This is a genomic window from Arthrobacter sp. AOP36-A1-22, assembly GCF_052377615.1.
Taxonomy (GTDB): Bacteria; Actinomycetota; Actinomycetes; order Actinomycetales; family Micrococcaceae; genus Arthrobacter_H.
This window is the reverse complement of record NZ_JBQSWX010000005.1, coordinates 1-57,671: the sequence shown is the minus strand read 5'-3', so window position 1 is coordinate 57,671 and position 57,671 is coordinate 1. Positions and strand designations below refer to the sequence as shown.

The following is a 57,671-nucleotide window of genomic DNA, read 5'->3' as shown; positions in this document are numbered from 1 at the left end:
TGTGGACACCGGGGAAACGCACCGCGGTCATCGCCGAGGTGGTGTGGGCTGCGGCGGCGGCGATGACGTCCCCGACCTTCAGCTGCGGTTGCATGCTGCCCACGGTGCCGACCCGGATGATCCGCTTCACCCCGTAGAACCTGGCCAGTTCGGTGGCATAGATGCTGATCGAGGGGCTTCCCATGCCCGAGGCCATCACCGACACCGGCTGGCCATCGACGGTTCCGGTGTAGCCCAGGATGCCGCGGACCTCGGTGACCAGTCGCGGGTCCTCCAGGAAGGTCTCGGCGATGCGCTGGGCGCGTCGCGGATCCCCGGGCATCAGCACATGGGGTGCGAAGTCGCCGGGTTCTGCTGAGATATGCGGGGTGGCCATGACTCTCCTGGATGGTCGGGGGCGGTCGGGGTGGTTGCACGGGAGGATAGCATGACCGACATGGGAACCTCCTCACACCGTGGAATGCCATGACCGGTCGCCGCGAACGCTTCCGCGATATTGCCGAGACCTTCAGCCGGCACGGTTTGGGCTTCCTGCTCGCCGCCTTGGGCGTGGATGCCCGCATCCTGGGTCCCGCGGCCCGGTTCCCCGCAGGCCAAGGCCAGAACCAGGGGCTGCCCCAACGACTACGCCTGGCCCTGGAGGAGCTGGGGGCCGTGTATGTGAAGTTCGGGCAGGTCCTTTCCACCCGCTCGGATCTCCTGCCGGCCGAGTACGTGGTGGAACTGGCCAAACTCCAGGACGGGACCCCCTCGGTGCCCTTCGACGGAATCCGCGAGGTCATCGAGGCCGAGCTGGGACCCGAAGCCGCGAAACTTCTGTCCACCATGGATCCCACCCCATTGGCCACCGGTTCCATCGGTCAGGCCCATGTGGCCACGGTCCAGGGACGTGACGTGGTGGTCAAGGTGCGCCGCCCCGGAATCGTGGAACAGGTCAACAACGACCTGGAGATCATGGCAGAAATCGCCAAGCTGGCCGAACAGGCTTCGGCCACGGCCCGGGGATTGCGGCTGGCAGATACCGTCGACGAGTTCGCCCGGACGCTGCGCGGGGAACTGGACTACCTCGCCGAGGGCCGCAACGCCGAACGGTTCGCCAAGGATTTCGCCACCGATCAGAAGGTCCACATCCCCGAGGTCTTCTGGAGCACGACGACGTCGCGGGTGTTGACCCTTGAGCGCATGCGCGGGCTGAAGATCACCGATGTGCAGGGCCTGCATGCCGCAGGCCTGGACCCCTCCGAGGTGGCGTCCCGGGCGTGCAACGTGCTGCTGCGCATGGTCTTCGAACATGGGTTCTTCCACGCCGATCCGCATCCGGGGAACTTCTTCGTCGAGGACGACGGACGATTCGGCATCATCGACTTCGGCATGGTCGGACACGTCAGCGACGACCTGAAACGCCAACTCGTGAAGCTGCTGCAAGCCATTGTCCTCCGGGACCCCCACCGGATGACCACCGCCCTGTTGCGGCTCTGCGGGGCCGGGCAGACGAGCCGGCGGGCCGAACTCCAGGCCCACCTGGCCCAGCTGTTGGACCGCTACGCCGATCAACCGTTGGCCCAGGTCCCGCTGACGCTCATCGTCAACGACGTGGTCGCCATGTTGCGTCGCCACCAGCTCCGACTCCCACCCGATACCGCCTTGCTCATCAAGATGCTGGCCATGGCCGAGGGACTGGGCCAGGAGATCGACCCGGCCTTCGACCTGCTCTCCGAGGTCTCGCCCTACGCGCGCCGACTCATGCTGGCTTCGGTCTCCCCCTCCGCCATCGCCGAACAGCTCAAGCTGATCGCCTCGGAGGCACTGAACCTCGGGTCGGAAGCGCCGGAACTGATTCGCCGGGCCACCGAAATCCTGGAAAGCGGAGGCGTGGACGTACGCATCCGCACCGAGGAACTCGACGAGCTCATGGACCGGTTGGACCATACCGGCAACCGGATCGTGGCCGGGCTGGTCACCGCCGCACTCATCACGGCGGTCGGCGGGCTGGTGGGCAGCCAGCCGACGCGTTGGCATCGCTGGCCCCAGGCCCTCTTCACCGCCGGCGTGGGTGGGGTAGGCGCCCTGGGCGGCTACCTGGCCTGGACCTCACGCCGACGGCGAAGCTGATCACGGCCGGCGTTCCAGCCCGCCGCCGTCCGGCGTGGACTCACCCCTGGAGCAACATCAGCGCCGCCCGTTCACCGATCATCACCGAGGGTGCGTTGGTGTTGCCGGTGGGAACCAATGGCATGACCGAGGCATCGGCGATGCGCACGCCGTCGAGACCGCGGACCTTCAGGGTGCGCGGATCCACGACGGCCTCGGCGTCCAAACCCATGCGGCAGGTGCCGACCTGGTGGTGATAGGTCACCACCGAGTCGCGTACGTACTGCTCCAGGTCCTCGTCGGCGACCTGAGGTCCCGGGTAGACCTCGGTGGCACCCCAGGCAGCCAAGGCCTCCGTGCGACCGATCCTCCGACAGTGGACCACCGAGGCCACGAGGGCATCGACATCGGCTCGTTCGGAGAGTGCCCGCAGGTCGATGCTGACCGGATCCGATGCTTCCGGCCCGGTCAGACGGACCTCTCCCCGGCTGTGCGGACGGACCAGACCGCCAAGCATCGAGAATCCCCCGTCGGCACCGGTCATCTCCCCTCCCGCATAGTCCTGCGAGTACATCGGCACGGAGAAGAAGATCGGTTGGGTATCAGGGACTTCCAGGTCCGGGCGGCTCTTGGCGAAGAGGTGCACCTCCGCGGGGGCGGCGGTCAGTTCCGGCACCGGGCGGTCGCTCGAGAAGATCACGGGTGACAGCAGGTGGTCTTGGAGGTTTTTACCCACTCCGGGAAGGTCGTGGACGACGTCGATGCCGACTTCTGCCAGTTCATCCGCCGGGCCGATCCCCGAGCGCAACAGCAGCTCGGGGGAATTGATGACTCCGGCCGCAAGAATGGTCTCCGCCGCGCGCAACACCCGCTGGCCACCGCTATCCTCCACCTCCACCCCGAGGACGGTGCCGTCTTCGATGAGCAACCGGTGGGCCCGGGTCCCGGTGAGCAGGGTGAGATTCGGGTGGTCGGCCACGGGCTTGAGATAGGCGTGCCAGGTATTGAATCTCTGCCCGTCCCGGACATTGAGCTGCATCCGGGAAACGCCCTCGGGGTTCCCCGAGTTGTAGTCATCGTTGAGCTCGAAACCGGCTTCGACGGCGGCCTCGAGCATCGAGTCCTGGATCGGATTGTGCTCGTAACCGGTGCTCACGTCCAGCAGCCCGTCACCACCGCGTGTCTCCGAGGCCCCGCCATCGTAGTTTTCGATCTTCTTGAACAGCGGAAGAACGTCCTTCCAGGACCAGCCCGGGCACCCGAGGTAGGCCCAGGTGTCGTAGTCCTGGCGGGCGCCTCGGACCCAGATCGTGGCGTTCAGCGCATGGGAGCCGCCCATGACCTTGCCCCGCGGCAGGTGCAGGCTACGCCCTGCTGCCCCGTCCTGCGCAGTGCTGTAGTAATCCCAATCCTGTTCGCTATGCCAGAGGGCACCGAGCGTGCAGACATTGGCGATGTCGGGGTTGGTGTCCTGTTCCCCTGCTTCGATCACGGCGACCCGTTTTCCCGCGTCAAGCAGGCGTCTGGCGATGACGTTGCCGGCGGAGCCCGCGCCGATGACAAGGTGGTCGAATTGCTGGTCTTCCATGTGTTCCTCTCCGTGGCACGCGCGATGCGATCAACCAGGCGTTGTCGATGTGGGGGCGCGGTCTCGGCCGGTCAGCCGGCGATGACCTGCGGGACGCCCAGTGCCTTGAGTCCGGCGACGCCGAATTCGAGTCCGTAGCCTGACTGCTTCACTCCGCCAAAGGGGACCCGCGGGTCCACGGCCCCGTGCTTGTTGATCCACACGGTGCCGGCTTCGATGCGGGCGGCAACCTCACGGGCCCGTGCCGGGTCTGCCGACCAGACGGAGGCACCGAGGCCCACGTCCAAGCCATTGGCCATCTGCACGGCTTCGTCGATCGTCGAGTAGCGGATGATCGGCAGGGCAGGACCGAACTGTTCCTCGGCCACCAGCGGGTTGGCATTGTCGATGTCGGCGACCAGGGTCGTCGGGTAGAAGTACCCGGGCTGGCCGGACTCCGGGTTTCCTCCCATGAGCATCCGGGCCCCCGAGGCCTTGGCGTCCTCGACGAGCTTCGCAACGATGTCGTATTGGGCCTGGTTCTGCAGCGGGCCCAGCACGTTCCCCTCGTCCAGCCCGATACCCATGGGCATCTTCCCCGCCACCTCGACCAAGGCATCGCAGACCTGGTCGTAGATGGCGTCCGGGACGTAGAGCCGTTTCATGGCTGCGCAGGTTTGCCCGGTATTGATGAAGGCCCCCCAGAACAGGTCCTCGGCAATGGCTTGGGGGTCCACGTCGTCGAGCACGATCCCCGCGTCGTTGCCGCCGAGTTCCAGGGTCAGGCGTTTCACGGTGTCGGCGGAGGAACGAATGATCGCCTTGCCCGTGGCGGTGGATCCGGTGAACATGATCTTGTCGACGTCCTTGTGGGCGGATAGTGCCTCCCCAACGTCGCGGCCGCCGGGGACCACCTGGAGCAACCCCTCCGGCAGTGCCTGGTTCATCACCGCTGCCAGGGCCAATACCGACAGCGGGGTGTATTCGCTGGGCTTGAGGACCACGGTGTTGCCCATGCGCAATGACGGGGCGATCTGCCAGACGGAGATCATCATCGGCCAGTTCCACGGGCCGATGGCCCCCACGACCCCCAGTGGACGGTAGTGCACCACGGCATGGGTTTCACCGTCGTCCACCACGACCTCGGGTTCGAGTTCGAAAGCGGCTGCGGCCCGCAGCCAGGCCGAACACGCCCCCACTTCGAAGCGGGCGTTGGGCCCGTTCAGCGGCTTGCCCTGTTCGCGGGAGAGTAGTTCGGCCAACGCCTCGGCGGAGGCCTCCACCGCGTCGGCGGCAGCGTTGAGGTACCCGCTGCGCTCGCCGTGGGAGCGGGCACCCCACCCCGGCTGAGCCGACCTGGCTACGGCGACGGCGGCGTTCAGGTCGGCGACGGTCTGCACGGGGGCCTGCCCGATGAGTTCTCCGGTGGCCGGGTCGCTGATGGCGCGGCCCTCCCCCGATCCGACGATCCGGGCCAACAGATCCTGGTAGGTCATTGTCGCGGTGGCCGGCTGCGTGCTCATGGGCTGCTCCTATGCTGCGTGCGCCGCCCGGGGACGGCGCGTGGTGGTCACTGACCTCCCACTTTGCCGTGGAACAGCGCCGGTGTCTTGTCTTTCCGGGTTCCGGTGTTGGACGCCAGCGCAGTGTTCCCCGACCCGCAGCGGAAAGACTAGCGGCCCGCCTCCTGGACGTCGCCGTCCACCATCTCCTCCAGGGGGTCGACTTCAGGGGTCGAAAGGTAGCGTTCCAGACTGTCATCCAACTCGCGCAGCCACGGGGTATGGTGCGTGGCCGCCATCGTTCCGGTCTTCACCGATCTGTAGGTCTTATCCCGGTAGGTCAGGATGTTCTTCTGCTTATCTTCCTTCCAGGCCAGGAAGATCTCCACGACCTCATCGACGTCGAAGGGCGGGTAGTCGGTGGCCTCGAGCAGGTCACGGATGTAGTCGGCCTGGAACCGTACTTCATCGGCATCGCCGTCGATGGCCAGGAAGCTCTCACGCCAGCGGCGCATATGCTCGGTGCGCTCCTGGGCCGAGGGCAGCTGGGTTTGCCCGAGGATCACATCACGCACATACCACGCCTGGGCGTCGAACATGTTGAAGGTGAACCACTGGTCCTGGGCACCGAGGTAGAAGAGCTTCTCGTTGACGTCGGAGACGACGCCGCGGTACAGGCCGTCCGGGTAGACGTTATTGGGCGAATTCAGCGCCACGTCGGCAGGAAGGAACGGGTACTTATGCAGATAGCCGGTGCACAGGATCACTGCGTCAACGTGGCGGGAGGTGCCGTCGACGAAGTGGACGATCTGGCCCTCGAACCGCTCGATCAGCGGTACTTCCTGCATCCCGGTGGGCCAGTCGTAGCCCATGGGGCCGCTGCGGTAGCTCAGCGTCACCGAACGTGCACCCATCTTGAAGGCCTGGACGCCGATGTCCTCGGCTGAATAGCTGGCGCCGATCAGCAGGACGTCCTGATCGGCCAGCTTCTCGGCACCGCGGAAGTCGTGGGCGTGGTGCAAGGTCCCGTGGAAGGTCTCGATGCCTGCGAAGTCTGGGACGTTGGGGAAACTGAAGTGTCCGGAACCGACGACGACGTGGTCGAATTCCTCGGTCTTGCTGGTGCCTGCGGACAGGTCATCCACGACCACCGTGAACTTCTGCGACTGCTCGCTAAAGTGGACCCACCGCACCGCATGGCAGAAGTGGACCTGCTCCTTGAGCCCGGACTGGGCCATCCGCCCGTCGATGTAGTCCCACAGCACCGGTCGTGGTGGGTAGGAGGAAATCGGGCGGCCGAAATGTTCGTCGAAGCTGTAGTCGCTGAATTCCAGGGCTTCCTTGGGGCCATTGGACCAGAGGTTGCGATACATGCTCGAGTGCACCGGCTCGCCGAACTCATCGATCCCGGTGCGCCAGTTGTAGTTCCATTGCCCGCCCCAGTCGTCCTGCTTTTCGTAGCAGACGACCTCCGGGACGTCCTTGCCGGCCTGTCGTGCTGCCTCGAAGGCTCGCAGTTGTGCCATGCCGCTGGGTCCGGCCCCAATAATTGCCACGCGTTGTGCCACGAAAATCCATCCTTCCGGCCTCTTCGGCCCCTGCATCAGCTGGGCCGCACGGAGTCCCGGAGTAACCGGTAGTACACCTCGACGCACGGCTTCAGTCGTCTTCTGTCCCGCCTGCCGCGCTGAAGTTCCGCTGCGGTCCTTACGGACGGTGGGTGCGTGGAATCCGCACCGTGAATCCTCCGACCTTACCACCGGGTAGGTTTTTGCCCTGCCGCCCGTCGGACACGCTCTCGGAGGCCGACCTGGGGAATCAAACAAATATTAACTTGACGCATCAACTATATTCGTTCACGATAGATGCATACGCATACAAAATTTGCTTGATCGACACCCCTCAGGAGACAGACATGGCAGCAACCTTGACCCCCGGCATCTGGCAGCTCGACACCGCGCACACGGACATCGGATTCAGTGTTCGGCATGCCGGCATCAGCAAGGTGCGCGGGTCTTTCACCGACGCCGACGCCACCTTGGAAGTCAGCGACTCCCTTGCGTCCTCCACCGTGAGGGCCTCCATCAAGACCGACTCCTTCGATTCCAAGGACCCCAATCGCGATGGACACGTCAAAGGCGCTGACTTCTTCGACGTCGAGGGGTTTCCCGAGATGACGTTCGTTTCCACCGGAGCGCAGGGCTCCACGGAGGAATTCACCCTCTCCGGAGAATTGACCATCAAGGAAACGACCTTGCCCATCGAGCTCGCTGTGGAATTTGGCGGCGTCGCCGTCGACCCCTTCGGCACCACCCGGGCCGGTTTTTCGGCCACCACCCGGATCTCTCGCAAGGCCTTCGGGATGACCTGGAACGCAGCACTCGAGGCCGGTGGAGTCCTGGTCGGAGATCAGGTCACCATCACGGTCGACTCGGCCTTCGTCCTGCCCGCCGCAGACTAGCCGGATCAGATCAACGGATCACGACGCCAGCCACGCCCCGACACGGGGTGGCGGCTGGCCTCTTGTGGCCCAGCGTCCCTGGAAGTCGCTAGTTCAACACGACTGCCTTGAGGGAATCCGGTTCCCGCGCGGCCAACGTCAGCGCGGATTCCGTCTCCTCCAGAGCGAAACGGTGGGTGATCACGGCCTCCACATCGACGGCACCGGAGGCGATGAGACCCAAAGCCGTCGGATAGGTGTTCGCATACCTGAAGACCCCGCTGATGGTCAGCTCCCGGCCCTGGATGAGCGGCACACTCACGGAAACCTCGTCGGCACCCATCCCGACCAGCACGGCCCGTCCGGCGGGAGCCAGCGCGCGGAGTCCGTGATCCAGTGCGGCTCCAGCGCCGGAGCATTCCAGCAGAACGGTGAAGTCCCCGGGCAGTTCCTCCCCGGCCCGCACCGCCTCCAACCCCATCGCTCTGGCCACCGACAGTCGATACTCGTTCACGTCCGTCACGGTCACCCCATCCGCTCCCTGGGCGCGGGCGACCTGCGCCGCGAGCAGGCCGATCGGTCCCGCCCCGGCGACCAGCACCCGATCCCCCGCGGTGATGGAGGCCTTGCGGGAAGCCCACACCCCCACCGAGACGGGCTCTGCCAGGGCCGCCTGCTCGAGAGAGATTTCCTCCGGAGCCCGGTGGGCGAAATCGGCGTCGATCACCACGTACCTGGAAATGGAACCGTCCACCGGTGGGGTCGCGAAGAAGACGACCTCGGGGCACAGGTTATAGCGTCCAGACCGGCACTGGAGACAGCGCCGGCAGGGCACCCCGGGCTCCAAGGCGACCTGCTCGCCCACCCTCGACGGATCGACCCCCGAGCCGACGGCGGTGATGAGGCCCGCCGACTCATGACCGATCACCATCGGGGCCTCCAACACGAAATCCCCGATCCGGCCCTGCTCGTAATAGTGGATATCCGAGCCGCAGATGCCGGTGGCTTTCACCGCGACCAGGACCTGGCCATGGTCCGGGGCCGGAACCGGCCGGTCCTCGATGACGACGTCACGGATGCCACGAAGAACTGCGCTGGGATTTTCCATGGTTCTGATGCTATCGCCTCCCGCGGGCAGCCGGGCAGCATCGGCGGTCCAGGAAATCAACCTACTTCTTTTCTGAAAAGTTACTAGAAAATCTTACGACTGGCGTTAGTGTGGAGCACAGGTAGTCATCATCCGGGGGGAAGCGTGCAGGACATATTCACGTCAGGGGGCCCTGCTCATGGTGGCTTCGATGCCTGATGCTCCTCAAGACCGGATTCCTTCCCCTGCGGAGGGAACGACGGAGACCGATCTGGTTCGGCGGTTGGCCAACGGCGACACCGGGGCGATGGAGGCCTTCTATGAACTGACGTGCCGGCGGGCCTACGGCTTGGCCTGCCATATCCTCGGTGATCCGCTGCGGGCCCAATCAGTTCTTCACGATGTCTACGTGGATGCCTGGCGCAGGATGCGTCGGGACTGCCCCGCGATGGGGACCGAGGTCTCGTGGATCCTCTCCCTGGTCTTCGAGCATTGCCCTGCCCCCTCCGGCCGGGCTGGCCACCCGTCGCCCGCATCCCCCGACGCGACGAGCTGATATGCCGGACAAATACACCAGGTTCGCCCCGTTCTACGACGCCCTCTCCGGGGAATGGCCGGTCTACCGGGCCGGTCGGGTCCGCGGAATCCGCGCCCTGCAACCGGCACCGGGCGATCAGATCCTCGATATCGGTTGCGGCACCGGATTGAACTTCTCCTCATTGCAGGCCGGGATCGGGAAGACCGGACGCATCGTGGGCATCGACAGCAGCGCGGCGATGCTCCGGCAGGCACGTCGCAGAGTGCAAGCCCGGGGGTGGACCAACGTGGCGCTGATCCAGGCCGATGCCCAAACCATGACCGCCGCCGAGCTGTCCTCAACGCTGCGCCACCAGGGGGCCCGCCCGCATTCGGCGAAGGCCCTGGCCACCTATTCCTTATCGCTGATGCCTCACTGGCAGACGGCCTTCGACCACGTGTGCTCGACGTTGGTACCCGGCGGGACCATCTGCGTCGTTGATATGCAGCGCCCTCTCGGGGCGGCCCGTGCGCTGGGCTGGCTGGCGGAGGCCGCCTGCCGGCTCGGTGGTTCCGATATCACCGCCCACCCCTGGACCGCCGTGGAGGAGCAATGCACCGACGTCGTCCCCGACCAGGCCCGTGGGGGCCATCTACAGATCCGCGCCGGAAGGATTCCCCTGCCGACCGGGAACAGGAGTCACCCCAGCGAACGGTAACCACGGATGATTCGTTCCGTGGCACTGAGGCAGACCAGGCCAGCCCACACCGCGGCGATCTGCCACGCCACCATCGGGAAGACCAGCCACAACACATGCACCACGATGGTTTCCGTCCCTTCTGTTAACCCCGAGATAAAGGACAAGGAGCGGCCATCGTCAATGCGCCGGCCGGTCTTCTCGGCAATCGAGGAGAAGGCCAGGAAGGCGGTGCCGTTGATGTAGTAGGCGAAGACCACCAGCAGGAAGGGCAACCAGGGGGCGCCGAAGGCCTCCGTGGCACCCCATCCGACGCCGATGACGGTGGCCCCGTAGACCACGAAGTCGGCACAGATATCCCAAAAGCCGCCCTGCCCGGTGTCTTCGGCACCGGTCCGCGCGCGACGAATCCGTGCCAGCGGTCCGTCCAGCCCGTCGGCCAGCCGGCACAGGAGCCAGGCCAGGAGTGCTGGAGTCCACCATTGAGCCGCAGCGAACCCGGCCGAGGCCAAGCCGAGGACCAGGTTCAGGCCGGTCAGCCGGTCCGGGGTGATCCAAGGGACGTCCAGCCGCCGTGCTGTCCGGTCCGCGAGACCGGCACTGAACTGGCGTAGTCGTGCGTCAAACATGAGGTTTCCGTTCCTTCCGGTGCTTCCAAGCCGCGAACAGGACCCCACCCAGGATCAGGACGCCCAGGACCGCCGCGGCCAGCTCCAATTGCCATCCGGGGTCGGTGCCATAGGCGCCCAGCGTGACGTACGCGGCGGTTCCGGGCAGGATGCCCAACGCCGTCCCCAAGAAATACGACCCCCAGCTGATCGAGGTCAGGCCCGCCGCATAGTTGATGGCCGTGAACGGCAGCACCGGGACCAGCCGGAGGCCGATCACCGACAGCGTGCCCCGGCGCCTGAGGGCATCATCAACGCGGCGGACCCGGGTTCCGGTGAACTTTTCCACGGCGTCCCGGCCCAGCCAGCGGCCGAGCCAGAAAGCGCCCGCGGCACCCAGCATCGCCCCGCCATAGACCAAGCCGATTCCCGCCCAGAAACCAAAGACCAGGCCCGCGGCCACCGAGAGAACACTTTTGGGCACCGGCGACAAGGTCAGTGCCGCATACCCGAGCACGAACACGCTCATTCCCCACCCCCCGGTCCCGCGCAACGAGGTCCGCAGCTCCTCCACCCCCGGCAGGGGAAGGCGCAGGACCAGCACGGACAGGATCGCCAGCAAAACCACCAGTACTGTCAACCGGACCAGGGCACGACGCCGACCGTTCATGCCCTGCACCGCTCGGCCAGGGGCCCCTCGGCAATCCGCGCCCCGGGAGGATAATGGTCCACAGCCGGCCGGCCGGGCCGGACCCCACCGAGAATCAGGAGATTGTCGTGCTCTTCACCACCGACCACCAGCATCGAAGCGGCCAACACAGCCGACTCTCCGCCCGCTTCGAAATCGCCTATACGACCGTCGATTTCCTGGCAGCGGTCTTGTTCATCGTCGGCAGCATCTTCTTCTTCCGGGAGTCGACGACGATCCTGGCCACCTGGCTTTTCCTCGTCGGTTCCGTGTGCTTCGCACTCAAACCCACCTTGCGCCTGATCCGTGAGATCAAGCTCGTCCGGCTGGATGAACTCCAGGGCCTGACCGGCACCACGGATCAGGGCACCAGCTAACCGCTTCCCCTCAAGAACCCAGTCGGAGGAACCATGAACGACCGTTTGCCCGTCATCGTTTTCGATGTGAACGAGACCCTGTCCGATATGTCGGTGCTGGGGCGGAGCTTCGAGCAGCTCGGAGCCCCCGCCGCGCTGGCCGATCAATGGTTCGCCCGGCTGCTGCGGGATGGTTTCGCGCTGGCCGCCGCCGGCGACAACGCCGATTTCGCCGTCCTGGGACGCGGAAACCTGCACGCGCTGTTCGACCGTCTTGATCTCTCCTGTCCAACGGCGGTGGCCGTGGAGACCATCATGGAGACCCTCTCCGGTCTCGGGTTGCACGCGGATGTCGCCGACGGGGTGAAAGCCCTGCATGAGGCCGGCCATCGCCTGGTCACGCTCAGCAACGGCGCCGCCACCCTGGCCGAATCGATGTTCTCGGCCGCCGGCCTGCGCGGGTATTTCGATCTCGTGCTCTCGGCCGCCCAGGCCCCGGCGTGGAAGCCCGCTGCGGCAGCATACGCTTATGCCGCTTCCGCCTGTGCCGCGGATCCGGCGGACCTGCTGCTGGTGGCGGTGCATCCCTGGGACGTCCATGGCGCGGCGCGGGCCGGCCTGCGCACCGCCTGGCTCAATCGGGACGGCACCAGCTACCCCGGACATTTTATTGCCCCGGAGCTGACCATCACCCGGCTGACGGATCTTCCACGGGCGCTGGTATCGCGCTGAGGGCGTCGGTGGTCCGCCGCGCCTAGACATGGTCGGTGACCAGCTGATCGATGGCGTCGCCCGTTGCGTTGGGAGTGGAACCCGTGGTCGTCGCGGTCGGTTCCTCGGGTAGGACCCAGAGCGCCGAACGCGGAATCTGCAACCGCACCGGCGTTCCCTGCGCCACCGGCAGCGCCCAGGGGGCTTCGGCGTGGAGCAGCTGTCCGCCGACCTGCACGGTGAGTATCCGTCTGGCCCCCTGTGGCTTCACGGCACTGACGATCGCCGGTATTCCGGGGCCGTCGACGCCACTGACCATGATGCTTTCCTGCCGAAAAATCAGGGTTCCCGGCCCGGAGGCACCGGCAGCGTCCTCCGGCAACGCCAAGCTTCCCAGCTCCGATTCATGCCGACCGCCGCGGACCGTGCCCGGGACCTCGTTGAGGCCACCCATCAGCCGGTTGACCTCGAGGGATACCGGACGGGTGTAGATCTCCTGGACGGCGGCATGTTGCAAGAGGCACCCGTTCCCGAGCAGGGCAACCCGTTCGGCGACGGCAACGGCCTCGTCTCGGTCGTGGGTGACCAGCAGCAGGGTCGGGGAAAGTTGGCGACGCACCTCGGCCAGCAAATCGTGCATGCTGGTCCGCAGCCCGGGGTCCAGAGCGCTGAAGGGCTCATCGAGGAGGAGCAGGCCCGGCCGAGCGGCCAGGGCGCGGGCCAGGGCCACCCGCTGTTGTTGTCCCCCGGAGAGCTCGGTGGCACGCCGAGTTCCCACGTCACCGAGCTGGACGACGTCCAGGAAGTCCGCGGCGTCGCGGCGGGCCTCTCGGCGGGGGACACCGCGCACCCGTGCGGCGAAGGCGACGTTGTCCAGGACGTTCAAATGGGGAAAGAGCAACGGGCGTTGGGACACCAGGGAAATGCCGCGCTGTTCGGGCCGGATCGGGGCGAGGTCCGTGCCCCCGAGCACGACCCGGCCGGCATCGGGGACCTCAAGTCCGGCCACCGAGCGCAGCAACGTGCTCTTGCCCGACCCCGAGGGGCCCAAGACCGCTGTGCAGGAACCAGCACGGACCTCCAGGCTGATGCCTGCCAAGGCCGGGCGGACGGTACCGGGAAAGGTGGTGATCAGGTCTTCGATGACCAGTGTTGCACTCATGAGCGGACTCCCAGACGTCGACGGGTGTGGATTGCCGCTCCCAGCAACAGGACCAGCGGAGGCAGGACGGCGGTGACCGACAGCACCGAGAGCATCGCATCATTGCCGGTTCCGGCAGCGGCCGAGGCCACCAGCAGGGGGACGGTCACCAGCGTGCCGCCGCCCACCAGCAAGGTGACCACATAATCGCTCCACCCCACCAGGAAGGCCAGAAAGGCAGCACGCATGAGGGCGGGAGCCAGTAATGGCAGGTGCACCCGGCTCAGCACGCGCCACCGGGAGGCGCCGAGCATACGTGCTTCATCCTCGAAGCCGCACTCATAGGCGCCGTAGGCCACCCGCAGGGTGAACGTCGTATAGGGCAAGGCATAAACGGCAAGAACCAGAACGATGCCGAACATCGGCGGAAGATGCAAGCGTAGGAACAGCACGTTCAGCCCGAAGGCGGCGGCAAAGGGTGGCAGGGCCAACGGCGCGAACACCAGGGCACTGAGGAACCCTGCGCCGTGCGGACGGTGGAACGCGAAGGCCCGCGCCGCCAGCAGGCCCATCGGGGTGGCCACCGCCATGACCGCCAGCGCCACGCCCAAGGAACGCCCAAAGGCGGGCACCGCCCCCTGCGCCAGGGCCTCCTGTACTGCCCCGGTCCCCCATTCCTGGGGCAGGATGCCCGGAAAGGACCAGCGCTCGGCGAAGAACCACAGAGCCAAGGGCAGCAGGGGGGCCAGGAACCAGACGGTCATGGCCAGCACCAGCAGCCACCTTCCCCAACGCCCGAGCCGTCGTGAAGCGAATAGGCCGTTGCGCGTCGCCTCCTTCCGGGACTCGGCGGGGGCGGGGAGGATCACTGCCATAGCGGCACCCGGCGCAGCGCCAGCGCGGCGAGGCCCGCGGCTCCCAGGGCGACGATGGTCGTGACCACGGCCAGTGCCGCCGCTTCGGGACGTGAGGACAATGAGGCCGAGCTGAAGAGCCGCAGGGCCATGACCGGTAGCGGTTCGGGGTAGGGCCGGCCCAGCAGCCAAGCCACTTCATAGGATCCGAAAACGTAGACGAAGACGATCGTTGCCGAAACTCCCAGGGCGGGCAGGCTCAGCGGGACCAGGACATGGCGCAGGCGCCGCAATCGGCCGGCGCCCAAGAGCGCGGCCGTTTCGTCGTAGGCGGTGGCCCGGGTCAGGAGGACACCGGTCACGACGAGGGCGACGAACGCCGATTCCTTCCAGCTATAGGCCGCGATGACCGCGATCCAGGCGGGCCCGCCCACCAGTTCGGGCCAGGAGTCGGTGCCGAAGATCCGGGCGAGGAAGCCCGCATCCCCGAGCAGCAGCCCCATTGAGGCGGCACCGACCAGATGCGGAAACGGGATGCTCCAGGTCGAGACCATGGCGATCAGGCGCCCGCCGAAACGTCCGCGCATCACCAACATGGCCGTGACGAAACCGAAGATCACGGCGATCAGTGTCGAAGCTGCGGCGATGCCGAAGGACAGTGCGACGGCCGATGGCAGGTCGGGGGCCACCGTGAGATAGGCGCTGGAGTTCAGCGTGGGCGGCCCCGCAAAGGGCAGCAAGCCCAGGCTTTGCATCAGGGCCGCCAGTAGACCGCCGACCACGACGAAGAAGCTGATCACCGTTGCCGGAAGCACCAGCAGGGTCGCCTTTCTATTTCCCACCGAGCAGCTCCCGGCGCCATCCCTGGTCAAGTTCGCTGACCCACTCGGCAGATAATTCGGGGTTGGCCTTGCGGGAGAGGACCTCGTAGGCAGGAACCACACTCGAGGTGGGCAGCGCCTCGAAGAGCTGCTGCTGCCGATGGTCCAACCTCTCCGCGGAGACGACGGGGAACTGGCCCCAGATGCGCGGGTCCGCCTTGGTGGCCTGTTGCTCGGCCGAGAGGGCGATATTGGCGACCACCATGGCGCCTGCCTGGTTCCCCGAGGTGGCGGGGACGGCCAGGAAGCTGGCGTTGCCCAGGGTGCCGCCGTCGAGTTCCAACACCGTGGTTTGCGGCGGGTAGGTACCGTCCTTGACCAGCTTCGTCAGCGTTGCGGGGCCGTAGGTCATGGTGAAGTCGACTTGTCCGTCGGCGAAGAGCGCATTGAGTTCCTCCCCGCTTTTGGGGTAGGTCCGTCCCTCGCGCCACAACGCGGGGGCCACTTCCGACATCGCGTCGAAGAGCGCGGGAGTGAGGTCCTCATAGGCGGAGCGGTCGAAGGCCAGGGGCACGTTCTCATATCCTCCGGAGACCGAGTTGAGGACCTGGCGGGTGAAGACCGATCCGGTGAAATCGGGAGGTGCCGGATACGTGAATCGTCCGGGGTTCTTTCGCGCCCATTGCAACAGCTCGGCGATGGATCCCGGCGGGCGTTCGACGGTGGCCGCGTTGTAGGCCACCGTGAACTGGGCCTTGTTCCACGGTGCCTCGCAGTCTTCGACCGGGGTGCCGAAATCGTTCGTCAGCAGCGGGTCCTGGGGCGCCGTCAGTGCCATGTTCGGCAGCAGCGAGGTCCACCCGCAGGCCCAGGCCCCTGCCTGTTTGCCGGTGCCGAAGTTATCGCCATTGACCCACACCAGGTCAACGGCCCCGTCAGTGGTGCCGGCCTGGACCTCGCTGAGCACCCGGTTCATGGCGTCCTTGGTGTCCGCCACCAGTACCCGCTCGAGCTTCACGCCGACTTCGGCGGCCGCTGGGACCAGATGCTGGTCGATGTAGGTGTTGCCCTGCTGATCACCGCCGTACATCCACAACTTCACGGTCTGGCCACGTGCCTGGTCACTGACCTGGGCCCAATCGTCGAACGTCCGGGCCGTGGGAGCGGCGCCAGAGCAGGCCGAGAGCCCGGCGACGGTACCGGTCATAACGGCGGCGGCCAGAAACTTTCGGCGGCTCCAGGAGCTCATGTCTTTCATTCGGAGCAGCTGTCCTTTTCGGATGGGGCACGGTGGGCGGGCTTGCGGTCCGGCGTCTACATCACGCCGCGGGCGGCACGGTCCAGCCGGGGTCGGTCAAGAAGGCTCAGCCGCCCCCGTCCCTGGCGCAGAATCCCGCCGGCGGCGAATTCGGACATGATCTTGCTGGTCGCCTCCCGGGAGGCACCGAGCAATCCAGCCAGTTGTTCGTGTGTCAAACGAATGGTCCGGTGCTGGCCGAAACGCGGTGGCCCGGTGGCGTCGTCGAGTTTGAGCAGCGTGGAGGCCACTTGTGCCGAGAGCGGCAGCAGTGCCAGATCGGTGAGCCGTTGCTCCAGTCTGGCCACCTGTTCGCCGAGCAAACGTGATACGCGGACGGCGATGCGGGGGTCAGCCAGCAGTTGTCCCTCGACCTGGCCGACGCTGAGCGTGCAGACCTTCGAGGTCTCGATTGCTTCCGCGTAGTTGTCATACATGCGCTGGCCCACCAGCAGCATTTCACCGAACACCGCGCCTGGTTCCAGGATGGCCATCGTCAGCGCCTTGCCGTCCTCGGCGACGCGGAAGATCCTCACCCGACCGGATTTGAGCACGAAGAGCTCCATCGCCGGTTCACCGGGGCTGAACAGCACTGTGCCCCGATCATAGGTCCGTGGGGGAAGCATGCGGTCCATGGCAGCAATTTCAGCGGCCGAAAGGTCGGCGAAGAGATCGACCTCGCGCAGGCAACTGAAGTGTTCGTAGAGCTCGGGCACTAGTGGTTCGGCCTCTCGTTGGCGTGGTGCCCACGGGCGCAGATCGCCCGGAACGGCTGCCGTCATTTCGAGCGAGCAGTTATCGGTCATGGTCGCACCTCGAACGAACGCCCGGCAACGCGGGGGTTGATGTCAGCGTCCGGGGATTGCCCCGCGGTGTCAGTCAGCAGGAGGCGCCCGCAAGGCGCTGAGGCTCTGCCCTGACGTTCTGGCGCTGTTGCCCGCATGGGGTCCATCCATTCTCGGAGTCGTTGGTGCGTTCTCGATTGCCTCACGCTAGACGGCGCGGACCGCGGTTTTCAGTGAACTGGACTACACAACGTCATGCGGCAGGCCCGCTACCGGATTCCTGCTGGTTCAGGCACCGGCGGCCGTACCATTCCAAGCATGGAACGCTTCGAAAATCTGGATATGTCACCCAAGGATCGAACCGTCGAGTTCCTGGTGGTTGGTGGAGGCTCGGCGGGGATCGTCGGCGCGAAGACCGCTGCCGGTTTCGGCGTCAAAACGCTCCTCGTGGAGCGTGCGCGTCCCGGAGGAGACTGCCTGTACACCGGATGTGTCCCCTCGAAGACCTTGCTTTCCTCTGCCGAGGAATCGGTGCAGGGCCACCGCTCGGGCGGGCAGCGCCTGGAATTCGGCACGGCGCGCGAACGGATCGCTGCGGCAATCGCCACGATCGAACCGGGAGATACCCCGGAGGCATTGGGGGCCGCGGGCGTCGAGGTCATGCAGGGAACACTGGTGTTCCGCGGTCCCGGCCTGGCCGACGTCGATGGGCGAACCATCCGCTTTCGGCAGGCCCTGCTGGCCACCGGCAGCGCGCCTTCCGCTCCGCTGATTCCGGGCCTCGATCCGTGCCTGACAGTGACCTCTGACAGCATCTGGGATGTCACCGAGCTGCCGGATCGGTTGGTCGTCGTGGGAGGCGGACCCATCGCTTGTGAAATCGGCCAGGCCTTCGCCCGACTCGGATCTGCCGTGACCCTGGTGGTCCGCTCGCGCCTGCTGCCCAAGGAAGACCTCGAGGCAGCGGATATCCTGCGCCGGAGCCTGCAGGACGACGGGATACGGATCCTGGAGGAGGCGGCCATCACCGAAGCCACCGGTGGTCCCGACGATGCCACTTTGCATTTGGACACCGGAGAAGACGTCGTCGCCCACCTGGTGCTCCTGGCCACCGGCCGCAGCCCCCGGACCTCCGGACTCGGGCTGGAAACCATCGGCGTGAAGCTGGATACGCGCGGACACGTTCTCACCGATGCCACCTTGCGCACCTCGAACCCGCTCATTCGTGCCGCGGGCGATATCACCGCCTACGAGGACTTCACCCACGTGGCGGGCTTGCACGGGAGCGTCGCTGCCTCCAATGCGGCGCTGGGCCTGCGCCGCAGGATCCCCGCCGTCGTGCCCCGCGTCACCTTCACCTCACCCGAAGTCGCAGCCGTCGGACGCGGCGCCGCGTCCCAACCCGGTGACCGGGTGCATACCAGCTGGCATGGCGAACTCGATCGGGCCATCACCGCCGGCCAGACGCAGGGTTATACGCAGGTCGTCGTGGATCGGCGGGGCAAGCTCGTCGGAGGGACCATCGTGGGGCCCCGGGCCGGGGACACCCTGGCCGAGCTGACCTTGGCGGTGCACTCCAGACTGAGTGCCTCGGAGGTTGCCGGGACGATCCATCCGTATCCGACCTATTCCGAGGCGCTACGCGACGCGGCACTCGAGGATGTCCAGGCCCGGTTGGCTGCCCCGCCGATGAGCTTGGCCACCGGCCTCCTGGCCCGGGTTCGTCGGGCGTGGATAGCCAAAAACCCCGGACGGAACAGGTAACCCGCTGTACCCCTGCCCCACCGGTCGTTCGCTGCGTCCTTACTCCTTGGAGTATTGGGCGACGAGTTCGCGTTTGAGGATCTTGCCGCTGGGTCCGACCGGGAACTCGGAGACGATCTGCACTATCCGCGGGTACTTATAGGCTGCCACCCCGTCCTTGGCGTAGGCGCGGATGTCGTCGGCGGTGAGCTTGCTACCCGGGACCAACGAGACCGCTGCCGCGACCTCCTGGCCGTGGGTTGCATCCTCCACGCCGAAGACGGCAACGCTGTCGATGTCTGGATGTTCCATCAGGAACTCCTCCACCTCGCGTGGATACACGTTGTAGCCGTTGCGCAGGATCATTTCCTTCTTGCGGTCCATGATCCGCAGGATGCCGTCGTCGTCCTTGGTCCCCAGGTCTCCGGTACGGAACCAGCCGTCGACGACCGCTTCTGCGGTGGCCTCGGGGCGGTTGAGGTAGCCGGAAAAGAGGTTGTGTCCGCGGACCACGAACTCGCCCAGCTCTCCGCGGGGCAGGAATTCGATGGATTCGGCCACCTCGGGACGGGCGACCTCGATGTCCACACCCCAGATGGCCTTGCCGACACTGCCGGGAACCGGCACGTCGCCCACGTGGTTGAAGGCGGCCACCGGTGAGGTCTCGGTCAGCCCCCAGCCCTCATGGACCGGTGCGCCGAAGGCCTCCTCGAAGTTGTGCAGCGCTGCCACCGACAACGCGGAGCCGCCGGACACTGCGTAACGCAGTTTGGTCGGCTTCTCCGGGCGGTCCCGATGAGCCTGGAGCAGTCCCATGTACATGGTGGGCACCCCGCAGAAGATATCCACGTCGTTGTCCAGCAGCAGATCCAAGGCGGCGGCCGGGGTGAACTTGGGCAGCAGCATGATCTCCGCTCCGGCGCGGAGCCCGGCATTGAGCACCACGGTCTGTCCGAAGGTGTGGAACAGCGGCAATCCGCCGAAGACGCGGTCCCCCTCGCGGTAGTCGAAGGTGCTGGTCAGCAGCACATTGACCTGCTCTAGGAGGGCGAAGTGGCAGCCCAATGCCCCCTTGGGTTTGCCGGTGGTGCCCGAGGTGTAGAGGATCGTCGCGTTGTCGTCGGGGCGCATCGGCAGGTAGGTGTCGATGGGTGTTGCCTGACCCGCGAGGTCTTCGAGGCGGTCCGGCCCCTCGCCTTCCGGGGCGAGAACGGTCACCACATCGACGTCGGATGCCGCGGCGGCCTTCGCACCTTCACCGAGCAGCGGGGCCGCACAGACCAGCAGGGAGGCCTCGGCGTCGTTGAGGATGTATTCGATTTCGTGGCGCTTCAAGAGGGCGTGCACGGGCACGACGGTCGCGCCCAGGGCCAGCACCGCATAGTAGGTGCGGGCGAAGTCGATGACGTTGGGGATCAATACGGCCACCCGGGAGCCGGGGCCGATGCCACGATCACGCAGCGCACCGGCGTAGGCGCGGGTCTGGTCCCATAGCTGCGCATAGCTCACGGTTTCCCCCGCCAACGTCATGGCCGGGCGGTCGCCGAAGCGTTGGGCGGATTCCGCGACGATGGCGGCAACTGACAGGGTGGCGAACATTGCCGCTCCTCGACTCGTGGGATATGTCACATCAGTGTGTAATGAAACCGAGGCCCACGTCAAGAAACTCCGTTCCACGCCGCCCCCGGAACCATCCGGTGGACGACGATCGCTCGAGGCGCCCATGGTGGGTGGCGGGGCGGAATGCCGGACGAAGGGTGGCCTGCACCACCGGCGCCCCCTGGCAGACCGATGGCCGCAGACTACTGCGACGAGTCTGCGGCCATCGGGCATCACCTTCAACCAAGCAGAATTAGCCTAGCCTTACTTGATTAGGCTGTAAAGATTATGCGTAATCAATGATCCGGTGGTGATCATGGCTTCTTCGACTTGCCGATGGCCCACACCCGGGGCAAGGCGGTGCCGTTCACGGTCAGGTCCCCGATCAGGCGGGCCTTGAAGACCGCCGGGTTGTGGTTCCCCGCGGTGCGGGCATTGCGCCAATGCCGGTCCAGGTTCTTCACCGTGGAGGTGGCCGAGGCGGCCAGCGCGTCGAAGGCGTGCGAAAGGGCGTCCACCGAAAGCGGGGTCAGCGCCACCTGGCCCTGTGCGGAGGCCAGTTCGGCGCCGTCGTTCAGATCTTCCTCGCGATCGGCGTCGATCCGTCCGGCCCTGAGGTCCGCTGCGGCATCGTGGGCTTCCTGCAGGGAGGCGGCCACCCGTTCGACGATGGACTCCCCCGCGAACCCTGCGGCGGAGACCTCCCCGACGATCTGCAGGATCTGCGGGTCTTCGCGCCAGACCGGTGCAGCGGCATGGCTGAAGGTGCGGGTACGGCGATGGACCTCGGCGGCGAACTCCCGTTCGGCGGCACGGATGCTGCCGGCCTGCACGGCCAGCAACACCGTCTGGTAGAACGCCGTCTGGTATTTGAAGCGGGTTTCAAAATCGATCAGGCTCTCCTGGCGCACGACGGCGTCGACGAAGATCGAGGTTCCCGAGCCGGTGGTCTGCTGGCCGAAACCATCCCAGTCATCGTGGTGGCGCACCCCAGCCTGGTGGGCATCGACTGCGGCGATGACCCGACGGCCGGTGTCGGTGCGTTCGGAGTAGACATCGATCCAGTCGGCGAAGATGCTGCCGGTCGAGTAGTACTTGGTCCCGTTGACCCGGAAGAGGCCGGGGCCCAGCTCGGGGGCCGGGTCCACGGTGGTCTGGACCTGCCCGACTTCGACGGCTCCGACCTCGGTCCAGGCGTTGCCGACCAGTTCACCGCGCACGAAACGGCGCAACCATCGATCACGGGCTTCACCGGGCTCGGCCAGGATCCGGTCCTCGACGAAGGCGAAGTGGGCGCGCAGGGCCTGGGGGATGTTCGAGTCGGCGGCCGCCAGTTCGGTCAACAGGGCGAAGAGTTGCGGCAGGCTGGCTCCGAAGCCGCCGTCCTCCACGGCCACCCGCAGGGCCCCGAACCCGGCCGCGGCCAGTTCCCGGATCTGCGCCACCGGGAGCTGGTGGTCCTTTTCACGGGCAGAGGATTCCGCGGCGATCCCAGCGAAGAGCGGTCGGAAACGGGCGGCCAGCTGTTGGTACTGCGGCAGGGTCGTTTCGAGTCGGGCTACGGGGTGGATGACCGCCGCGGGGCGCCCCGGTTCGGCGAAGGTGGGCTGTCCTGCCGCTGCGGCGGTGGGTTTAACGGTCTGCTGGCTCATGGGCCCTCCTGCGGATCGGGCGCCAGGCGGCGCCGGGGGGAACGATTCGGAAGCCCGCGATCGGGGCCTCCCGACCGAAGCTATCCGTCCGTCCCTCGGTCCCCGACAGGCTTGACGGTCGGTGACCTCCCGTGACGAAACATGGCGCCCCTCCCCGGTCACCGGCCCGCCACCACGCCCCTCGGGTGTCACCTTCGGTCTTCCGCCGTCACGGGAGGTCACCCGGGGACCGGTGTTCCCGGCGGTCGGGAGCGGCCTCGGCCAGGCCCCGGGGGCCTCCTAGTTTCCCGTGCGCGGAACGAACATGATGACCGCGACGCCCACCAGGCAGATCGCCGCCCCCACGAGGTCCCACCGATCGGGACGGAACCCGTCGAAGGCCATCCCCCAGAGCAGGGAACCGGCGACGAACACTCCGCCATAAGCAGCCAGGATCCGCCCGAAGTTCGCCTCGGGCTGCAAGGTCGCCACGAACCCGTAGACACCGAGGGCCATGACCCCGAGGCCGGCGAGCCACCAGGCCCGGTCCTCGCGTACGGCCTGCCAGATCAGCCAGGCGCCACCGATTTCGGCGACGGCTGCCAGGGCGAAGAGGACGATGGATTTCGTGATGGTCATGCCTCCAGTCTGACCGACGCCCCCCTTCCCCGGAGTTGGGTGGGCGCCCACCTGTCCTTCGCCGGCCCGGCGGGGCAGACTGGTTCCACGATCCAACGCGGGTCTGGTGCACGCTCTGGTCCCGCCGGAAAGGGGCGCACGATGAAGATCCTGATCACCGGGGCCGGGGGACAACTCGGGGCCCCGACGTTTGCCGCGGTGGAGGCCGCCGGCCACGAGGCCGTGGGGACCTCCAGTTCCGGGCGGGTCGGCCTGCTCCCGGCCGACCTGTTCACCGGAGCAGGTCTCAACGAGGCCCTGCGCGGGGTGGAGACGGTTGTGCATTGCGCCCATACCGGGGGTGCCCGGGATCTGAGGCTCGCCCGGAACCTGGTGGCTGCCGTCCAGCGGGCCGGCATCGGACATCTGGTGCTCATCTCGATCGTCGGCATCGAGGACATCCCGCTGTCCTACTACAACCAGCGGCTCGCGATCGAAAGGGTCGTGCAGGCCTCCGGGGTGCCGTTCACCGTGCAACGGGCCACCCAGTTCCACTCATTGATCGACGGGCTCTTCACCGCCCAACGCCACCTACCGGTCGTGTTGGCCCCGGCCGCACGGTTCCAGACCATCGCCGTGCCCGAGGTGGCCGGCCGGCTGGCGCATTGGGCTGCCGGCGTCCCCCAAGGCAGGGTGGCTGACATCGGCGGCCCCGAACGACTGGGCATCGGTGAGCTGTACCGGCAATGGCGCACGGCCCGCGGGGGCAGACGCCCCTCGCTCCAGGTGCGCCTGCCCTTCCTCCAGATCTTCAAGGGGCTCGACGCCGGGGCGAACCTGGTCCCCGGAGAACCCTACGGGGACCAGACCTTCGCGCAGTACCTGCAGGAGCGGCCCGGTCCCCGCTGAGGTGCGGGACCGGCACCCCCTACCCCCATCTCTCCAGGGGTGCCGGCATCTTCGTGATGGTTGGCTCAGAAGGCCCAGTCGGAGTCGGTGGTGTCCTCCCCCTTGCCGATGACATAGGAGGAACCTGAGCCGGAGAAGAAGTCATGGTTCTCATCGGCCCCCGGGGACAGGGCGGCCAGGATCTCCGGGTTGACCTCGGTTTCCTCGGCCGGGAACCGTGCGGGATAGCCCAGGTTCATGAGCGCCTTATTGGCGTTGTACCGCACGAAGACGGCCACGTCCTCCATCAGCCCCAGCGGCTCGTAGAGCGCCCCGGAGTAGTCCAGTTCCAACTCGTAGAGTTCCTCGAGCAGCTCGTACGTGAACACGCGGATCTCTTCTTGTTCCTCCCGACTGCGGGTTTCCAGCCCGCGCTGGAACTTATAGCCGGAGTAGTACCCGTGCACCGCCTTGTCCCGCAGGATCAGGCGGATCATGTCCGCGGTGTTCGTCAGCGTCGCGTGCACCGAGAAGTGCAGGGGCAGATAGAAGCCCGCATACAGCAGCAGCGAGGACAGCAACGTGGAGGCGACCTTGCGTTTGAGCGGATCATCCCCGTAGTAGTGGTGCAGGACCTTCTTGCACCGTTCCTGCAGCTGGTCGTTGCCCACGGCCCAGGCGTAGGCCTCATCGATTTCCCGGGTGCTGGTCAGCGTCGAGAAGACCGAGGAATACGAGCGGGCGTGCACGGCCTGCATGAAGGCGATGTTGGTGTAGACGGCCTCTTCGTGTTCGGTCCGCGCATCCTGGATCTGGCTGATCTCCCCGACGGTCGCCTGGACGGTGTCCAGCATGGTCAACCCGGTGAAGACCCGCATGGTCAGGGTTCGTTCCTCCTGGGACATCCGCTGCCAGGCCGGGATGTCGTTGGAGAGAGGGACCTTCTCGGGCAGCCAGAAGTTGGCCGTCAAACGGTTCCAGACCTCCAGGTCCTTCTCATCGGTGACGCGGTTCCAGTTGATCGGCCGCAACCGGGCGGCGGGGTCGATCCGGTAGGAGGGAGGGGTGACTGAGTCGCGCAGCAGGTGCTCGGCGACCGGGGCCTCTGGGGACAAGCTCATGGGTATGGGGTCTTCCTTCGTCGGGGGTGGAGGGTCAGAGTTCGCAGGAAACGCAGTTCTCGACTTCGGTGCCGGTCAGGGCCATCTGCCGCAACCGGATGTAGTAGAGCGTCTTGATGCCCTGGCGCCAGGCATGGATCTGCGCCTTGTTGATGTCGCGGGTGGTGGCGGTGTCGCGGAAGAACAACGTGCAGGACAGTCCCTGGTCCACGTGTTGCGTGGCCGCTGCGTAGGTGTCGATGATCTTCTCGTAGCCGATCTCGTAGGAGTCCTTGAAGAACTCCAGGTTCTCGTTGTCCATATGCGGCGCCGGGAAGTACACGCGTCCGAGCTTGCCTTCCTTGCGGATCTCGATCTTCGAGGCGATGGGGTGGATCGACGCGGTGGCGTTGTTGATGTAGCTGATCGATCCGGTCGGGGGCACCGCCTGCAGGTAGGCGTTGTAGATCCCGTGCTTCTGCACGGATTCGCTTAGTTCCTGCCAGTCCTGCCGGGTCGGGATGTCCACGCCGGCTTCACGGAAGACCTCACGCACCCGCGCCGTGGCCGGCTCCCAGACCCTTTCGGTGTATTTCTCGAAGTAGGAGCCGTCGGCATAGGAACTGTTCTCGAAGTCCCCGAAGGCCTGTCCGCGGTGGATCGAGATCCGGTTCGAGGCGCGCAGTGCGTGGTAGGTGACCGTGTAGAAGTACATGTTCGTGAAATCCACGCCCTCCTCGCTGCCGTAGTGGATGCGCTGGGACGCCAGGTAGCCGTGCAGGTTCATCTGCCCCAGGCCGATCGCATGGGAGAGCTCGTTGCCGTGGGCGATGGAGGGGACCGCGTCGATGTCCGAAAGCTCGGAGACACTGGTCAGCCCGCGTACCGCGGTGTCGACCGTGCTCGCCAGGTCACCGGAGGCCATGGCCGCGGCGATGTTCAGCGATCCGAGGTTGCAGGAGATGTCCCGGCCGACCTGCTGGTATCCGATGGCGTTGTCGTAGTCCGACGCGGTGTTCACCTGCAGGATCTCCGAGCACAGGTTCGACATGTTGATCCACCCCTTCAGCGGGTTGGCGGCATTGACCGTGTCTTCGAACATCACGTACGGGTAGCCCGATTCGAATTGCAGTTCGGCGATGGTCCTGAAGAAGGCCCGGGCGCTGAGGGTCTTCTTGCCGATCCGCGGGTTCGCGACCATCTCGTCATAGTGCTCGGTCACCGACAGATCCGAAAGGGCCGTGCCGTACTCCCGCTGGACGTCATAGGGCGAGAACAGGTGCATGTCCTCCCCCCGCTTGGCCAGCTCGAAGGTCACATCGGGGATCACCACACCCAGCGAGAGGGTCTTGATCCGGATCTTTTCATCGGCGTTCTCCCGTTTGGTGTCCAGGAACGCCAGGATGTCGGGGTGATGGACGTGCAGGTAGGCGGCGCCGGCGCCTTGGCGGGCCCCGAGCTGGTTGGCGTAGGAGAAGGAGTCCTCCAGGATCTTCATGACCGGGACGACGCCGGAGGCCTGGTTCTCGATCTTCTTGATCGGTGCGCCCTGCTCGCGCAGGTTCGTCAGCAGCAGTGCGACGCCGCCGCCGCGCTTGGAGAGCTGCAAGGCGGAGTTGACGCTGCGGCCGATGGATTCGAGATTGTCCTCGATGCGCAGCAGGAAGCAGGACACGAGTTCACCGCGCTGGGTCTTTCCGGCATTCAGGAACGTCGGGGTGGCCGGCTGGAACCGTCCACTGAGCATCTCCTGAACCAGCCTGCCGGCCAGCTCCTCGTCCCCGCGGCCCAGGAACAATGCGGTGGACACCACGCGGTCCTCGAAGGTTTCCAGGTAATGGTCCCCGTCGAAGGTCTTCAGGCTGTAGCCGGCATGGAACTTGAAGGCGCCCAGGAAGGTCGAAAAGCGGTACCCATGGGCGTAGGCACTGCGATACAGCTCCTTCACGAACGCCCAGGGGTAGGCGCGGATCGGCGCTTCCTCGTAGTACTCATTGGCGATGAGGTAGTCGATCTTCGCTTCCAGGTCGTCGAAGCGGATCATCCGCGGTTCGACGTGGCCCGCGAGATAGGCCTCGACCGCTTCATGGTCCTTGCCCAGTTGGATCGAACCATCGGCGGCGAAGAGGTTCAATTGCGCGTTCAGCGCGTGGTAGTCCTTGCGGGCCCCGATGCCGTCGGTGGTGGGCTCCATGATGTCGGTGGTCATGCGTACTCCTCGAGTGGTGTGGTGGCGTGGTGGTCGTGCCAGAAGGTGGAGAGGCCCTCGCGGACCCGGTGTACATCGCGTTCGGTGCCCAGCAGTTCGAACCGATACAGTTCGGGCACCTGGCATTTATCGGAAATGACCGTCCCGGCCAGGCAGTAGTCCTCGCCGAAGTTCGTGTTCCCGGCGGTGATCACCCCGCGCAGTAGGCCACGGTTGACCGGATCGTTGAGGAAGCCGATCACTTGTTTGGGCACTGCCGTGGAACGGTGGCCTCCCCCGTAGGTGGGCACCACCAGGACGAACGGGCGGGAGACCTGCAGCTCTCCCTCGATCCGGGGGCGCAAGGGAATCCGCACCGCGGGCAGGTCCAGCCGTTCAATGAAGCGTCGGGTGTTTCCTGAGACGCTGGAAAAATACACCACCTCCGGCGAGGTGTCCGTGTCGAGCGGGGTGGACGCCGTGCGCCCGGCCCCGTCCAAACGCCCCGATTCAGTCGTCTTCATGCGCAAGGCTCCTTGACTCCCGCCCTGACGGCGGATCTAGATGTTGTGGTCAGTTGACCCCTCATGGCCTACATCTAGTAATAGCACCTCATTGAAACACTTGTCTACGTGGCTTCGTAGTATCTAGTTCGAAGTATCGAACTCTATAATCGTCCCTGAAATACTCCCGCGGGAAATGCCGGCCCCTCGAGGCTCAAGAGCATGAAAACAGGGATTTGCCTGCGGAAGTGCGCTTGACGTGGGTGCCCGGACAGTGGTCCGGGGCGATAGGACAGCACAGCGAGGGGGTGCACGTGGCACCCCCTCGCCGGGAGGAGTATCTGCTGTTGTCCTTTTCCGATCAGTCGGGACGACGTTTGGGAATGGTGTCGACCTTCTCCCAGCCGCGCCGGACGTCCCGCGATCCCGCATGGGCATCACGGCTGCGGTAGAGGACGTAGGGGCGGAAGATGTACCCCACTGGCGCCGTGAAGACGTGCACCAGGCGGGTGAAGGGCCACAGCGCGAAGAGGAAGATGGCGATCAGGGCGTGGAACTGGAACGTGAACGGGGCATCGACCATCAAATCGGGCTGCGGGTTGAAATAGAAGATGCTGCGGAACCAGATGGAAACGCCTTCGCGGTAGTTATAGGCTCCAGCCACGCCCGAAACGGTATTGGCCAGTCCTGCCACGATGACCAGCCCGAGGGTGAAGTACATCGTCTTGTCCATCTTGGTGGTGGCGCCCAGTACGGCCTTGGTGAAGCGTCGCCGATACAGCAGCCCGATGAATCCGACGATCGTGAAGACCCCCGCGATGGCTCCGACCGAGATCGCCATGAAGTGGTACATCCCTTCGGAGATCCCGACGGCATCGGTCCAGGCCTGGGGGATCCCCAGACCCATGACGTGGCCGAGGAAGACCGCCAGGATCCCGAAGTGGAACATCGGGTTCGCCCAGCGCAGGATGCTGCTCTCGTACATCTGGCTCGACCGTGAGGTCCACCCGAACTTGTCATAGCGATACCGCCAGATGTGCCCGAGGATGAAGATGGTCAGACAGATATAGGGAAAGATCAGCCACAAAAAGACATTCAACGGGTCGTCCATTACATGCCTCCCGGCATCGGCGCCAGATCCGGCGTTCCATAGGTGTCCAAGCCGACTTCCTCTTCTTCGGGGCCTTCGGCGATCAGCCGTTGCACGGCCTCATGGTCCTTGCCCTTCAGTGCTGGCAAGGTGGCGCAGACGGAATCGATGGCCCCGAACCAGGGGGATTCGACTTCGCGCAGATGGATCCGCAGCAGCTCCAGACCCGCACGGTTGTCCAAGATGATCTTCAGCCCCGCCTTGACGTCGGTCAGGGCCCCGAACTCCAGGACCACGCACAGATGATCCGGGAGCTGGTCCTCGGTCAAGGTCAGTCCGGCCTTCACATAGACCTGCTTGATGCGCAGGAGCGCCAGACCCCGTTTCCGGGTCTCCCCGTTGGAGAAGTACGTCAGGAACAGGCATCCCCGACGCCGGGTGTCGAAGGTGTCGACATATTCGCTCTGGATCTCGCGCAACGTCCCCTGCTGCAGGTGCTGGATGGTCTTCTGCAATCCCGCCCCGACCTTCGTGGGCAGGCCGGCGGCCACTTCACTGAGTAGTTCCAGCCGGGAGAACAGTTCCTCATCGGGGTAGTCCAGCAGGATGGACGCGGATTGCCAGATCCCGGTGAGCTGTTCGGTGGAGTATTTGAGCGCGGGGGCCTTGGGGGGTGTCATGAGGAGGATCCTCCCTGCGGCGAAGCCGCCGAGTCCGACGACGATTCGGGGAACAACCCCTCGGGGGTGCCTTGGCCGTCCCAGTTCAACAGGTTGATGCGCACTCCTTCGGGACGTCCCGGCACATCGGGGGATCCCAGGCCCGGGTCCTTGCCCATATCCGGATCCTGGGCGAAGGAGCCGTCCATCCCGCCCATGCCGCCCATACCCGGACCGCCGTCGACGTCGAGCGAGCACTCGGTGGCGATGTTCTCCAGTTTGTGGGCGTCTTCGTAGTGGGCGGAGGGGATGACATAGCGTTCTTCATATTTGGCGATGGCCAACAGACGGTACATGTCCTGGACCTCCTGGCCGGTCATCCCCACCGATTCGGCAATGGACTCCTGGGGTTCCCACCCCATATTGATATCGCGCATGTAGGAGCGCATGGCCGCCAGCTTATGCAGCACCAGATCCACCGGCTTGGTGTCCCCGGCCGTGAAGAGCCCGGCCAGGTACTCGATGGGAATCCGGAGCTTGTCGATGGCCGCGAACAGGTTGTCCTGCTTTTCGGCGTCCTCGCCGGTGTCGCTGACCGCATCCACCACCGGGGAGAGCGGCGGAATGTACCAGACCATCGGCATGGTGCGGTATTCGGGGTGCAGCGGCAGGGCCACCTTGTATTTGTTGATCAGCGCGTAGATCGGCGACCGCTGGGCCGCTTCCACCCAGTCCTCGGGGATGCCGGCCTTGAGCGCCTCACGCATGACCTCGGGATCGTTCGGATCCAGGAACACCTCGCGCTGGGCTTCATACAGGCCGTGCTCGTCCGGGGTGGATGCGGCCTCGAGGACCCGGTCGGCGTCATAGAGCATCAGGCCGAGGTAGCGCAGACGACCCACGCAGGTCTCCGAGCAGATCGTGGGTTGGCCGATCTCGATGCGCGGATAGCAGAACGTGCACTTCTCGACCTTGCCGGTCTTGTGGTTGAAGTACATCTTCTTATACGGGCAACCGCCCACGCACTGCCGCCAGCCGCGGCAGCGGTCCTGGTCCACCAGCACGATGCCGTCCTCTTCGCGCTTGTAGATGGCGCCGGTGGGGCAGGAGGAAACACAGGAGGGGTTCAGGCAGTGTTCGCAGATGCGGGGCAGGTAGAACATGAACGTCTGCTCATATTCGAATTTGATCTTGTCCCCGACCTTCTGCAGGATCGGGTCGTGGTGGGTGTTCTCCACGGACCCGGCCAGGTCGTCGTCCCAGTTGGACGACCAGGTGACGGTGGTGTCCTGCCCGGTGAGTAACGATTTGGGCCGGGCTACCGGCATATGGTCCTGGGCGGGAGCCGTGGTCAGGTTCTCGTAGTCGTAGGTCCACGGCTCGTAGTAGTCCTTGATGCCTGGCAGATTGGGTGCGGCGAAGATGGTCATCAGGTTCTTCAGCCGGCCACCGGCCTTGAGCTTGAGCCGACCACGCTTGGTCAGCGTCCAGCCGCCCTTCCACTTCTCCTGGTCCTCATAGGTACGCGGATAGCCCAGACCGGGCCGGGTCTCCACGTTGTTGAACCAGATGTGTTCGGCACCGGAACGGTTCGTCCAGACCTGCTTGCACGTGACCGAACACGTGTGGCAACCAATGCACTTGTCCAGGTTCATCACCATTGCCATTTGAGCCATGACACGCATTAGTACGTCACCTCCTGGTTGCGGCGGCGAATGACCGTGACTTCGTCGCGTTGGTTTCCCGTCGGCCCCATGTAGTTGAAGGCGTAGGTCTGCTGGGCGTAACCGCCGATCATGTGCGTGGGCTTGATCATCAGGCGGGTGAGCGAGTTGTGGTTGCCACCGCGCTGGCCGCTGGTCTCGGAGAGCGGCATATCGATCAGCCGGTCCTGCGAGTGATACATGAACACGGTGCCCTCGGGCATCCGGTGCGAGACGATGGCTCGTGCCGTGGTCGTGCCGTTGCGGTTGACCGCCTCGATCCACTCGTTGTCCTTGACCCCGATCTTCTCGGCGTCCAGCGGACTCATCCAGATTCCCGGACCACCCCTGAACAGTGAGAGCATGAACAGGTTGTCCTGGTATTCGGAGTGGATGGACCACTTATTATGCGGGGTCAGGTACCTGACGGACACGCCCTTGGAGGAGGTGGAACCGATGGCCGGTTCATCGAATAGCGCCGTCATGTCCAGCGGTGGCCGGAAGATCGGCAATCCCTCACCCAGTTCGGTCATCCAGTCGTGGTCCAGATAAAAGTGCATCCGGCCGGTCAGGGTATGCCACGGTTTGAGTCGTTCAACGTTGATGGTGAACGGGGAGTACCGCCGGCCGCCGGTTTCAGAACCTGACCATTCGGGTGAGGTGATCACCGGCGCCGGACCGTTTTGTGTATCGGCGAACGTCACCCGGTGGCCTTCGTTCTCCGAGGACAAGTCGTGCAGCAAGGTGCCGGTGCGTTTCTCCAGCGTTTTGAAACCCTGGGTCGCCAAATGTCCGTTGGTGGTGCCGGAGAGGGTCAGGATCATCTCGCAGGCCTGGTAGTCCTTGAGGATGTCGGGGCGCCCATGGCCCGCACCTCCCCTCACGGTTCCGTTCTTGATCTTTAGTTCTTCGATTTCCCGGCTCACGTCAAAGGTGATGCCCTTGGTCGTGGCCCCGAGCGTGTCCATCAGGGGTCCGATCGAGCGCATCATGTCGCCGATCTTCGTGTAGTCGCGTTCGACTTCGATGATCTTGGGCATGGTGACCCCGGGCTCGGGCTCACATTCGCCGTATTTCCAGTCCCTGACCTTCCCATGTGGGGAAACCATCGCATCGGGGGTGTCATGGGTCAGCGGCGCCGCGACGACGTCGGTCTGCTTGCCCAGGTGCGGTTCCGCCAGACGGCTGAACACCCGGGAGATTTCCTGCCAGGCGTCCCAGTCCGTACGGGATTGCCACGGCGGGGCGATGGCCGGGTTGAAGGAGTTCACGAACGGGTGCATGTCAGTGGTGGACAGGTCGTACTTCTCATACCAGGTGGCCGCCGGGAGCACGATATCCGAGTGCAGCGTGGAGCTGGTCATTCGGAAGTCCAGCGTGGTGAGCAGGTCGAGTTTCCCCGTCGGAGCCTTCTCCCGCCATTTCACGTCCTTGGGGCGGAAGCGTTCTGCGGTTTCCTCGGCACTGATGGTGTGCGAGGCCCCCAGCAGGTGGTTCAGGAAGTATTCGTTGCCCTTGGCCGAGGAGCCGATCAGGTTCGAGCGCCACAACGAGAGCACCCGGGGGTAGTTATCCGGAGCATCGGGGTCCTCGGCGGCGAAGTTCAACCGTCCCGCCTTGATCTCGTCAACCACGTAGTCCTTGGCCGACTGGCCCTTCTGCCTGGCCTGGGCCCCGATGATCAAGGGGTTCCGGTCGAAGGTGGGGTAGGAAGGCATCCACCCCAGCCGGGCCGATTGGGCGATGATGTCCGCCGTCGTCTTTCCGGCGAGCTGCCCCTTGCCGGTTTGGGCGGTCAGGGCATCGGCACCGAACTGGTCATAGCGAAACTGGTCGGTGTGGAGGTACCAGTAGGCCGTCTGCACCATGTTGCGGGGAGGACGCAGCCAGTCCAGTCCGTTTGCGAGTTGGTTGTATCCGGTGAGTGGACGGACCTTTTCCTGTCCGACATAGTGCGCCCAGCCGCCGCCGTTCACGCCCTGGCAACCGGTGACGGTCGTCAAGGTCAGGAAGGTGCGGTAGATGGTGTCGGAGTGGAACCAGTGGTTGGTGCCGGCTCCCATCAGGATCATCGAGCGGCCCTTGGAATCCTCGGCGTTCTGCGCGAATTCCCGACCGATCCGTTCGCAGGCCTCGGCCGTGACGCCGGTGATATTGGCCTGCCAGGCGGGGGTGTTCGGCGATTCGGCGTCGTCGTAGCCCGTGGGCCACTCCCCCGGTAGCCCGGGGCGCCCCACGCCGTATTGGGCGAGCATCAGGTCGAAGACCGTGGTGACCAGCCGTCCGGCCACCCGGCGTGCCGGGACGCCGCGGCGGATGACACCGATATTGCCCTGGCCGGCGTCGAAACGTGGCATGTCGATGGAGACGTTTTCGTCGGCACCATCGATCAGGGTCAGCTTGGGGTCGATATCCCCGAGGTCGAGGTTCCATTTGCCCTCACCGGTTTCGCCGTAGCGGTGGCCGAGGGTGCCCGGGGGCACCACGAGGCGGTCGGTGGCCGCATCAACCAGGACCGTCTTGAATTCGGGGTTTTCAGCTTCCGCCTCAATCTCTCCGTCCAGGTCGGCGGCGGTCAGGAACTTGCCGGCAGTGAACATCCGTTCTCCGTCGGCGTCCTGCGCTTCGTCGAGGGTGACCAGGAACGGCAGGTCGGTGTACTTCTTCACGTACTGGGTGAAATAGGGGGTCTGCCGGTCCACGTGGAATTCCTTGAGGATGACATGTCCCATGGCCATCGCTAGGGCGCCGTCGGTTCCCGGTTCGGCGGGCATCCATTCATCGGCGAATTTGGTGCTGTCGGCGAAGTCGGGGGAAACGACGACCACTTTTTGTCCCCGGTAGCGGGCTTCGATCATCCAGTGGGCATCGGGGGTCCGCGTCACCGGGACGTTGGTGCCCCAGATGACCAGGTAGCCGGCATCCCACCAGTCCCCGGATTCGGGTACGTCGGTCTGGTCGCCGAAAACCTGGGGGGAAGCGACCGGCATATCGGCGTACCAGTCGTAGAAGCTGAGCATGGACCCGCCGATAAGGTTCACGAACCGGGCACCTGAAGAGTGCGAGACCATCGACATGGCCGGGATGGGCGAGAACCCTGCCACTCGGTCGGGACCGTATTTGCGGATGGTGTGCACATGGGCCGCCGCGACGATCTCGACCGCTTCGTCCCATGACGCGCGCACCAGCCCGCCCTTGCCCCGGGCGCTCTTATACTTCACGGCCCGCTCCGGGTCCTCGGTCAGATCGGCCCACGCCAGGACCGGGTCCTTCAGCCGGGCTTTGGCCTCTCGGTACATTTCCAGCAGGACGCCGCGGATGTATGGGTAGCGGGTTCGGGTTGGCGAATAGGTGTACCAGGAAAAAGAAGCGCCGCGCGGGCAACCGCGCGGCTCGTATTCCGGCTTATCGGGGCCGGTGGTGGGGTAATCGGTGGCCTGGGTTTCCCAGGTGATGATGCCGTCTTTGACGTAGACATTCCAGGAGCACGACCCCGTGCAGTTCACCCCGTGGGTCGATCTGACCACCTTGTCGTGGCTCCAACGATCCCGGTAGAAGGAATCCCCGGAACGGCCCCCGACCTTGAGTAGCGTGCGTCCATCGGGCGAGACGACTTCCTTCGGTTTGAAAAACCTCCGAGTCCTGATCAGCGCATCTTGTAGTCCGCTATTCATGGTCGTGCTCATGTCGGCCCTCCCGCATTCGCCGTTATACGGCCCGCCATGAGGCCGTATGCCTCCTCGGACAGGGGGTTTCCGAATCCTGTGGAATCAAAGACCCCGCGTCGATGAAACTCACAGTAGCAGGGAAAAAATGAGACCACCATCACATAGTTGCAATCAACAAAACTGCAGGTGACATGGGAAATTCTTCACGCTCTAAGGTTCCGGCCCGCGGAGGGAACGACGAAGGCCGCCCCCGCGGGAGCGGCCTTCGAAGAGCTGATCCGCGCGGACTCGGCTCAAGGGGAACCGGAACCATCACGCTCGCGGGTCGCCGGTCAACCACCGTGGGCTAGGCGAAAGGCAGCACCAGTTCTGCGTAGCGTTCCTTCACGGTGGAGAGGACCGTATCGCCGTCGGTATCCCAGATTTCCTGGTTGAAAATTTCCACCTCGATATCCCCGGTGTACCCGGCATCACGGACCCAGGAGCCGATGGTCGCGAAGTCGATGACACCGTCTCCCATCATGCCGCGGGAAAGCAAAGCGTCGGCTGCGATAGGCAGGTTGAAATCGCAGATTTGGTAGGAAGCGATCCGCTGTTCGCGGCCGGCCCGCCCGATCTGCGCCTTCAGATCAGGGTCCCACCAGACGTGGAAGGTGTCTACGGCCACGCCGACGGCGCCCGGATCGTACGGTGCCGCCAGGTCCAGGGATTGCCCTAGCGTGGAGATCAGGGCCCGGTCTGCCGCATACATCGGATGCAGCGGTTCAAGGACCAGCCGCACCCCGTGTTCGACGGCGTAGGGCACCAGGTCCTTCAGGCGGTCGGCCACGCGTTGGCGGGCCGCGACGACATCCTTCTCCCCCGGGGCCAAGCCGCCGACCACCAGGAACAACTCGGTGGTGCCCAGCGCCACGGCCTCTTCGATCGCCGCACGGTTGTCGGCCAGCGCCACTGCCTGGCCCTCGGCATCGGCTGCCGTCAGGAAGCCTCCCCGGCACAGCGATGAGACCCGCAGTCCGGCATCACGGATCAGCTGCGCCGATTCCGCCAGGCCGTGGTCTGCGACGATGTCCCGCCAGGGGCCGATGGCCGGGATCCCGGCGCGGACGCAGCCGTCCACGACCTCGGGCAGGGTCCATTTCTTGGTGGTGGCGCTGTTCAGGGCCAACCGCGAGAAATCGCTCATGCTCCCACCCCATTGGTCTGAAGGAAGGTGGACATCCGGGCTGCGGAGCGCTCAGGATCTAGGAGCAGCCCGGCAGCATCGGCCAGTTCGAAGGTGGTCGCCAGGTGCATGAGCGACCGGCCCGAATGTAGTCCGCCCACCATCTGGAAACCGGGCTGCTGCGCGTTGATCCACGAGAGGAACGCAATGCCCGTCTTGTAGTAGAAGGTGGGGGCGCTAAAGATGTGCTTTCCCAGTTCCCGGGTCGAATCAAGGGTGGCTCGTGCCGCCACCGAATCACCGGCGTCGTAGCTTTGCAGCGCTGCGGAGGCCGCCGGGTAGATGGCGGCGAAGATGCCCAGCAGCGCATCGGAGTGGTGACTGCCGTCCCCGTCGATGAGTTCGGGATAGTTGAAGTCATCCCCGGTATAGAGCCTGACCCCTGCAGGCAGTGAGGCCCGTAGTGCGACCTCGTGCCCGGCGTCGAGCAGGGAGACCTTGACCCCGTCGATCTTCTCGGCATGACCGCTGACCAGCGAGGAGAACGTATCGGTCGCCGTGGCGACGTCATCGGAGCCCCAGTAGCCGGCCAAGGCCGGATCGAACATGGTGCCCAGCCAGTGCAGGATCACCGGTTGCTTGGCCTCACGCAGCAACGTCGAATAGACGTGCAGATAGTCCTCGGCGTCGGTGGCCACGGCGGCCAGCGCGCGGGAGGCCATCAGGATGGTCTTCGCGCCGGCCTCCTCCACCAGAGCCATCTGCTCGCGGTAGGCATCGAGCACGACGTTCAGCCCGGCAGGGCCCGAGGGGACGGTGGCCAGATCCAGCTGGTCGGTTCCCGCGCCGCAGGCGAGCAGATCGCGCACCGATTTGCCGGCGGTGGCGGGGGCCTTCGAGGAGACCACAGCGGCCGCTTCGGCGGCACTGCGGCGGATCAGTTCTCCGGTGGCCGCCCAGTCCAGACCCATGCCGCGCTGGGCGGTGTCCATCGCATCGGCGACACCCAGGCCGTAGGACCAGAGTTCGTGGCGGTAGGCGAGGGTGGTATCCCAGTCCAGTGCCGCCGGGGCTCCGGGCACGTTCTCCGCGTGCACGTCGGGGATGACGTGGGCCGCTGCGTAGGCGTGCCGGGAGGTGATCGGGGCGGTGGGCCTGGACCAGGTCCGTGCCTCGGATAGCTGGTGCGTGCGGGTTCCGCCGTCGTTCCGGGGAAGAATCAGCGAGGCCATCAGAGCGTGATTTCCGGGATGTCGATGGTACGGCGTTCGTCGTTGGAGCGCAGGCCCAATTCGGCCAGCTGGACGCCGCGGGCCGCGGAGAGCAAACCGAAGCGGTGTTCGCGTCCGGCGACGACGTCGGCCAGGAACTCTTCCCACTGCAGCTTGAAGCCGTTGTCCAGCTCGGCGTTGGCCGGGACTTCCTGCCATTGGTCGCGGAAGGATTCGGTCACCGGCAGGTCGGGGTTCCAGACCGGCTTGGGGGTGTGGGCGCGCTGCTGGGCGACGCACTTATTCAGGCCGGCCACTGCCGAGCCGAGCGTTCCATCGATCTGGAATTCGACGAGTTCGTCGCGGTAGACCCGCACGGCCCAGGAGGAATTGATCTGCCCCACGACCTCGTCGCCGGCGGGGGTCTCGAGTTCGAAGATGCCGTAGGAGGCGTCATCGGCGGTCGCGACGTATTCCTGGTCCTGCTCGTCCCAACGGGCCGGGATGTGGGTGGCGGTCTTGGCGTTGACGCTTTTGACCTTCCCGATGATCCCCTCGAGGACGTAGTTCCAGTGGCAGAACATATCGGTGGTCATGCCGCCGCCGTCTTCGGCGCGGTAGTTCCAGGACGGACGCTGCGCTGACTGCACATCGCCTTCGAAGACCCAGTAGCCGAATTCGCCGCGGATGGACAGGATGCGGCCGAAGAATCCCTCATCGACGAGGCGGCGCAGCTTCACCAGCCCGGGCAGGTAGAGCTTGTCATGCACGACGCCGGCGGTCACCCCGGACTCGGTGCCGATGCGGGCGAGCTCGATGGCTTCGTCGAGGGTTTCGGCGGTGGGCTTCTCGGTGAAGATGTGTTTGCCGGCCTGCATGGCCTTCTTCAGCGTCGCGGCGCGCAGGCTGGTCATCGAGGCGTCGAAGACGACGTCGACGGTCGGGTCGTTGATGACCGCATCCAGATCGGTGCTCCATTCGGCGACCCCATGCAGTTCTGCAAGTTCGCGGACCTTGGCTTCGTTGCGCCCGATGAGGATCGGCTCGACCTGGACGCGGCTGCCATCGGCCAGGGTGAAGCCTCCGGCGTCGCGGATCGGCAGGATGGATCGCAGCAGGTGCTGGCGGTAGCCCATCCGGCCGGTAATGCCGTTCATGGCGATACGGATGGTGCGTGGTGTCGAGCCCATGGGACCTCTTTGCTGGGGGTGGATGGTATGAAGACTGATTGGGAAAGCGCATTCCCGTTGTGTCCATCATGCCCATCCAAACAATGCTTGGCAAGCGCTTTCCCAAACTTTTCTGTCATGCGATACTGGAACTCTTGTCCACCATGTGAGCCGTGACGGCCGGCGAAGGGGTAGCGATGTCCGCAACGACACTGGCCGAGGTGGCCCGCAAGGCAGGAGTCTCCCCCGCCACCGCGTCCCGGGTACTCAATGGTTCGGCGCGGATCCCCGGACCGGAGATTGCCGCAAACGTCCGGCGGGCGGCCCTCGAACTGGGGTACGTGCCCAATGCGCAAGCTCAGGGGCTGGCGAAATCCAGCTCGGGGGTCATCGGCCTCATCGTCCACGACATCGCCGACCCGTACTTCGCGGCCATCGCCCACGGCGTCCAGGAAGCTGCGCGGGAACGCAATAAACTCGTCATGCTCGCCACCACCGGCGGCACCCCTGCAGAGGAGGCCACCGCAGTCTCCGCCTTCGCCGCCCACCGGGCTGATGCCATCATCCTGGCGGGCTCGCGGACCACCGCTGCTGCGGACCGTGAAGCCAACAGCACCTTGGCCAACGAGCTGGACCTCTACTGCCGTAATGATGGCCAGGTCGCCGTCATCGGTCGCCCCGTGGAGGGGACCGGTTCCCCCGAACACCACCATGTCATCGCCGTTCCCAACGAAGACCTGGCCTGTCAGCTGGCGGGCGCATTGGCCGCCACCCATCGCGGCCCCTTCCTGATCGTGGCGGGCCCCGAGGGCTTGGCCACCTCGGACGATAGGGTCCGTGGATTCCACCATGGTCTACACGCCGCGGGTGTTCCGGCGGCCGAGGTCTTGCATACCGGATTGGACCGGGCTGGCGGCCATGCCACCGGCGCCGAGCTGGCACCACGGGTCGCCGCGGCTCACCGGGAAGGGGCCCCTGTCTGCCTTTTTGCGGTCAGTGACGTGATGGCCATCGGGCTGGTCGCCGGGCTGCGTGAGGGCGGGGTCCAGGTTCCGCGCGACGCCGCCGTCGCGGGATTCGACGATATCGAGACGCTGCGGGATTTCCATCCCGGATTGACCACCGTGCGGCTGCCGTTGCTGCACATCGGACGGATCGCCGTCGAAAGCACCGTGGCCCTCCCTGGAGGTGCTGCCGGAGCCGAACCCACCGTCACCGGCGAACTCATGCTCCGACGCAGCACCACCGCGGCGGGGCAGGGCTAACGCGGTATTAGTGCCGCGCCAGGCTGAACTGCACCGGCAGCCCGTCCCGGGTGCGGACCGCGATCTCGGTGCGCCCCTGCCGGCCATGATCATGGCCGTGGCGTCCTCCATGATGGTCGTGGCCGCCGTGGCCCTTGCGGGAAGTGACCTTCACGCCGTCGACCTTTTCGGCTAGCTTCCAGGAGCCCTTGACCTTCACGGTCAGGGTGTGGGCCTGGCTCGCGTTTTCCCTCCAGGACACCACGTAGGGAAGGACACCGCCGACGAAACGGCCCTTGGCATCGTATTGGTCCGGGTCTTTGCCCGAATACAGGCGGAGATCCGGATCCGTCACCGACATGACCAGACGGTTCTTTTCACGCCGGGTCATCAACAACGAAGGAGTATCCACCCCTTCGATATCGCCCTCGAACCCGTGCCCCGCCTCGAAGACCGCGTAGCCGGTGATACCGGTCTCCCGATCGCGGACTGCATGCCGGTCGGAGCGCGCCTCCAACACCTCATAGGGGGCTCGCCGGCCGCCCATGGCTTTCGCGAAGGCCGCCGTTTGTTGTGGAGTCCGCCCGATCAGCATCGCGTATTCATAGGATCCGCTCCTCGGTTTGGTCCCATGGCTCAGCCACGCCGTGGCGAAGTCCCCACTGGTGGGTTCTCCGGAGCTCTGGTCCTTCGACTTCTGCGTGGAACGCTCGATCCCCAGGTGCTGCTTGGCCGGGATGTAGTAGCCATTGCCCTTCCCGTCGGCCAGCCATTGTGCATGCTTGGATTTCTTGCGCGATTTGCGCTCGAGCGGGAAGTCGGCGACGGGCCGGGTGGAGTCGATGTAGGTGGGCTCCGACGTCGCCGCCAGGTGGCTCTGGAACAGGGTCGTCCCCGTTTCGTTTCGGCGGTCATTGTTTTCGATCCCCGTACCCACTGCGATGACCCGCTCGTCGAAAAGGAACACTGATTTGCGGGCCCGGTGGCTGGGATCCCAGGAAGGGATCTCGTGCAGGTCCATGGCAAAGAGACCGTGCCGGCCATCGATGTTGGTGGCCCCGCCGAAGCGCGAATCCGAGAGTGGCATGATTTCCACTCCGAGCCCGAGATCGATGAACAGGTCATCAACGGGCTTATGGATCGCCGTCGTGCCCGGGAAACGCCCCCAATCCCAGCCTTCCTGGGAGAACCCGCTATCCAGCAGGGTGATCGGATCGCCCGTGGACTGAACGTTGATCTGCCCGTAGGTGCCGTAGCGGCCATAGATATTGGCGTTTTCGTAGGTCTCCGAGCTCCACAGGTAGCGGTTGTGTCCGCGAACGGTCACCGACCAGTCCTCGCGGCGGTGCACTCCGAGGGCGCCGTAGTTGTAGGTCCAGTGGCCCGTCGGGGAATCTTCCACGGTGACCCCGGTAGCAGCCAATTTGGCGGCCAGCCGTTGGTGGATCGAAGACTGCTTTTCCGGCAGCAGGCGCAGGAAGGCAGCCCCCAGTTCGGGGTCCAGGGCCTTCTTCCCGTCGGGCGTGCCAGCCTGGAACAGCCACTGGAAGGGATCGAGCTTGAGTGTTTGGCCCGCCTTTGGATGGCGGTTACACACGGTCAGCGACCATTCGAATTTATTGGCAAAGGTGCGCATCCCCAGCACCGCCTTTTTCAACAGGGAGTGCGCCGCCTCGGACAGACGGAACGACGTGCCACCCAGGACCATGACCATTGGCGCCAGTCCGGAGAGGCCATCAGCGCTGTAGGCGGGGTAGAACCCGACATGGTGGAATCCCGAGCCATCGGCTTTAATTCCGCCCTGCAAACCGTCACTTGGCTGCAGGGTGACATCGAGGAAGTCGCGGACGGCTGAAAGCCAAGCCGCCTGTTCGCCAGGAGTCTCCCGCAGCATGGCCGCTGCCACAAGGCCCCGGACGTTCGTGTTGTAGATGTCCATGATGCCATCGCGTCGCAGCGGGCGTTCGAGAACGCGCCCCAGGCCGACGAACCAGTCGACATCGGCCCGGGCTTCCTCCAGCAATCCTTCATCCTGGAGGACGTCCTTCATGATAAAGACGGAGTCGTAGTACCCACGGATGTTGTATCCGAGATGGTGGACACTGCCCTGGCTACTGCCCTTGGCCCAACCCACGCGGCGAAGATGCAAGACGGCGCGGACGTACAGCTCGGCCACCAGCGGCCTGCGCGTGGCATCGGCACGTTCCCAGGCCCGGGCGATCTTCTGCATCAGATCCGTGAGCGTGCGCAGTTTGGCGCTTCCAGCCAGCGCAGCCAGTTCGGGGGCGATCTGAGGCGGGAAGATGGCCTGCTGGTTCAAGAGGACCGGTGTCGCCGGCCCACTGGTGGACCGCTCGGGGATGCCGAGCTTGGCCAGTTGCGCCGTCAGATCGGCCACCTGCGAGCCCGTGGTCGCGCCGCCACCGGTGAGGTAGGCCTCAAGGTACCTGGACTTCACCGTCGACACATCGGCCAGCAACGTCGCATCTGTGACCGGTGCCGGCGCCTGGGCATCCTGTAGTTCCTGGAACTTCAGCAGGGCGAGCCAATGCGCATTTTGCGCCGTATCGGCTTCCGGGTTGACGAAAGGGGCCTGCTCGCTCCGCATCGGGTGGTCGGTGCGCATGGACATGTTCAGGACCAGCTGGTCCAGGAAGAGCGTCCCGGAACCCGACGACGGGGCGACGAACCGGAGGGTATCCATGTCGCGGCGCGGTGTGCCTTCCAGGTCCTGGGCCAGGCGGATCCAGACGGTTCGCCAGCCGGTGAAGTCCAGATGGAGGTCGCACCAGGCGTCCTTGCTTCCCTGCCGGCCGAATTCCAGGCGCAGGGTGCCCTGGCGGGCCGTGGAATTGTAGATCCACAGGCCGAAGGTGCTGCGCGATCCGAGCTTCGTCTCGTCGTCCTCCGGGATTCTGGAGTCCTCGGCGTCCAGTGCCGCATCGATCTGCAGGACGGAGCCGGCGGAGTAGTCCCAGCGGAGGGAGTGCTTGCCGATGATGGCCTGCTCGTCACTGATCGCGGGCTCCGCCCCCGAGACCGCAGTGACCTGCTCGGGCACCTTCGTTTCGAAGAGGAAGGTCGGCGGCTGCAGGGCCAGGGCCTTCGCTTCGACGTCACCGGGAGCCGCGGGGGCCATCGGGACCCGGGCACCGGCGGCTTGGGCAGGTGCGGCGCTGAGCGCGAACGCAGCCCCCGCGCTGGCGACGCTGCCGACCTTGATGAGGGTGCGTCGGTTGAATTCGAGGTTGGTCCAGTTCATTGTTTTCCAATCTTCTCCGGTACGCGAACGGGCAACCGGAAGGGCTTTCCATGAGCTCAATCTGGTAGACACCTCCGGCATTTCACCGGGTGCCTCCAGCTGGGACACGGTCAGTCAAGGTGACGCACACCATAGGAATAAATGAGCACCCCGAAGTTCTGTCCGGCCGCGCGGGCCTCAAGCCGGACGGCGGATTAGCTCGAGGACAGCGAGTCGAGGATCTTCCGGGTGGCGGCCAGCGCCTCGCCCAGCTCCGGCAAATCGGGGTTCCAGGCCTTCTCCCATTCCAAGGACACCCAGGGATCGACTCCTGTCGGCGCCTGTTCCCGGTACAGCCGGAGCATCTTCTCCAACGGGATGTCCCCCTCCCCTGGCAGGGTCAGGATCGGGGCATCGGCGGTGGAGCCACGGCGGGCATCCTTGAGCTGGAGGTACTCGATGCGCCCGGCGAGCGCCTTCACGGTCGCTTCGGGTTCCTCCCCGCGTTTCCACGGGTGCAGGACATCCCAAATGGTGCGCACCGCGCCCTGCGGCCCCAGGGGGAACAGGATGCGCGCGGCATCGACCCCGCGTGGATGCGAATCATGAGTCTCCAATAAGAGCTGGACCCCATGCATGGCCGCCGGCCCTTCGGCCGCCGTCAGCCGACGGACTGCATTTTCCTCCAGCTCAAAGGCCTCCTCGCGGTCGGCCTCGGAGGTTGAATCCAGCCCGGCACCGGGAAAGACCCTCACGGCCTTCGCCCCGATGTCTGCCGCGAGCCGCAACGCGGCCTCGAGTTCCCGAAAGACGTCGATGTCCTTTCCGGGCGCGCAGATCTTGACATAGCTCCCCACCGCCAAGATGGTGATCCCGGCATCGGCGAAGGCGGTCTTGACCTTCCCACGCTCGGCGTCGTCCATGCTGGCGGAGATAATTCCACCCTCGTGCATCCGCAGTTCGACGCCGGTGGCACCGTGCTCGCCGGCGAGCGCCAGCACTTCGTCGACATCGGCGTCTGGGCATCCCAACGTGGAGAAGGACAGTTGCATGGGGCGTGGTGCTCCTTGGTATCGCTGACGGTGGTGTGCTCCATTGTTGGCCATGTTCCGTTCAGGCGCTACTGCTTTATTCCTTACCTTGACGTGCCGTTGAGTTCCCCTCCAACAGGGCACCGGCACTCGGGGCCGGCCCCGTCACGGACATCAGGAGCGAATTCATGGACCAGGAACTATCCCGCAGGACCGCGCTTAAGGGCGCCGGAGGGGTGGCCGTGACCGGCCTGCTCCTGAGCTTCATCAGCCAAACCGCCCAGCCTGCCCAGGCTGCCGAATTGCCCGCCTTATCAAGCGCCGATTTCGCCACACTGCGCTCCACCTGGGTGGACCAGCTCACCGGCCGGAGGGAATTCATTGCCGGCGATCGGGATTTCGCCAACGCCTTGGCCACCCTGGACCACGCCGCCGCATCGGCCGTGGCCACCCTGGACTCCTCCACGGCCAGAACCCGGATCTTCACGGACTTGGACCTGGCCGCAGCCGGGGACCTGCGCTATACGTATGTGCGCTTATCCCAAATGGCGACCGCCTGGGCCACGCCCGGGGCGGTCTCCTTCGGCCAGGGCACCTTGTTGAAACAGATCCGTGCCGGGCTGTCCGACGCCCACCGGCTGCGCTACAACGACACCACTGAGGAGGAGGGCAACTGGTGGGCCTGGGAAATCGGGGTTCCCCGGGCCCTGGCGGACACGCTGGTACTGCTCTTCGACGAGCTGGACGAGGACGAGCGGGCCGCATACTGCGCAGCGATCGACCACTTCGTGCCGGACCCGTGGCAGCAGTTCCCGCCCTCGCGCGGGAAGATCACCTCGGTCGGGGCGAACCGCGTGGACCTGTGCCAGGGCATCATCGTCCGCTCACTGGTCGACGGGAACGAAGAGAAGCTCCACCATGCCGTCGCCGGACTGGCCGAGGTGTGGCAGTACGTCACCAGCGGCAACGGATTCTTTGCCGACGGCTCCTTCATCCAGCACAGCACCACCCCCTATACCGGCTCCTACGGGGTGGTTCTGCTCAGTGGTCTCGCCAGGCTCTTCGCGCTGCTCGGCGGAACCGATGCCGCGGTCTCCGATCCGAGCCGGGACATCCTCTTCAAAACCGTTGAGGACTCCTTTGCCCCCTGCCTGATGGCCGGGGCCATGGCCGATTCGGTGCGCGGGCGCAGTGTCTCCCGCGAGGAAAACACCGGTTTCGATTTGGGGGCCAGCACCATCGAGGCCGTGCTGCTGCTGTCACGTGCCGTCGACGCACCCACCGCCAAGCGCTGGCGCCGGCGCGCGTTGCAATGGATCACCGATAACGACCACGCCCCCATTCTGGACGGAGCCAGCGTCGCGCGTACGGCACTGGTGAAGGAACTCCTGTCGCTGGGCCTGTCGCCGGCGGCCCCACTGGCCGGCCATTTCCTGTTCCCGGCCATGGACCGCACCATGCACCGCGGCCCCCAATGGTCGCTGTCCACGGCGATGTGCAGCAACCGGATCTCCTGGTACGAATGCGGCAACGGCGAAAATGACCGGGGCTACCATTCCGGCTCGGGCATGACCTATGTCCATGACGCCGATCTGGGCCAGTACGACGACGCCTTCTGGGCCACCGCAAACCATGTCAGGCTACCCGGGACCACCGTAGACACCACGTCCCTGCCGGATAGGGTCGAGGGCCAGTGGGGGGCCGGGACACCGGACAACGAATGGACCGGCTCGAGCGCCAACGAGGAGATCGCCGCCGTCGGACAGCATCTCATCGGTCCCGGAGACACCGGGCTCAGTGCCCGCAAATCCTGGTTCGTCAGCGAGGACGTCATCGTGTGCCTGGGCTCCGACATCCACACCGGTTCCTCGGCACCGGTGGAAACCATCGTGGACCACCGCAACCTGCACCAGGGCTCCAACGCCTTGGTCACCGCTTCGGGGCGCGTCGCGGCGGCGACCAATGCTGAGTCAGTCCTCTCATCGGACCGCTGGGTCCATCTAGAGGGCTTCGGCGCTTACGTCGCGCTGGACGAAGCGCCACTTCACGTACTGCGCGAACGCCGGTCGGGGTCCTGGTCAGATGTCAACGCCAAGGGCAGCACCGAGGTGCAGAAACGCAACTACGCCACGCTCTATTTCGATCACGGCACCTCACCGGAGCAGGCCGGCTACGCGTACCTGATCGCCCCGGGCGCCTCGATCCAGGGGGCTGCGAAACTCGCCCGACGGAAGCAGCACACGGTGCTGCGTAATGACGCGGTCGCCCAGGCCGTCTCCTTCGCCCACGAGAAGACGCTGGCCGCCACGTTCTGGGGGCAGGGCACGGTCGCCGACCTCGAACTGTCGGGCCCGGCCTGCGTCGTCCAGCGCGAGGACGGAAACCGGCTTCAGTTGTCGATCAGCGAACCCACCCAGGGCGCTTCCTCGCTCTCGTTGACCTTCAGGACCAGGCGGCGCTACCGGCTCCTCGAGGGTGATAGAGCCAGGCTGACCCGCAACGCCGACGGGTCGACGACGCTAGAGGTCGATACCCGCGGCCTGGCTGGGGCCACGGTGCACCTCGCCGTTCAGGCCAAGGGCCCGCGGACCTTCACGCCGTCGGGCCGGCAGCACTAGGAGCCGGGGCCCGGCGGTCCGTCGGGCCCGCGGTGGCGGTGCCCGGCACGGTGGCACAGGATTCGCGCACCACAATGCGCGGTCGCAGACGGATCTGGTAGATCGGGCAGGCATCGCCTTCTTTCAACCGGCGCAGCAAGATCTCTGCGGCCATCATGCCCAAGCGATGCTTCGCGGGCGAGATCGCCGTCAACGGGATCGGGGCGATATCGGCCATCTCATCGTCATAGGAGACCAGGGATAGTTCCTCGGGCACCTTCACTCCACGCCTCAGGGCTGCGGTCTGCAGCAGTGTCGCTTCGCGGTCCCCGAACACCAAGGCCGCCGTCGCGCCGCTGTCCCGCAGCCGGGTATACATGGCCTCGGCCTGATCCTGCTCCCATTCGGGTTTTGTCGAACTGAAAATCGGCAGTTCCTCCCCGTCGGCAAAAAGTCCGAGGTCGACTACGGCACTGCGGTACCCGGCGACGACGGCCGATTGGGTGGGGTTGGCGCTCTTGCCCGCTACATTCGACCTCGTCAACACGGCGATGCGTTCGTGGCCCAGCCCGGCCAGGTGTTTCACCGCGTCATAGGCCCCGCCCTGGTGGTCGGAGCAGATGTGTTCGGTCCGATCCGCAGCCCCGAGGTCCTCGAGGCTACGCTCGAGCAGCACCACCGGGACCGGCAGGGCCGCCAGTTCGGCGACCCTCCGCTCCGGATCGGGAATGCCGGTCAGGGTCGGTACGAGCAGCAGCCCGTCGACGCCGGCGTCGAGCAGGAACTGGATGCTGGAGTTCTCCCGGCTCAGATCGTAATGGTAGGTGGACAACTGCAGGCTGGCCCCCTGCGCCGTGAGGTGCTCCTCGATCCCCTGCAGGACTTTCGGATAGTACAGCTGGGTATCCGGCAGCAGAACACCGATGGTGTAGCGCGGTTTCTTCAAGGCCCGCGAGGGTGGGGGGGCGACGAAGCTGCCGGCGCCCTGCCGCCTGATGACGAGCCCTTTATCCACCAGATCCTCGTAGGCACGCCGGACCGTGGTCAGAGACAGGCCGGTCTCCCGGGCGAGTTGGGCCTCCGTGGGTAGCTTGCTGCCCACGGCCCAAGTGCCCGCGAGGATCTCCCGGCGAAGGTCTTCACTGAGTTCCTGAAATTTCAGGGGCTGCTTGCGGACGTTACGCAGTTCCCCCTGGTCGGCGACGAGCCGTCGGTAGTCTGGCACGGATACTCCTTTGGTCATTCCTTCCATAATGCACGATCATTGAAGGAGTTTTAAGGGATAATTCGTCAATGACTTCTGAATTCACCGGGTTTTAGCCGTTTTTCTCCGTCGAGAGGACGCTGATGGCACCTAGTCATTCTTTATTCCTCTCGATAATGCCGGGTATGAAGTAAGGAACACCCGCCATATCCCGTATAGGACTAGGAGTGCCCGTGAAGCGGAACCCACCCAACATCTTGATGATCCTCAGCGACGATCAGGGCGCCTGGGCCATGGGATGCGCGGGCAACGAGGACATCCAGACACCCACCCTGGACGCGTTGGCTGCCGAAGGCACCAGGTTGGAGAACTTCTTTTGTGTCTCACCCGTGTGTTCCCCGGCCCGAGCGAGCCTCATGACCGGCCAACCACCCTCCCGGCATGGAGTCCACGACTATCTGCACGGCGTCGAGGCCGGCCCCAACGCCACCGACTTCCTCTCCGGCCAACCACTCTTCACCGATGAGTTGGCGGCCGCCGGCTACTACATGGGCCTGTCGGGAAAATGGCATCTTGGCGCCAATGACGAGGCCCGCCACGGCTTCGACCATTGGTACGCCTTGGAGGGTGGCGGATGCCCCTACGACCACGCCACCATGTACCGCAACGGTGAGAAGGAACTGGTCACCGACTACCTGACCGACGCGATCACCAACGACTCTGTGGGGTTCATCGAGCAGGCTGCCCGCCAGGATGCCCCGTTCTTCCTGGCGCTGAACTACACGGCCCCACATATGCCGTGGAAGGACCAGCACCCCGAAGAATTCACTCGACTCTACGCGGACACGGCCTTCGCCTCCTGCCCACAGGAACCCATGCACCCGTGGACCACCACCGTGGACGGGGTCCCGCTGGGCGGCGAGGCCGATACCCGTGCGGCCTTGGTGGGCTACTTCGCGGCGGTCAGCGCCATGGACGCCGGCATCGGGCGCGTATTGCACCGGCTCGAGGAACTCGGACTGCGTGAGGACACGATCGTGGTCTTCTCCAGCGACAACGGCTTCAACTGTGGTCATCACGGCATCTGGGGCAAGGGCAACGGCACCTTCCCGCAGAACCTCTACGACTCCTCGGTGAAGGTTCCCGCCATCTTCTCCCACCGCGGCAGCATCCAGACCGGCCGGGTGGCGCAGGAGCTACTCTCCGCCTATGACGTCGCCGCCACCCTGCTGGAACTCGCCGGTCTCGAGGCAAGTGAATTCGAGACGGGGCCCGGTCGCTCCTTCGCCTCAGTGTTGACTGGCCAGGAAACGGAGGCGGCGTCCGTTCCCCGGCCCGTAGTGGTCTTCGACGAATACGGCCCCTCCCGCATGATCCGCAATCGCTTCTGGAAGTACAACCACCGTTACCCCCACGGCCCACACGAGCTCTACGATCTGGAGAACGACCCGGAGGAACGGGAGAACCTGGTTGATAACCCGGCCCATGCCGACCGGGTCGCCGAGATGCGCGCCGAGCTGCAGGAGTGGTTCGACACCTACGGTTCGGCGGACTTCGATGGCAGTTCCCTGCCCGTCGCCGGCGCCGGACAACTGCATCCGCTCACCGGGAACCCGTTGGGCGCATTCACTGCCCCGAATTGGGACGGAACCCCGATCGGGGACGCAGCACGGAAGGAACACCATGGCGCCTGAGCAACCGAACCTGCTGTTCATCATGGCGGACCAGTTCCGCGATGCGGCACTGGGGTTCCGAGATGCCGACCCCACCTACACGCCCAATCTCGACGGCCTGGCCAGGGAATCAGCCGATGTCGCCCATGCCGTGAGCAGCTACCCGGTGTGCAGCCCGCATCGGGCGATGATGATGACCGGCCAACACCCGCACCGCAACGGGGTGCCGGTGAACATCAACTCCAACACCGATGCCGGGCTTCCACCAGACATCGACACCTGGTCCAGGGTTCTCCAGGAATCCGGCTACCAGACCGGGTACATCGGCAAATGGCATCTGGAGGCCGTAACCGCCGAGGACGCCATCTGGGGCGAGGGCTTCCGCGAAGGCGCCGTCTGGGACGCCTATTCCCCACCGGATCGCCGGCACGGCTTCTCCTTCTGGTATTCCTACGGCGCCGCCGACAATCATCTGCGTCCGCACTACTGGATCGGTGACGCGCCGCGCGAGGAAAAGACGATCGTCGAACAGTGGTCGGTCGAACACGAAACGGACGTCGCGGTCGATTTCCTGCGTACCGTGGACACGTCCGGAGGTCCTTTCGCCTTGGTGGTCTCGCATAATCCCCCACACCAACCCTTCGACCAGGCCCCGACCACGTTCCGGGACCGCTATACCGCCCTGACACCCGAGGAACTGTTGACCCGGCCCAACGTCGACCTCGAGACGCCGGCCGGACGGGAGGCCGTGGAGAAGGCCCCCGACTATTTTTCCACCGTCTCGGCCGTCGATGAACAGATTGGCCGCCTCCTGGCGGCCTTGGAGGAGACCGGACAGCGGGAGAACACGATCGTCATCTTTACCTCCGACCACGGGATGCAACTGGGCAGCCACGGCCTGATGTACAAGAACGTTCCGTGGGAGGAGTCGATGTCGCTGCCGTTCCTCATCCGCTGGCCCGGCCATATTGCCGCCGGTCGTAACGAACGGACGCTGATCGGTTCGGTGGACGTTGCCCCGACCCTGCTGGGTTTGACCGGACTGTCCGGCAAGATCCCCGACGCCATGCAGGGCACCGACGTTTCCGCCGATCTGGTGGACCGGACGCCTTCCGGCTCCGCCGGAGGCGGATCGGCCCTCTACTACGGTCCACCAGCGCCCGACGGCGGCCCGGGAATGCGCGGTTTGCGCACCACCGATTACAAGCTCCTGGTCGATTGCCGTCCCGACCCCCGTCGGCCGGGCCGGTACCTGCTCACACCGCGGCTCTTCGATCTGCAGGCAGACCCCTACGAAATGCGTCATCTGGCAGCAATGGAGGACGCGCGCGGCAAAGAATACTGCGTACAGTTGCTTCATGAGCTCGAAGTCGCCGGCGACACCTGGCCGGCTTTGGAGGACCTCCGGGCGATGGTCGCGGACCTGGACCGTTGGTCACTCTGATTCCGCATCGGCCCAAGCCGCCCCGGCCAGCCTGCCCCATCCCCTGAAGAGGACGCCATGAAACTCGAGATCGCCGTCGTCGACCTTCCCGGAGCACTGATTGCCTCCGAGGAGGGCGCCAACCGGGTCGAGCTGTGCGCGAATCTGGAGGTCGGCGGGCTCACCCCTTCCACTGCCCTGCTCGAGTCGTGCCGCGGCCCCTTGGCCGGCACCACCGAGATCCATCCGATCATCCGTTGCCGTCCCGGGAACTTCGTCTACTCCGGTGAAGAGCTGAGGACCATGGCGGAACAAATCGCCTCCTGTGCCGCCCGAGGCGCCGACGGCGTCGTCTTCGGCGCGCTCACCCCCGATGGCTGGATCGACCGGGCGGGAACCCGCACTCTTCTCGATGCGGCCCGCTGGGCCAACCCCGACATGGAAATCACGTTCCATCGGGCCATCGACGAATGCCGCGACCCGATGGAAGCCATCGATCTGTTGGCCGGACTCGGCTTTACCCGCGTGTTGACCTCGGGGGCCGAGGACTCGGTGGGGGCTGGCCTGGATCTGCTCGCCCGTCTGGTCCAGCGTGCCGCCGGACGGCTTCAGGTCATGGCTGGTGGCGGGCTCGTCGTCGAGGATATCCCGGCATTGAAGGCCGCGGGTCTGGACGCCGTACACCTCTCCGCCAGAAGGAAGCCCGCTCCGGTGCCGGCCGGCGCAGCAGCGGCAAGCCCCCGGGTTCGCACGAGCACCGGGACCATGCCGATGGTGCTGACCCCGTCGCCGGAAACCGCAACCGACCGAGAACTGGTCAAGGAAGCCCGCGCCGCTTCGCGCTGACCCGTCGGTTTCAGGCCCCGAAGACTCCCTGATTGATCGCGTCGGCCGGCCATCGTTCATGGCGAATCCACGACAGGTTCGCGGTGATGGCCCCGTCCGACGCCTGCAGCCCGTCGGGCGTCCAGTTCAGAACGAGGCGCCTGGCCACCGCCTCCAGATCGACGTTCCGCCGGGTGAAGCAGACCAGCCAGGACCATCGCGTCTCCGCGCCGGCGGCAGGATCCAGCGTGATCACCGGTACGGCAACCCGTTCACCAAGGATCGATCCGGAGGCTTCGCGGATGCGGGGAGTGGCAGCTACCGTGTCACCTTCCGGGGCACCGACGAACTGGATACCGGAGCGCAACCCGTCCGAACCGGCGGCCAGGGCTCCCGCGGCGGTGAGTACGGATTCCGGTTCGGTATCACCAGCCAAGGCATAGCCGCTGGCTTCGAGGGGCATGGCCACGGCACCACGGATACGCGCGGCACGCAGCTCCACGCCGTCGGGCAGCAGCGCCGTCGCATAATCGACCTCGATATCACGTCCCGCGGCGTCCAGCCGGAATCTGCTGCTGCCACCTCCCGGACGGGCCACCCCGGCCACCGGTCCGCGGTTCAAACTCGTTGAGTCGTCCAACGGCACATAGAGGTCGTTATCGCGCAGGCTGCCCTGCTGGACCGGGGCACTGGCCGTGCTGAAGGCTAGTCGGCGATACAGGGCCGAATCGTGGCGCGGGTGGCCCCCGGTGCCGAAGTTGGCGACTTTCACGATGTCGTCACGGTGGTTCCCCTGGACCAGCCACTGCGGTCCGGACAGGACCCGATTCACATCGGCCCCCTCAATCTCCAGGGCCGCCTCCGGCGCGGTCCAGGCCGGATGGTCGGCCGGGAGCAGCAACCCCAAAAACCCCTTGGCCGCCCACAACGGGGAGCCCGGGGCGTTATAGGACTGCAGGATGGAGGATCGCGGCCCCCACCATCCCAGCGGGAGCACCCCGTCGTCCCCGACGCCCCGGTCCGTGAAGTGCCGGGCCACCCCGGAAGCGAGCCGCCGGGTCCGCCCCGGAGGCAATGCCTCCACCCCTTGGAGTTCGCCCATCCACAAGGGGGCGACGACGCCCCAGCGATAGATCAGCGACCGCCCCTGGATCAACGGGCTCCCTCCGGCAGCGAAGAGGTGCTGGTAGCCCCGCAGGAACATCTCCAGGCGCTCCCGGTAGAGCCGCAGGCGTTCGGCCGACGCCGTGGCCGCCGCCACGGTTCCGGAGAGCATCTCCAGGATGAAGAACGGGTACAGCTGGAAGGTCCAGGCGTTGTAGTGGTCGAATCGGCGTCCCTCGCCGTCGGAGTACCAGCCATCCCCGGCGTACCAATCCTCGATGCGGTCCAACGCGGCCTCGATGCCGAACCGGTCGCAGGGGGCGCCGACCGAGGCCAGGAAGGCCTGGATGGTGGCCCCGAAAAGGACATGGTTGTTATCGGCAGAGGCCTGGCCGGTGGCTCCGGAGAGCCAGTGGATGATCCGGGCTTGCACCCCGTCGTCGAGCCCGTCCCAGAGCCAGGGGCGGGAGAAATGCAGACCGAGGACGATCGCGGTGGCTTCCACCGTGGGTTGGCCGTGGTCGGTCAATCGCGGCCACTGTTCGGCATCGCCGCACCGGGTTCCTGCCGCCAGCGCGTCGGCGTACCACTGCACCAGGGCAGGATCTGAACCTGCCGAACCGGCGATGCGCAGCGCAGCCAGCAAGAACGACCGCGCGAAACCCTCCAACTGGTCGGTGGCGTTTTGTCCCGCTGCCGGCGGAAAGACCACGCGGGCTCCCGCGGGAGAGGAATGGCGGTGGGCCCCGGCGATCAACCGGTCGGCCAACCGTTCCCACTCGACGCGGCCCCATCCGGTGAAGCTCCGGGCTTTCTCCATGGCCTGCTCTTTTCGCGTCGGTTCCACCTGGTGTCGCTACAGTGCCTGTTGCAGATCCGCTACGGTTTCGGCACGGACGGGTTCGGTCTTCCGTGAGGTGGCGGAACGGTAGGCGGCGAGGATGGTTTCCACGATGCTGCGGGCATGGTTGTTGCTCACCTGTGGTGAGGCCCCGTTGACGGTAGCCAGGAAGTCGGCCAGCTGGGCGGTGAACCCCGTCTGGATGTTATCCGCCGAGGGGACGTGGAGCGTGCTGCTTTGTCCGTGGTGACGAATGATGGTCCCGCGGTCGGGGGTGCAGGAGATCGTGCCTTCCTCGCAGATCAACAGGATCTCGTCCAGCCGCTGCGGTGGATCCGAGACGATGACGATGTTGATCTCCACCCCGTTGCGCAGGTGCAAATTCAGGTAGCCGTCGGTCTCGACCTCGACACCGAAACGTGCCAGGGTCCGGGAGTCGACGGTTTCGGCCGCCGAATCAGCGAGCCAGAGTGAGCGGTCGATGCAATGCCCGCCGATGTTCATGAACGCACCGCCGCCGGCCATCACCGGGTCGAAGAACCATGCCGGCCGGGTGCCGGGGCGGTAGTTCGTACTGCGGAAATCACGGATCATCAGCAGCTTTCCCAGCTTCCCGGAGGCCAAGGCCTCGTGGGCGGCAACCTTTTCAGGCAGGAAATGCTGGATATGCCCGACAACGAGTGTCACCCCTGCTTGTTCGCAGGCGCGCATCATGACATCGCAGTCCGCCAAGCTGATGGCCATGGGCTTTTCCACCAGCACATGCAGGCCTGCGTCGGCGGCGTCGAGCACCATTTGCAGATGCAGGGCATGCGGGGTGTTCACGATGACCGCATCCAGTTCCGCCTCAGCGTACATCTTCAGGTAGTCGGTATAGACGGCTGCCCCGGTCAACACGGCGACGTCGGAGGCCGTATCGGGCCGAAGGTCACAGACGGCGACCAGTTCGACGTCGGGCAGCGTGGTGGCTGCCTGTGCATGCAACGGGGCGACGGCACCTGCCCCGATGATTCCTAGACGGATCAATTGCTTACCTCTTAATATGCGTCGTGGACCGTGGTTGATGCGTGGTCCTGATCGTGGGTCGTGACCTTGGGTCGGCACGGCCGGTCCTTAAGAGATGATTATTCAAGCCAATAAAGAATGATTCCAGACGTAATCGTCGACGATTATGATCTGCGCTGCTTTCACGGGTCGACGGAATGCGGATAAAACCATGAAAGACCATGTTTTGTCACAGGACTTCTTCAAGTACCACTTGAATCCTTCTTTTTGACGCTGTGATAGTCGTCTCAACCGAACCGCAGTATCCGCGGTTCACCCTCACGAAAGGTGAATGCCATGGGCAAAACAGCCCGCTATTTTCGCCCCACGGCCCTCCTCCTCGGATCGGCTTTGGTCTTCTCGGTCACCGGTTGCGGCGGCCCCGCCTCCTCCTCGAGCGCCGAAGCACAGGCAGATGACATGACGACTTCCATCGACGGCCAGACGCTGACGTACTGGTCCATGTGGAAGGAAGGCGAAGCCCAGCAGAAGGTCATCGCCTCGGCCATCAAGGACTTCGAGAAGGACACCGGCGCCAAGGTGGACGTGCAGTGGCAAGGTCGCAGCAACACGCAGAAGCTGGTGCCGGCACTGAACACCAACAACGTCCCTGACCTGGTGGACGGGGCCTACGGCAAGTTGGCGACCTCGGTCGGCGACACCGGCCAGGCCCTTGGCCTCGGCAGCACGTACGACGCCGATGTCGACGGCAAGACAGTTTCCGAACTGATTCCGGAGAAGTACCTCAAGAACGCAGACATCTCCGACGAGAACGACCAGCCCTGGATGCTGCCCTATAACTTCAGCTCCGAAGCGTTCTGGTTCAACAAGAAGGACCACCCGGAGATCGCCGCCAACCCACCCAAGACGTGGGACGATTTCATGGCCACCTTGAAGAAGCTCGAGAAAGGCAAGGCCGCGCCGCTGGCAGCGGACGGCGACATCGGCGGTTACAACTCGGCGTGGATCATCAACCTGGTCCTGCGACACGGCGGGCCCGGCTCCTTCAAGAAGCTGGCCGCGGACACGTCCGGTGAGGCCTGGTCCTCCCCCGAGGTCCTGGATTCGGCGAAGAAGGTCGAGGAAATCGCCAAGAGCGGTTACCTGATCAGCGGTTACGACGCCAGCAAGTTCCCCGCCCAGCAGCAGAAATGGGCCACCGGCAAGGCAGACCTGCTGTTGAACGGTTCGTGGATCCCGGCCGAAACCGCGCCTTATGCCTCGAAGGGCTTCGACTACGCCTCTTTCCAGTTCCCCTCCGTTGACGGCAACCCGACCAGCGTCCGCGCCGACTTCGTTGGATTCTCGATCCCGCGCAAGGCCGAGCACGCAGCCGCTGCCGAACAGCTCGCAGTGACCCTGCTGGACAAGAAATACCAGGACCAGTTCGGCGCCAAGGCCAAGGTCTTGCCGATCCGCACCGATGCCACCATCGCCCCGGAAATGCAGGACATCAAGGATGCTGTCGATGAGACCGAGAGCATCAACCTCGCCTTCGACGGCGTGGTCTTCCCCGGCTACCAGGAGAAGATCCTCTGGCCCAATACCGACCAGCTCTTCCTGGGCAAGATCACCGCTGAAGAGTACGTCAAGAAGATGCAGCAGGATCAGAAGCAGTACTGGAAGGACAATGGCTAATGACCTTGACCCCAGTCCAAGAGGTCGGCGCTGAACCGGCCGAGCAGCCCCGGGGCGCACCACGGGGGCGCAAGAAGAAGCAGGAATCCGGCAGTTCCATCGACCGGCAGCGGCGCAAGCTCCTGATCCCGTTCGTCGGGCCAGCGTTCCTGTTCTACACCATCCTGTTCATCGTCCCGTCCATCGGCGCCTTCTGGATCAGCCTGCATAAGTGGTCCGGTTCGGGGCCCATGAAGTTCGTGGGTCTGAAGAACTACTCCCAGGTCTTCCGCGACGACCTGTTCCTCACGTCGTTCGGCAACACCCTGCTCCTGCTCTTCGTCGTCGGCATCGCGATCTTCGTGATCGCCTTCGGGCTGAGCCTGGTGCTGCGGGACATGATGGGCAAGAAGATCGCCCGCTCGGTGATCTTCTTCCCCCACCTGATCAACGCGTTGGTCTTTGGCGTTCTGGCCGGGTTCATCTTCAATCCGGGCGGGCTGGTCAACAAGCTGCTCGAGCCATTGGGGGTCACCGACCCGCCCAAATGGCTCGCCGCGGACAACCTCTTCCCACTGATCATGGTGACCATGGTGGCCACCACCACCGGCTACTTCACCACCATCTTGATGGCCGGAGTGGACCGCATCCCCCCGTATTTCTATGAGGACTGCGCTCTCGCCGGGGCGACCCCGTTCCAGCGGCTGCGCTACGTGATCCTGCCGCTGACCTGGGATGTCTTCGGGACGTGTGCGGTGTTGTGGACGATTTCGTCGATCAAGATCTTCGAGATCATCTGGGTGTTCGGCGGCAGCAGCGGCGCCGGACTCCCTCCGACCGAAACCTGGACGACTGCGGTCTACACCTACGTCACCGCGTTCTCGGGCCAGTCCACGCCGGCCTACGGTGCGGCGACCGCCTCGGCGATCATCTCGCTGGCCCTGATCTCCGTCCTCGTCATCATCCTGCGTCGTGCCATGCGCCGTGACGCCGTCGAATTCTAGGAGGAAGCATGTCTGAAAACCTGGACGTCGCCGTCGTCACTCCCATCCGCAGGAAACGCAATCGTGCCGCAAGCCCCGCCATGGCGGGGGAACGCACCTTCCTGCGCGGTCTGGGGATCACGGTCCTCTGGATCGCCGTCGCCGTCATGATCCTCATGCTGGTGTGGATGGTCGCCCAGTCCTTCCGTGGCACCAGGGAAATCCTGAGCGACCCGTGGGGCATCCCGGCCTCGATGGACTTCACCAACTACGTGAATGCCTGGACCGTGGGCAATTTCGCCCAGGCCACGTGGAACAGCTTCATGACCACCGTGGTCTCCTCCGTGGTGGCCGTGGCGGTGGCGGCACCCGCTGCCTACTATCTGGGCCGCGTCGAGAACAAGCTGACCAATGCGTTGAGCCTGTACTTCATCCTGGGTCTGGGCATCCCCGCCCAGGTGATCCTCATTCCGCTGTTCGTCATGCTCAACAAGGTGTACCTGACCGATAGCCTGCTCGGGCTGAACCTGGTGTATATCGGCATCTCGATGCCGTTCACCGTCTTCCTGCTCACGGCCTTCTTCAGGTCGCTGCCGATCGAGATGGAGGAGGCTGCGGCCCTGGACGGTTCCAATGCGTTTGGAACGTTCTTCCGCATCACCCTCCCGCTGGCCAAGGGCGGCATTTTGACCGCCTTCGTCCTGCAGGTCATCGCGCACTGGAATGAAACCCTGCTGTCGTTGACGC

The 57,671-nt window shown here is 65.3% G+C and carries 46 protein-coding genes (1 of these 46 running past the window's edge); 16 read left to right on the top strand and 30 right to left on the bottom strand.

What is annotated here, in order from left to right; genetic code table 11:
- Positions 1–376: the 5' portion of a purine-nucleoside phosphorylase gene (gene deoD, locus ACT3S2_RS04630; protein WP_443384052.1), read on the bottom strand. The gene continues 332 nt to the left of window position 1, outside the view; only the first 376 of its 708 coding nucleotides appear in the window; its start codon is at positions 374–376; its stop codon lies beyond the left edge, outside the window.
- Positions 377–465: 89 nt separating this feature from the next.
- On the opposite strand from deoD, the gene ACT3S2_RS04625 reads away from it, so the two are divergent.
- Positions 466–2,112, top strand: a complete 1,647-nt coding sequence (locus ACT3S2_RS04625; protein WP_443384051.1) for an ABC1 kinase family protein — start codon at positions 466–468, stop codon at positions 2,110–2,112.
- 40 nt (positions 2,113–2,152) lie between these two features.
- Here the strand turns inward: ACT3S2_RS04625 and ACT3S2_RS04620 are convergent, their stop codons facing one another.
- The 3 genes from ACT3S2_RS04620 to ACT3S2_RS04610 form a co-directional block, all read right to left on the bottom strand.
- Complete coding sequence (locus ACT3S2_RS04620; RefSeq protein WP_444561327.1) at positions 2,153–3,679, bottom strand: GMC family oxidoreductase; 1,527 nt, start codon at positions 3,677–3,679, stop codon at positions 2,153–2,155.
- Positions 3,680–3,750: 71 nt separating this feature from the next.
- Positions 3,751–5,181: an aldehyde dehydrogenase family protein gene (locus tag ACT3S2_RS04615; protein WP_443384049.1), complete on the bottom strand. Its 1,431-nt coding sequence runs from the start codon at positions 5,179–5,181 to the stop codon at positions 3,751–3,753.
- A gap of 149 nt (positions 5,182–5,330) precedes the next feature.
- Entirely contained in the window at positions 5,331–6,764 is a 1,434-nt protein-coding gene (locus ACT3S2_RS04610) for an NAD(P)-binding domain-containing protein (protein ID WP_444561326.1), read from the bottom strand.
- 311 nt (positions 6,765–7,075) lie between these two features.
- Here ACT3S2_RS04610 and ACT3S2_RS04605 point away from each other — a divergent pair, with 311 nt between their 5' ends.
- Complete coding sequence (locus ACT3S2_RS04605; protein ID WP_441392490.1) at positions 7,076–7,621, top strand: YceI family protein; 546 nt, start codon at positions 7,076–7,078, stop codon at positions 7,619–7,621.
- Between the two features lie 88 nt (positions 7,622–7,709).
- On the opposite strand, the gene ACT3S2_RS04600 is transcribed toward ACT3S2_RS04605, so the two are convergent.
- A complete protein-coding gene (locus ACT3S2_RS04600; protein ID WP_443348186.1) occupies positions 7,710–8,708 on the bottom strand; it encodes an NAD(P)-dependent alcohol dehydrogenase in 999 nt (332 codons plus the stop codon).
- Between the two features lie 190 nt (positions 8,709–8,898).
- On the opposite strand from ACT3S2_RS04600, the gene ACT3S2_RS04595 reads away from it, so the two are divergent.
- Together ACT3S2_RS04595 and ACT3S2_RS04590 are read left to right on the top strand one after the other, a co-directional pair.
- Complete coding sequence (locus ACT3S2_RS04595; protein WP_443348185.1) at positions 8,899–9,243, top strand: hypothetical protein; 345 nt, start codon at positions 8,899–8,901, stop codon at positions 9,241–9,243.
- Position 9,244: 1 nt separating this feature from the next.
- Positions 9,245–9,922, top strand: a complete 678-nt coding sequence (locus ACT3S2_RS04590; protein WP_443384047.1) for a class I SAM-dependent methyltransferase — start codon at positions 9,245–9,247, stop codon at positions 9,920–9,922.
- Here ACT3S2_RS04590 and ACT3S2_RS04585 read toward each other — a convergent pair.
- Complete coding sequence (locus tag ACT3S2_RS04585; RefSeq protein ID WP_443348183.1) at positions 9,904–10,530, bottom strand: CDP-alcohol phosphatidyltransferase family protein; 627 nt, start codon at positions 10,528–10,530, stop codon at positions 9,904–9,906. The genes ACT3S2_RS04590 and ACT3S2_RS04585 overlap by 19 nt on opposite strands.
- Complete coding sequence (locus ACT3S2_RS04580) at positions 10,523–11,179, bottom strand: TVP38/TMEM64 family protein (RefSeq protein WP_443384046.1); 657 nt, start codon at positions 11,177–11,179, stop codon at positions 10,523–10,525. The genes ACT3S2_RS04585 and ACT3S2_RS04580 overlap by 8 nt, the downstream gene beginning before the upstream one ends.
- A gap of 107 nt (positions 11,180–11,286) precedes the next feature.
- On the opposite strand from ACT3S2_RS04580, the gene ACT3S2_RS04575 reads away from it, so the two are divergent.
- Together ACT3S2_RS04575 and ACT3S2_RS04570 are read left to right on the top strand one after the other, a co-directional pair.
- On the top strand, positions 11,287–11,574 hold the full coding sequence (locus ACT3S2_RS04575; protein ID WP_443384045.1) for a YrhK family protein: 288 nt from the start codon (positions 11,287–11,289) through the stop codon (positions 11,572–11,574).
- 33 nt (positions 11,575–11,607) lie between these two features.
- Complete coding sequence (locus tag ACT3S2_RS04570) at positions 11,608–12,285, top strand: haloacid dehalogenase type II (RefSeq protein WP_443384044.1); 678 nt, start codon at positions 11,608–11,610, stop codon at positions 12,283–12,285.
- A gap of 22 nt (positions 12,286–12,307) precedes the next feature.
- Here ACT3S2_RS04570 and ACT3S2_RS04565 read toward each other — a convergent pair whose 3' ends face one another.
- The 5 genes from ACT3S2_RS04565 to ACT3S2_RS04545 all read right to left on the bottom strand — a co-directional run bounded on the left by ACT3S2_RS04565 (position 12,308) and on the right by ACT3S2_RS04545 (position 17,183).
- Complete coding sequence (locus tag ACT3S2_RS04565) at positions 12,308–13,426, bottom strand: ABC transporter ATP-binding protein (RefSeq protein WP_443384043.1); 1,119 nt, start codon at positions 13,424–13,426, stop codon at positions 12,308–12,310.
- On the bottom strand, positions 13,423–14,280 hold the full coding sequence (locus ACT3S2_RS04560) for an ABC transporter permease (protein ID WP_444554205.1): 858 nt from the start codon (positions 14,278–14,280) through the stop codon (positions 13,423–13,425). Before ACT3S2_RS04560 ends, ACT3S2_RS04565 begins: the two co-directional genes overlap by 4 nt.
- Complete coding sequence (locus ACT3S2_RS04555; RefSeq protein ID WP_444554206.1) at positions 14,271–15,101, bottom strand: ABC transporter permease; 831 nt, start codon at positions 15,099–15,101, stop codon at positions 14,271–14,273. Before ACT3S2_RS04555 ends, ACT3S2_RS04560 begins: the two co-directional genes overlap by 10 nt.
- A complete protein-coding gene (locus ACT3S2_RS04550) occupies positions 15,091–16,329 on the bottom strand; it encodes an ABC transporter substrate-binding protein (RefSeq protein WP_444561325.1) in 1,239 nt (412 codons plus the stop codon). Before ACT3S2_RS04550 ends, ACT3S2_RS04555 begins: the two co-directional genes overlap by 11 nt.
- Positions 16,330–16,394: 65 nt before the next feature.
- Positions 16,395–17,183 carry a Crp/Fnr family transcriptional regulator gene (locus tag ACT3S2_RS04545; RefSeq protein ID WP_444554208.1) on the bottom strand — a complete coding sequence of 263 codons (789 nt, stop codon included), beginning with the start codon at positions 17,181–17,183 and terminating at the stop codon, positions 16,395–16,397.
- A gap of 297 nt (positions 17,184–17,480) precedes the next feature.
- Between ACT3S2_RS04545 and ACT3S2_RS04540 the strand changes: the two genes are divergently transcribed.
- Positions 17,481–18,926 carry a dihydrolipoyl dehydrogenase family protein gene (locus ACT3S2_RS04540; RefSeq protein ID WP_444554209.1) on the top strand — a complete coding sequence of 482 codons (1,446 nt, stop codon included), beginning with the start codon at positions 17,481–17,483 and terminating at the stop codon, positions 18,924–18,926.
- Between the two features lie 39 nt (positions 18,927–18,965).
- On the opposite strand, the gene ACT3S2_RS04535 is transcribed toward ACT3S2_RS04540, so the two are convergent.
- The 3 genes from ACT3S2_RS04535 to ACT3S2_RS04525 form a co-directional block, all read right to left on the bottom strand.
- Positions 18,966–20,504, bottom strand: coding sequence for an AMP-binding protein (locus tag ACT3S2_RS04535; protein ID WP_443384215.1), 1,539 nt, complete (start codon positions 20,502–20,504; stop codon positions 18,966–18,968).
- Positions 20,505–20,818: 314 nt separating this feature from the next.
- Positions 20,819–22,156, bottom strand: coding sequence for an acyl-CoA dehydrogenase family protein (locus tag ACT3S2_RS04530; protein WP_444554210.1), 1,338 nt, complete (start codon positions 22,154–22,156; stop codon positions 20,819–20,821).
- Between the two features lie 279 nt (positions 22,157–22,435).
- On the bottom strand, positions 22,436–22,774 hold the full coding sequence (locus ACT3S2_RS04525) for a YnfA family protein (protein ID WP_443384213.1): 339 nt from the start codon (positions 22,772–22,774) through the stop codon (positions 22,436–22,438).
- Between the two features lie 141 nt (positions 22,775–22,915).
- Here ACT3S2_RS04525 and ACT3S2_RS04520 point away from each other — a divergent pair, with 141 nt between their 5' ends.
- A complete protein-coding gene (locus ACT3S2_RS04520; RefSeq protein WP_444554211.1) occupies positions 22,916–23,662 on the top strand; it encodes an SDR family oxidoreductase in 747 nt (248 codons plus the stop codon).
- Positions 23,663–23,727: 65 nt separating this feature from the next.
- Here ACT3S2_RS04520 and nrdF read toward each other — a convergent pair whose 3' ends face one another.
- From nrdF to ACT3S2_RS04470, 10 genes are all read right to left on the bottom strand, one after another.
- Positions 23,728–24,762: a class 1b ribonucleoside-diphosphate reductase subunit beta gene (gene nrdF / locus ACT3S2_RS04515; protein ID WP_443384211.1), complete on the bottom strand. Its 1,035-nt coding sequence runs from the start codon at positions 24,760–24,762 to the stop codon at positions 23,728–23,730.
- Positions 24,763–24,796: 34 nt separating this feature from the next.
- Positions 24,797–26,950, bottom strand: a complete 2,154-nt coding sequence (nrdE, locus tag ACT3S2_RS04510; RefSeq protein WP_443384210.1) for a class 1b ribonucleoside-diphosphate reductase subunit alpha — start codon at positions 26,948–26,950, stop codon at positions 24,797–24,799.
- Positions 26,947–27,453 carry a class Ib ribonucleoside-diphosphate reductase assembly flavoprotein NrdI gene (gene nrdI, locus ACT3S2_RS04505; RefSeq protein WP_444554212.1) on the bottom strand — a complete coding sequence of 169 codons (507 nt, stop codon included), beginning with the start codon at positions 27,451–27,453 and terminating at the stop codon, positions 26,947–26,949. The genes nrdE and nrdI overlap by 4 nt, the downstream gene beginning before the upstream one ends.
- Before the next feature lie 340 nt (positions 27,454–27,793).
- Positions 27,794–28,543, bottom strand: coding sequence for a respiratory nitrate reductase subunit gamma (narI, locus tag ACT3S2_RS04500; protein WP_443384208.1), 750 nt, complete (start codon positions 28,541–28,543; stop codon positions 27,794–27,796).
- Positions 28,543–29,202: a nitrate reductase molybdenum cofactor assembly chaperone gene (narJ, locus tag ACT3S2_RS04495; protein ID WP_443384207.1), complete on the bottom strand. Its 660-nt coding sequence runs from the start codon at positions 29,200–29,202 to the stop codon at positions 28,543–28,545. Before narJ ends, narI begins: the two co-directional genes overlap by 1 nt.
- Positions 29,199–30,866 carry a nitrate reductase subunit beta gene (gene narH, locus ACT3S2_RS04490; RefSeq protein ID WP_443384206.1) on the bottom strand — a complete coding sequence of 556 codons (1,668 nt, stop codon included), beginning with the start codon at positions 30,864–30,866 and terminating at the stop codon, positions 29,199–29,201. Before narH ends, narJ begins: the two co-directional genes overlap by 4 nt.
- Positions 30,866–34,570, bottom strand: coding sequence for a nitrate reductase subunit alpha (locus ACT3S2_RS04485; protein ID WP_444555177.1), 3,705 nt, complete (start codon positions 34,568–34,570; stop codon positions 30,866–30,868). Before ACT3S2_RS04485 ends, narH begins: the two co-directional genes overlap by 1 nt.
- 328 nt (positions 34,571–34,898) lie before the next feature.
- A complete protein-coding gene (locus ACT3S2_RS04480; protein ID WP_444555176.1) occupies positions 34,899–35,738 on the bottom strand; it encodes a sugar phosphate isomerase/epimerase family protein in 840 nt (279 codons plus the stop codon).
- Entirely contained in the window at positions 35,735–36,949 is a 1,215-nt protein-coding gene (locus tag ACT3S2_RS04475; protein WP_444555175.1) for a dihydrodipicolinate synthase family protein, read from the bottom strand. The genes ACT3S2_RS04480 and ACT3S2_RS04475 overlap by 4 nt, the downstream gene beginning before the upstream one ends.
- Complete coding sequence (locus ACT3S2_RS04470) at positions 36,949–38,118, bottom strand: Gfo/Idh/MocA family protein (RefSeq protein WP_444555174.1); 1,170 nt, start codon at positions 38,116–38,118, stop codon at positions 36,949–36,951. The genes ACT3S2_RS04475 and ACT3S2_RS04470 overlap by 1 nt, the downstream gene beginning before the upstream one ends.
- A gap of 176 nt (positions 38,119–38,294) precedes the next feature.
- On the opposite strand from ACT3S2_RS04470, the gene ACT3S2_RS04465 reads away from it, so the two are divergent.
- Positions 38,295–39,362, top strand: a complete 1,068-nt coding sequence (locus ACT3S2_RS04465; protein ID WP_444555173.1) for a LacI family DNA-binding transcriptional regulator — start codon at positions 38,295–38,297, stop codon at positions 39,360–39,362.
- A 7-nt stretch (positions 39,363–39,369) separates the two neighbouring features.
- Here ACT3S2_RS04465 and ACT3S2_RS04460 read toward each other — a convergent pair whose 3' ends face one another.
- Together ACT3S2_RS04460 and ACT3S2_RS04455 are read right to left on the bottom strand one after the other, a co-directional pair.
- Positions 39,370–42,603 carry a chondroitinase family polysaccharide lyase gene (locus tag ACT3S2_RS04460; RefSeq protein WP_444555172.1) on the bottom strand — a complete coding sequence of 1,078 codons (3,234 nt, stop codon included), beginning with the start codon at positions 42,601–42,603 and terminating at the stop codon, positions 39,370–39,372.
- A 194-nt stretch (positions 42,604–42,797) separates the two neighbouring features.
- The gene (locus ACT3S2_RS04455; protein ID WP_443384178.1) at positions 42,798–43,634 is read right to left on the bottom strand and encodes a sugar phosphate isomerase/epimerase family protein; all 837 of its coding nucleotides are present in this window, start codon (positions 43,632–43,634) and stop codon (positions 42,798–42,800) included.
- A 167-nt stretch (positions 43,635–43,801) separates the two neighbouring features.
- Between ACT3S2_RS04455 and ACT3S2_RS04450 the strand changes: the two genes are divergently transcribed.
- The gene (locus tag ACT3S2_RS04450) at positions 43,802–46,231 is read left to right on the top strand and encodes a polysaccharide lyase 8 family protein (protein ID WP_444561324.1); all 2,430 of its coding nucleotides are present in this window, start codon (positions 43,802–43,804) and stop codon (positions 46,229–46,231) included.
- Here ACT3S2_RS04450 and ACT3S2_RS04445 read toward each other — a convergent pair.
- A complete protein-coding gene (locus ACT3S2_RS04445) occupies positions 46,206–47,435 on the bottom strand; it encodes a GntR family transcriptional regulator (protein ID WP_444561323.1) in 1,230 nt (409 codons plus the stop codon). The genes ACT3S2_RS04450 and ACT3S2_RS04445 overlap by 26 nt on opposite strands.
- 212 nt (positions 47,436–47,647) lie before the next feature.
- On the opposite strand from ACT3S2_RS04445, the gene ACT3S2_RS04440 reads away from it, so the two are divergent.
- The 3 genes from ACT3S2_RS04440 to ACT3S2_RS04430 are packed head-to-tail and all read left to right on the top strand — an operon-like array spanning position 47,648 to position 51,356.
- Positions 47,648–49,108, top strand: a complete 1,461-nt coding sequence (locus ACT3S2_RS04440) for a sulfatase-like hydrolase/transferase (protein WP_444561322.1) — start codon at positions 47,648–47,650, stop codon at positions 49,106–49,108.
- Complete coding sequence (locus ACT3S2_RS04435; RefSeq protein WP_443384174.1) at positions 49,098–50,531, top strand: sulfatase family protein; 1,434 nt, start codon at positions 49,098–49,100, stop codon at positions 50,529–50,531. The genes ACT3S2_RS04440 and ACT3S2_RS04435 overlap by 11 nt, the downstream gene beginning before the upstream one ends.
- A gap of 57 nt (positions 50,532–50,588) precedes the next feature.
- Positions 50,589–51,356, top strand: a complete 768-nt coding sequence (locus tag ACT3S2_RS04430; RefSeq protein WP_443384173.1) for a copper homeostasis protein CutC — start codon at positions 50,589–50,591, stop codon at positions 51,354–51,356.
- 10 nt (positions 51,357–51,366) lie between these two features.
- Here the strand turns inward: ACT3S2_RS04430 and ACT3S2_RS04425 are convergent, their stop codons facing one another.
- Both ACT3S2_RS04425 and ACT3S2_RS04420 read right to left on the bottom strand, forming a co-directional pair.
- Positions 51,367–53,259 carry a DUF2264 domain-containing protein gene (locus ACT3S2_RS04425; RefSeq protein WP_443384172.1) on the bottom strand — a complete coding sequence of 631 codons (1,893 nt, stop codon included), beginning with the start codon at positions 53,257–53,259 and terminating at the stop codon, positions 51,367–51,369.
- A gap of 36 nt (positions 53,260–53,295) precedes the next feature.
- On the bottom strand, positions 53,296–54,306 hold the full coding sequence (locus tag ACT3S2_RS04420) for a Gfo/Idh/MocA family protein (RefSeq protein ID WP_443384171.1): 1,011 nt from the start codon (positions 54,304–54,306) through the stop codon (positions 53,296–53,298).
- A 315-nt stretch (positions 54,307–54,621) separates the two neighbouring features.
- Between ACT3S2_RS04420 and ACT3S2_RS04415 the strand changes: the two genes are divergently transcribed.
- The 3 genes from ACT3S2_RS04415 to ACT3S2_RS04405 all read left to right on the top strand — a co-directional run.
- Positions 54,622–55,962 carry an ABC transporter substrate-binding protein gene (locus ACT3S2_RS04415; RefSeq protein WP_444561321.1) on the top strand — a complete coding sequence of 447 codons (1,341 nt, stop codon included), beginning with the start codon at positions 54,622–54,624 and terminating at the stop codon, positions 55,960–55,962.
- Positions 55,962–56,945: a carbohydrate ABC transporter permease gene (locus ACT3S2_RS04410; RefSeq protein WP_443384308.1), complete on the top strand. Its 984-nt coding sequence runs from the start codon at positions 55,962–55,964 to the stop codon at positions 56,943–56,945. The genes ACT3S2_RS04415 and ACT3S2_RS04410 overlap by 1 nt, the downstream gene beginning before the upstream one ends.
- A gap of 8 nt (positions 56,946–56,953) precedes the next feature.
- On the top strand, positions 56,954–57,671 hold a 718-nt coding region (locus ACT3S2_RS04405), incomplete at its 3' end, for a carbohydrate ABC transporter permease (RefSeq protein WP_443384309.1).

Bases quoted from the DNA above. Each gene is read 5' to 3' on its own strand.
- ACT3S2_RS04625 (WP_443384051.1), top strand. From the start codon at position 466: ATGACCGGTCGCCGCGAACGCTTCCGCGATATTGCCGAGACCTTCAGC.
- ACT3S2_RS04620 (WP_444561327.1), bottom strand. From the start codon at position 3,679: ATGGAAGACCAGCAATTCGACCACCTTGTCATCGGCGCGGGCTCCGCC.
- ACT3S2_RS04615 (WP_443384049.1), bottom strand. From the start codon at position 5,181: ATGAGCACGCAGCCGGCCACCGCGACAATGACCTACCAGGATCTGTTG.
- ACT3S2_RS04610 (WP_444561326.1), bottom strand. From the start codon at position 6,764: ATGCAGGGGCCGAAGAGGCCGGAAGGATGGATTTTCGTGGCACAACGC.
- ACT3S2_RS04605 (WP_441392490.1), top strand. From the start codon at position 7,076: ATGGCAGCAACCTTGACCCCCGGCATCTGGCAGCTCGACACCGCGCAC.
- ACT3S2_RS04600 (WP_443348186.1), bottom strand. From the start codon at position 8,708: ATGGAAAATCCCAGCGCAGTTCTTCGTGGCATCCGTGACGTCGTCATC.
- ACT3S2_RS04595 (WP_443348185.1), top strand. From the start codon at position 8,899: ATGCCTGATGCTCCTCAAGACCGGATTCCTTCCCCTGCGGAGGGAACG.
- ACT3S2_RS04590 (WP_443384047.1), top strand. From the start codon at position 9,245: ATGCCGGACAAATACACCAGGTTCGCCCCGTTCTACGACGCCCTCTCC.
- ACT3S2_RS04585 (WP_443348183.1), bottom strand. From the start codon at position 10,530: ATGTTTGACGCACGACTACGCCAGTTCAGTGCCGGTCTCGCGGACCGG.
- ACT3S2_RS04580 (WP_443384046.1), bottom strand. From the start codon at position 11,179: ATGAACGGTCGGCGTCGTGCCCTGGTCCGGTTGACAGTACTGGTGGTT.
- ACT3S2_RS04570 (WP_443384044.1), top strand. From the start codon at position 11,608: ATGAACGACCGTTTGCCCGTCATCGTTTTCGATGTGAACGAGACCCTG.
- ACT3S2_RS04565 (WP_443384043.1), bottom strand. From the start codon at position 13,426: ATGAGTGCAACACTGGTCATCGAAGACCTGATCACCACCTTTCCCGGT.
- ACT3S2_RS04560 (WP_444554205.1), bottom strand. From the start codon at position 14,280: ATGGCAGTGATCCTCCCCGCCCCCGCCGAGTCCCGGAAGGAGGCGACG.
- ACT3S2_RS04550 (WP_444561325.1), bottom strand. From the start codon at position 16,329: ATGAGCTCCTGGAGCCGCCGAAAGTTTCTGGCCGCCGCCGTTATGACC.
- ACT3S2_RS04545 (WP_444554208.1), bottom strand. From the start codon at position 17,183: ATGACCGATAACTGCTCGCTCGAAATGACGGCAGCCGTTCCGGGCGAT.
- ACT3S2_RS04540 (WP_444554209.1), top strand. From the start codon at position 17,481: ATGGAACGCTTCGAAAATCTGGATATGTCACCCAAGGATCGAACCGTC.
- ACT3S2_RS04535 (WP_443384215.1), bottom strand. From the start codon at position 20,504: ATGTTCGCCACCCTGTCAGTTGCCGCCATCGTCGCGGAATCCGCCCAA.
- ACT3S2_RS04530 (WP_444554210.1), bottom strand. From the start codon at position 22,156: ATGAGCCAGCAGACCGTTAAACCCACCGCCGCAGCGGCAGGACAGCCC.
- ACT3S2_RS04525 (WP_443384213.1), bottom strand. From the start codon at position 22,774: ATGACCATCACGAAATCCATCGTCCTCTTCGCCCTGGCAGCCGTCGCC.
- ACT3S2_RS04520 (WP_444554211.1), top strand. From the start codon at position 22,916: ATGAAGATCCTGATCACCGGGGCCGGGGGACAACTCGGGGCCCCGACG.
- nrdF (WP_443384211.1), bottom strand. From the start codon at position 24,762: ATGAGCTTGTCCCCAGAGGCCCCGGTCGCCGAGCACCTGCTGCGCGAC.
- nrdE (WP_443384210.1), bottom strand. From the start codon at position 26,950: ATGACCACCGACATCATGGAGCCCACCACCGACGGCATCGGGGCCCGC.
- nrdI (WP_444554212.1), bottom strand. From the start codon at position 27,453: ATGAAGACGACTGAATCGGGGCGTTTGGACGGGGCCGGGCGCACGGCG.
- narI (WP_443384208.1), bottom strand. From the start codon at position 28,543: ATGGACGACCCGTTGAATGTCTTTTTGTGGCTGATCTTTCCCTATATC.
- narJ (WP_443384207.1), bottom strand. From the start codon at position 29,202: ATGACACCCCCCAAGGCCCCCGCGCTCAAATACTCCACCGAACAGCTC.
- narH (WP_443384206.1), bottom strand. From the start codon at position 30,866: ATGCGTGTCATGGCTCAAATGGCAATGGTGATGAACCTGGACAAGTGC.
- ACT3S2_RS04485 (WP_444555177.1), bottom strand. From the start codon at position 34,570: ATGAGCACGACCATGAATAGCGGACTACAAGATGCGCTGATCAGGACT.
- ACT3S2_RS04480 (WP_444555176.1), bottom strand. From the start codon at position 35,738: ATGAGCGATTTCTCGCGGTTGGCCCTGAACAGCGCCACCACCAAGAAA.
- ACT3S2_RS04475 (WP_444555175.1), bottom strand. From the start codon at position 36,949: ATGGCCTCGCTGATTCTTCCCCGGAACGACGGCGGAACCCGCACGCAC.
- ACT3S2_RS04470 (WP_444555174.1), bottom strand. From the start codon at position 38,118: ATGGGCTCGACACCACGCACCATCCGTATCGCCATGAACGGCATTACC.
- ACT3S2_RS04465 (WP_444555173.1), top strand. From the start codon at position 38,295: ATGTCCGCAACGACACTGGCCGAGGTGGCCCGCAAGGCAGGAGTCTCC.
- ACT3S2_RS04460 (WP_444555172.1), bottom strand. From the start codon at position 42,603: ATGAACTGGACCAACCTCGAATTCAACCGACGCACCCTCATCAAGGTC.
- ACT3S2_RS04455 (WP_443384178.1), bottom strand. From the start codon at position 43,634: ATGCAACTGTCCTTCTCCACGTTGGGATGCCCAGACGCCGATGTCGAC.
- ACT3S2_RS04450 (WP_444561324.1), top strand. From the start codon at position 43,802: ATGGACCAGGAACTATCCCGCAGGACCGCGCTTAAGGGCGCCGGAGGG.
- ACT3S2_RS04435 (WP_443384174.1), top strand. From the start codon at position 49,098: ATGGCGCCTGAGCAACCGAACCTGCTGTTCATCATGGCGGACCAGTTC.
- ACT3S2_RS04430 (WP_443384173.1), top strand. From the start codon at position 50,589: ATGAAACTCGAGATCGCCGTCGTCGACCTTCCCGGAGCACTGATTGCC.
- ACT3S2_RS04425 (WP_443384172.1), bottom strand. From the start codon at position 53,259: ATGGAGAAAGCCCGGAGCTTCACCGGATGGGGCCGCGTCGAGTGGGAA.
- ACT3S2_RS04415 (WP_444561321.1), top strand. From the start codon at position 54,622: ATGGGCAAAACAGCCCGCTATTTTCGCCCCACGGCCCTCCTCCTCGGA.
- ACT3S2_RS04410 (WP_443384308.1), top strand. From the start codon at position 55,962: ATGACCTTGACCCCAGTCCAAGAGGTCGGCGCTGAACCGGCCGAGCAG.